At 38.9% G+C, this 57,671-nt stretch carries 57 protein-coding genes, 1 tRNA gene, 1 pseudogene and 1 riboswitch (1 of these 60 only partly in view); of the genes and pseudogenes, 41 read left to right on the top strand and 18 right to left on the bottom strand.

Annotation, left to right across the window (positions count from 1 at the left end; translation table 11 throughout):
* Positions 1–113 precede the first annotated feature (113 nt).
* The 5 genes from EDC24_RS12805 to EDC24_RS12785 all read left to right on the top strand — a co-directional run bounded on the left by EDC24_RS12805 (position 114) and on the right by EDC24_RS12785 (position 4,426).
* The gene (locus EDC24_RS12805) at positions 114–308 is read left to right on the top strand and encodes a helix-turn-helix transcriptional regulator (RefSeq protein ID WP_124223252.1); all 195 of its coding nucleotides are present in this window, start codon (positions 114–116) and stop codon (positions 306–308) included.
* Positions 305–802 carry a DUF3278 domain-containing protein gene (locus tag EDC24_RS12800; protein WP_124223250.1) on the top strand — a complete coding sequence of 166 codons (498 nt, stop codon included), beginning with the start codon at positions 305–307 and terminating at the stop codon, positions 800–802. The genes EDC24_RS12805 and EDC24_RS12800 overlap by 4 nt, the downstream gene beginning before the upstream one ends.
* A gap of 241 nt (positions 803–1,043) precedes the next feature.
* Positions 1,044–2,576, top strand: a complete 1,533-nt coding sequence (gene putP, locus EDC24_RS12795; RefSeq protein WP_124223248.1) for a sodium/proline symporter PutP — start codon at positions 1,044–1,046, stop codon at positions 2,574–2,576.
* Positions 2,577–2,772: 196 nt separating this feature from the next.
* Positions 2,773–3,135, top strand: coding sequence for a hypothetical protein (locus EDC24_RS12790; protein WP_124223246.1), 363 nt, complete (start codon positions 2,773–2,775; stop codon positions 3,133–3,135).
* Positions 3,136–3,415: 280 nt separating this feature from the next.
* Positions 3,416–4,426 carry a Gfo/Idh/MocA family protein gene (locus tag EDC24_RS12785; protein WP_124223244.1) on the top strand — a complete coding sequence of 337 codons (1,011 nt, stop codon included), beginning with the start codon at positions 3,416–3,418 and terminating at the stop codon, positions 4,424–4,426.
* Here EDC24_RS12785 and EDC24_RS12780 read toward each other — a convergent pair.
* Together EDC24_RS12780 and EDC24_RS12775 are read right to left on the bottom strand one after the other, a co-directional pair.
* On the bottom strand, positions 4,423–4,983 hold the full coding sequence (locus EDC24_RS12780) for an HAD hydrolase-like protein (RefSeq protein WP_124223242.1): 561 nt from the start codon (positions 4,981–4,983) through the stop codon (positions 4,423–4,425). The genes EDC24_RS12785 and EDC24_RS12780 overlap by 4 nt on opposite strands.
* A gap of 353 nt (positions 4,984–5,336) precedes the next feature.
* The gene (locus EDC24_RS12775) at positions 5,337–6,491 is read right to left on the bottom strand and encodes an MFS transporter (RefSeq protein ID WP_124223240.1); all 1,155 of its coding nucleotides are present in this window, start codon (positions 6,489–6,491) and stop codon (positions 5,337–5,339) included.
* A 148-nt stretch (positions 6,492–6,639) separates the two neighbouring features.
* On the opposite strand from EDC24_RS12775, the gene EDC24_RS12770 reads away from it, so the two are divergent.
* Both EDC24_RS12770 and EDC24_RS12765 read left to right on the top strand, forming a co-directional pair.
* Positions 6,640–7,632, top strand: coding sequence for an LLM class flavin-dependent oxidoreductase (locus EDC24_RS12770; RefSeq protein WP_124223238.1), 993 nt, complete (start codon positions 6,640–6,642; stop codon positions 7,630–7,632).
* Between the two features lie 194 nt (positions 7,633–7,826).
* Positions 7,827–9,623, top strand: coding sequence for a methyl-accepting chemotaxis protein (locus EDC24_RS12765; protein ID WP_124223236.1), 1,797 nt, complete (start codon positions 7,827–7,829; stop codon positions 9,621–9,623).
* Positions 9,624–9,744: 121 nt separating this feature from the next.
* Here the strand turns inward: EDC24_RS12765 and EDC24_RS12760 are convergent, their stop codons facing one another.
* Entirely contained in the window at positions 9,745–12,945 is a 3,201-nt protein-coding gene (locus tag EDC24_RS12760; RefSeq protein ID WP_124223234.1) for a DEAD/DEAH box helicase, read from the bottom strand.
* A gap of 119 nt (positions 12,946–13,064) precedes the next feature.
* On the opposite strand from EDC24_RS12760, the gene EDC24_RS12755 reads away from it, so the two are divergent.
* Positions 13,065–13,838: a Cof-type HAD-IIB family hydrolase gene (locus tag EDC24_RS12755; protein WP_124223232.1), complete on the top strand. Its 774-nt coding sequence runs from the start codon at positions 13,065–13,067 to the stop codon at positions 13,836–13,838.
* Positions 13,839–13,950: 112 nt separating this feature from the next.
* The gene (locus tag EDC24_RS12750; RefSeq protein ID WP_124223230.1) at positions 13,951–15,474 is read left to right on the top strand and encodes a BCCT family transporter; all 1,524 of its coding nucleotides are present in this window, start codon (positions 13,951–13,953) and stop codon (positions 15,472–15,474) included.
* A 20-nt stretch (positions 15,475–15,494) separates the two neighbouring features.
* Here the strand turns inward: EDC24_RS12750 and guaC are convergent, their stop codons facing one another.
* Positions 15,495–16,478: a GMP reductase gene (guaC, locus tag EDC24_RS12745; RefSeq protein WP_124223228.1), complete on the bottom strand. Its 984-nt coding sequence runs from the start codon at positions 16,476–16,478 to the stop codon at positions 15,495–15,497.
* Positions 16,479–16,781: 303 nt separating this feature from the next.
* Here guaC and EDC24_RS12740 point away from each other — a divergent pair, with 303 nt between their 5' ends.
* The 5 genes from EDC24_RS12740 to EDC24_RS12720 all read left to right on the top strand — a co-directional run bounded on the left by EDC24_RS12740 (position 16,782) and on the right by EDC24_RS12720 (position 20,792).
* Complete coding sequence (locus EDC24_RS12740; RefSeq protein ID WP_124223226.1) at positions 16,782–17,615, top strand: hypothetical protein; 834 nt, start codon at positions 16,782–16,784, stop codon at positions 17,613–17,615.
* Between the two features lie 12 nt (positions 17,616–17,627).
* Positions 17,628–18,197 (top strand): TetR/AcrR family transcriptional regulator, encoded by a 570-nt coding sequence (locus EDC24_RS12735; RefSeq protein WP_124223224.1) that lies wholly within the window; start codon positions 17,628–17,630, stop codon positions 18,195–18,197.
* Positions 18,198–18,257: 60 nt separating this feature from the next.
* Positions 18,258–20,345 carry an MMPL family transporter gene (locus EDC24_RS12730; RefSeq protein ID WP_124223222.1) on the top strand — a complete coding sequence of 696 codons (2,088 nt, stop codon included), beginning with the start codon at positions 18,258–18,260 and terminating at the stop codon, positions 20,343–20,345.
* Positions 20,346–20,481: 136 nt separating this feature from the next.
* A complete protein-coding gene (locus tag EDC24_RS12725; protein ID WP_124223220.1) occupies positions 20,482–20,691 on the top strand; it encodes a hypothetical protein in 210 nt (69 codons plus the stop codon).
* 29 nt (positions 20,692–20,720) lie between these two features.
* Positions 20,721–20,792 (top strand) — tRNA-Ala (locus tag EDC24_RS12720).
* 1 nt (position 20,793) lies between these two features.
* Here the strand turns inward: EDC24_RS12720 and EDC24_RS12715 are convergent.
* Together EDC24_RS12715 and EDC24_RS12710 are read right to left on the bottom strand one after the other, a co-directional pair.
* A complete protein-coding gene (locus EDC24_RS12715; protein ID WP_124223218.1) occupies positions 20,794–21,273 on the bottom strand; it encodes a DinB family protein in 480 nt (159 codons plus the stop codon).
* Positions 21,274–21,278: 5 nt separating this feature from the next.
* On the bottom strand, positions 21,279–21,809 hold the full coding sequence (locus EDC24_RS12710) for a GNAT family N-acetyltransferase (RefSeq protein WP_124223216.1): 531 nt from the start codon (positions 21,807–21,809) through the stop codon (positions 21,279–21,281).
* A 182-nt stretch (positions 21,810–21,991) separates the two neighbouring features.
* Between EDC24_RS12710 and EDC24_RS12705 the strand changes: the two genes are divergently transcribed.
* Entirely contained in the window at positions 21,992–23,185 is a 1,194-nt protein-coding gene (locus tag EDC24_RS12705; protein ID WP_211342377.1) for a M14 family zinc carboxypeptidase, read from the top strand.
* 186 nt (positions 23,186–23,371) lie between these two features.
* Here the strand turns inward: EDC24_RS12705 and EDC24_RS12700 are convergent, their stop codons facing one another.
* On the bottom strand, positions 23,372–24,307 hold the full coding sequence (locus EDC24_RS12700) for an acetamidase/formamidase family protein (RefSeq protein ID WP_124223214.1): 936 nt from the start codon (positions 24,305–24,307) through the stop codon (positions 23,372–23,374).
* Positions 24,308–24,397: 90 nt separating this feature from the next.
* On the opposite strand from EDC24_RS12700, the gene EDC24_RS12695 reads away from it, so the two are divergent.
* The 4 genes from EDC24_RS12695 to EDC24_RS12675 all read left to right on the top strand — a co-directional run bounded on the left by EDC24_RS12695 (position 24,398) and on the right by EDC24_RS12675 (position 29,310).
* On the top strand, positions 24,398–25,834 hold the full coding sequence (locus EDC24_RS12695) for an amidase family protein (protein ID WP_124223212.1): 1,437 nt from the start codon (positions 24,398–24,400) through the stop codon (positions 25,832–25,834).
* A gap of 623 nt (positions 25,835–26,457) precedes the next feature.
* Positions 26,458–27,498, top strand: a complete 1,041-nt coding sequence (gene desA / locus EDC24_RS12685; RefSeq protein WP_124223208.1) for a Delta(5) desaturase DesA — start codon at positions 26,458–26,460, stop codon at positions 27,496–27,498.
* An 82-nt stretch (positions 27,499–27,580) separates the two neighbouring features.
* Positions 27,581–28,714 carry a sensor histidine kinase gene (locus tag EDC24_RS12680; protein ID WP_124223207.1) on the top strand — a complete coding sequence of 378 codons (1,134 nt, stop codon included), beginning with the start codon at positions 27,581–27,583 and terminating at the stop codon, positions 28,712–28,714.
* Entirely contained in the window at positions 28,711–29,310 is a 600-nt protein-coding gene (locus EDC24_RS12675) for a response regulator transcription factor (RefSeq protein WP_124223204.1), read from the top strand. Before EDC24_RS12680 ends, EDC24_RS12675 begins: the two co-directional genes overlap by 4 nt.
* Positions 29,311–29,312: 2 nt before the next feature.
* On the opposite strand, the gene EDC24_RS12670 is transcribed toward EDC24_RS12675, so the two are convergent.
* Positions 29,313–29,672 carry an SLAP domain-containing protein gene (locus EDC24_RS12670; RefSeq protein WP_124223202.1) on the bottom strand — a complete coding sequence of 120 codons (360 nt, stop codon included), beginning with the start codon at positions 29,670–29,672 and terminating at the stop codon, positions 29,313–29,315.
* A 105-nt stretch (positions 29,673–29,777) separates the two neighbouring features.
* On the opposite strand from EDC24_RS12670, the gene EDC24_RS12665 reads away from it, so the two are divergent.
* The 7 genes from EDC24_RS12665 (at position 29,778) to EDC24_RS12635 (ending at position 36,793) form a co-directional block, all read left to right on the top strand.
* A complete protein-coding gene (locus EDC24_RS12665) occupies positions 29,778–30,890 on the top strand; it encodes an NAD(P)/FAD-dependent oxidoreductase (RefSeq protein ID WP_124223200.1) in 1,113 nt (370 codons plus the stop codon).
* A 70-nt stretch (positions 30,891–30,960) separates the two neighbouring features.
* Positions 30,961–31,070, top strand: a riboswitch (TPP riboswitch).
* 96 nt (positions 31,071–31,166) lie between these two features.
* On the top strand, positions 31,167–32,144 hold the full coding sequence (locus EDC24_RS12660) for an ABC transporter substrate-binding protein (protein ID WP_124223198.1): 978 nt from the start codon (positions 31,167–31,169) through the stop codon (positions 32,142–32,144).
* A gap of 2 nt (positions 32,145–32,146) precedes the next feature.
* Positions 32,147–32,440, top strand: coding sequence for a thiamine-binding protein (locus EDC24_RS12655; protein ID WP_124223196.1), 294 nt, complete (start codon positions 32,147–32,149; stop codon positions 32,438–32,440).
* Positions 32,437–33,216, top strand: a complete 780-nt coding sequence (locus EDC24_RS12650; protein ID WP_124223194.1) for an ABC transporter permease — start codon at positions 32,437–32,439, stop codon at positions 33,214–33,216. The genes EDC24_RS12655 and EDC24_RS12650 overlap by 4 nt, the downstream gene beginning before the upstream one ends.
* Positions 33,203–33,943, top strand: a complete 741-nt coding sequence (locus EDC24_RS12645) for an ABC transporter ATP-binding protein (RefSeq protein WP_124223192.1) — start codon at positions 33,203–33,205, stop codon at positions 33,941–33,943. The genes EDC24_RS12650 and EDC24_RS12645 overlap by 14 nt, the downstream gene beginning before the upstream one ends.
* A gap of 79 nt (positions 33,944–34,022) precedes the next feature.
* Positions 34,023–35,393 carry a hypothetical protein gene (locus EDC24_RS12640; RefSeq protein WP_124223190.1) on the top strand — a complete coding sequence of 457 codons (1,371 nt, stop codon included), beginning with the start codon at positions 34,023–34,025 and terminating at the stop codon, positions 35,391–35,393.
* Between the two features lie 98 nt (positions 35,394–35,491).
* Complete coding sequence (locus EDC24_RS12635) at positions 35,492–36,793, top strand: MFS transporter (RefSeq protein WP_124223188.1); 1,302 nt, start codon at positions 35,492–35,494, stop codon at positions 36,791–36,793.
* A 70-nt stretch (positions 36,794–36,863) separates the two neighbouring features.
* Here EDC24_RS12635 and EDC24_RS12630 read toward each other — a convergent pair whose 3' ends face one another.
* Positions 36,864–37,778: a zinc dependent phospholipase C family protein gene (locus EDC24_RS12630; RefSeq protein WP_124223186.1), complete on the bottom strand. Its 915-nt coding sequence runs from the start codon at positions 37,776–37,778 to the stop codon at positions 36,864–36,866.
* 203 nt (positions 37,779–37,981) lie between these two features.
* On the opposite strand from EDC24_RS12630, the gene EDC24_RS12625 reads away from it, so the two are divergent.
* From EDC24_RS12625 to EDC24_RS12605, 5 genes are all read left to right on the top strand, one after another.
* Entirely contained in the window at positions 37,982–38,680 is a 699-nt protein-coding gene (locus EDC24_RS12625) for a CAP domain-containing protein (RefSeq protein ID WP_124223184.1), read from the top strand.
* A gap of 45 nt (positions 38,681–38,725) precedes the next feature.
* On the top strand, positions 38,726–39,076 hold the full coding sequence (locus tag EDC24_RS12620; protein WP_124223182.1) for a hypothetical protein: 351 nt from the start codon (positions 38,726–38,728) through the stop codon (positions 39,074–39,076).
* A 28-nt stretch (positions 39,077–39,104) separates the two neighbouring features.
* Positions 39,105–39,818 carry a YwaF family protein gene (locus EDC24_RS12615; RefSeq protein WP_124223180.1) on the top strand — a complete coding sequence of 238 codons (714 nt, stop codon included), beginning with the start codon at positions 39,105–39,107 and terminating at the stop codon, positions 39,816–39,818.
* Positions 39,819–39,861: 43 nt separating this feature from the next.
* The gene (gene mscL / locus EDC24_RS12610) at positions 39,862–40,281 is read left to right on the top strand and encodes a large conductance mechanosensitive channel protein MscL (RefSeq protein ID WP_124223178.1); all 420 of its coding nucleotides are present in this window, start codon (positions 39,862–39,864) and stop codon (positions 40,279–40,281) included.
* Between the two features lie 136 nt (positions 40,282–40,417).
* Positions 40,418–41,284: a CAP domain-containing protein gene (locus EDC24_RS12605; RefSeq protein ID WP_425455191.1), complete on the top strand. Its 867-nt coding sequence runs from the start codon at positions 40,418–40,420 to the stop codon at positions 41,282–41,284.
* Positions 41,285–41,331: 47 nt separating this feature from the next.
* Here the strand turns inward: EDC24_RS12605 and EDC24_RS12600 are convergent, their stop codons facing one another.
* Positions 41,332–41,850 (bottom strand): hypothetical protein, encoded by a 519-nt coding sequence (locus tag EDC24_RS12600; RefSeq protein ID WP_170158581.1) that lies wholly within the window; start codon positions 41,848–41,850, stop codon positions 41,332–41,334.
* A 221-nt stretch (positions 41,851–42,071) separates the two neighbouring features.
* Here EDC24_RS12600 and EDC24_RS12595 point away from each other — a divergent pair, with 221 nt between their 5' ends.
* Positions 42,072–42,596 carry a GNAT family N-acetyltransferase gene (locus EDC24_RS12595; protein WP_124223174.1) on the top strand — a complete coding sequence of 175 codons (525 nt, stop codon included), beginning with the start codon at positions 42,072–42,074 and terminating at the stop codon, positions 42,594–42,596.
* A 137-nt stretch (positions 42,597–42,733) separates the two neighbouring features.
* Here the strand turns inward: EDC24_RS12595 and EDC24_RS12590 are convergent, their stop codons facing one another.
* Positions 42,734–43,261 carry a D-glycero-alpha-D-manno-heptose-1,7-bisphosphate 7-phosphatase gene (locus EDC24_RS12590; protein ID WP_124223172.1) on the bottom strand — a complete coding sequence of 176 codons (528 nt, stop codon included), beginning with the start codon at positions 43,259–43,261 and terminating at the stop codon, positions 42,734–42,736.
* Between the two features lie 8 nt (positions 43,262–43,269).
* A complete protein-coding gene (locus EDC24_RS12585) occupies positions 43,270–43,836 on the bottom strand; it encodes a hypothetical protein (protein ID WP_124223170.1) in 567 nt (188 codons plus the stop codon).
* Between the two features lie 208 nt (positions 43,837–44,044).
* On the opposite strand from EDC24_RS12585, the gene EDC24_RS12580 reads away from it, so the two are divergent.
* Entirely contained in the window at positions 44,045–44,584 is a 540-nt protein-coding gene (locus EDC24_RS12580; protein ID WP_124223168.1) for a transporter, read from the top strand.
* A 162-nt stretch (positions 44,585–44,746) separates the two neighbouring features.
* On the opposite strand, the gene EDC24_RS12575 is transcribed toward EDC24_RS12580, so the two are convergent.
* Both EDC24_RS12575 and EDC24_RS12570 read right to left on the bottom strand, forming a co-directional pair.
* The gene (locus tag EDC24_RS12575; protein ID WP_124223166.1) at positions 44,747–45,070 is read right to left on the bottom strand and encodes a YflT domain-containing protein; all 324 of its coding nucleotides are present in this window, start codon (positions 45,068–45,070) and stop codon (positions 44,747–44,749) included.
* A 12-nt stretch (positions 45,071–45,082) separates the two neighbouring features.
* Complete coding sequence (locus tag EDC24_RS12570) at positions 45,083–46,663, bottom strand: FAD-dependent oxidoreductase (RefSeq protein WP_124223163.1); 1,581 nt, start codon at positions 46,661–46,663, stop codon at positions 45,083–45,085.
* 108 nt (positions 46,664–46,771) lie between these two features.
* Here EDC24_RS12570 and EDC24_RS12565 point away from each other — a divergent pair, with 108 nt between their 5' ends.
* The gene (locus EDC24_RS12565; RefSeq protein ID WP_124223161.1) at positions 46,772–47,017 is read left to right on the top strand and encodes a hypothetical protein; all 246 of its coding nucleotides are present in this window, start codon (positions 46,772–46,774) and stop codon (positions 47,015–47,017) included.
* A 205-nt stretch (positions 47,018–47,222) separates the two neighbouring features.
* A complete protein-coding gene (locus tag EDC24_RS12560) occupies positions 47,223–47,765 on the top strand; it encodes a GNAT family N-acetyltransferase (RefSeq protein WP_124223159.1) in 543 nt (180 codons plus the stop codon).
* Between the two features lie 37 nt (positions 47,766–47,802).
* Here EDC24_RS12560 and EDC24_RS12555 read toward each other — a convergent pair whose 3' ends face one another.
* The gene (locus tag EDC24_RS12555; RefSeq protein ID WP_124223157.1) at positions 47,803–49,284 is read right to left on the bottom strand and encodes a potassium/proton antiporter; all 1,482 of its coding nucleotides are present in this window, start codon (positions 49,282–49,284) and stop codon (positions 47,803–47,805) included.
* Between the two features lie 149 nt (positions 49,285–49,433).
* Here EDC24_RS12555 and EDC24_RS12550 point away from each other — a divergent pair, with 149 nt between their 5' ends.
* Both EDC24_RS12550 and EDC24_RS12545 read left to right on the top strand, forming a co-directional pair.
* Positions 49,434–52,664 (top strand): AfsR/SARP family transcriptional regulator, encoded by a 3,231-nt coding sequence (locus tag EDC24_RS12550; RefSeq protein WP_124223155.1) that lies wholly within the window; start codon positions 49,434–49,436, stop codon positions 52,662–52,664.
* A gap of 12 nt (positions 52,665–52,676) precedes the next feature.
* Complete coding sequence (locus EDC24_RS12545; RefSeq protein ID WP_124223153.1) at positions 52,677–52,943, top strand: hypothetical protein; 267 nt, start codon at positions 52,677–52,679, stop codon at positions 52,941–52,943.
* Between the two features lie 166 nt (positions 52,944–53,109).
* Here the strand turns inward: EDC24_RS12545 and EDC24_RS12540 are convergent, their stop codons facing one another.
* The 3 genes and pseudogenes from EDC24_RS12540 to EDC24_RS12530 all read right to left on the bottom strand — a co-directional run.
* A complete protein-coding gene (locus EDC24_RS12540; RefSeq protein WP_124223150.1) occupies positions 53,110–53,457 on the bottom strand; it encodes a hypothetical protein in 348 nt (115 codons plus the stop codon).
* Between the two features lie 4 nt (positions 53,458–53,461).
* A complete protein-coding gene (locus tag EDC24_RS12535; RefSeq protein ID WP_124223148.1) occupies positions 53,462–53,755 on the bottom strand; it encodes a hypothetical protein in 294 nt (97 codons plus the stop codon).
* A gap of 55 nt (positions 53,756–53,810) precedes the next feature.
* Positions 53,811–54,239, bottom strand: a pseudogene (locus EDC24_RS12530) (transposase); the annotation flags it as partial.
* Between the two features lie 151 nt (positions 54,240–54,390).
* Between EDC24_RS12530 and EDC24_RS12525 the strand changes: the two are divergent.
* From EDC24_RS12525 to EDC24_RS12510, 4 genes are all read left to right on the top strand, one after another.
* Positions 54,391–54,987 carry a TetR/AcrR family transcriptional regulator gene (locus EDC24_RS12525; protein WP_245998167.1) on the top strand — a complete coding sequence of 199 codons (597 nt, stop codon included), beginning with the start codon at positions 54,391–54,393 and terminating at the stop codon, positions 54,985–54,987.
* Between the two features lie 14 nt (positions 54,988–55,001).
* Positions 55,002–56,516, top strand: coding sequence for an o-succinylbenzoate--CoA ligase (gene menE / locus EDC24_RS12520; protein ID WP_124223144.1), 1,515 nt, complete (start codon positions 55,002–55,004; stop codon positions 56,514–56,516).
* A gap of 24 nt (positions 56,517–56,540) precedes the next feature.
* On the top strand, positions 56,541–57,527 hold the full coding sequence (locus tag EDC24_RS12515) for a 3-oxoacyl-ACP synthase (protein ID WP_124223142.1): 987 nt from the start codon (positions 56,541–56,543) through the stop codon (positions 57,525–57,527).
* A gap of 89 nt (positions 57,528–57,616) precedes the next feature.
* Positions 57,617–57,671, top strand: partial view of a substrate-binding domain-containing protein gene (locus EDC24_RS12510; protein ID WP_124223140.1) — the start only. The gene runs 1,211 nt beyond the window's last position; the window shows 55 of its 1,266 coding nt (coding positions 1–55); the start codon lies at positions 57,617–57,619; its stop codon lies off the right edge, out of view.

Genomic DNA, 57,671 nt, shown 5'->3' with positions numbered 1-57,671 from the left:
ACATGAGAGCGTGCTGTTGCACGTTTTTCTTTAAACTTGTGTGTCATATATAATTGACACTAATCGTTATGTCATATATATTAGACACATACCTTTTTGAAAGGGGATCTTCTTTGAATAGAGTAAAAGAGTACCGAACGAAGCGTGGTATGACGCAAATGGAGCTCGCCAGGCGGGTTGGCGTTGCACGGCAGACGGTTAATTTGATCGAAAATGGGAAATACAACCCATCGTTGTCGTTGTGTATTTCACTGGCCGTGGAGCTTGAGACGGATTTAAATTCATTGTTTTGGGGTGGGGTATTATGAAACAAAAATTGCTTAAACAGTTTATTGGCGTTTTGGATGATCGTGATGAGTATCAAAAGCATGAAATTTATAAGGAATTAGCTTTTTCAGGAATCGTACTCTGGTACTTATCAATGACTTTGATGTTCGTTAGTTTAGTCATGGATACAATGTCTAATCAAATTTCATTAGTGACGGTACTATTGTTTTTAGTTAATATGGTTTATGCGTTCATGATTACGATTCGGATTAGGAAAAAGGGATTGGACGAAACAGATTGTGAGTCTGAAGAGGAATATATTAATAAGATAAAGCAACTTAAGAAATCTTCGACGCTTGCAGGCGTTTTCTGGGGATTAACGATGCTGGTGCTAATGGACTATATTTTTCCATACATATCAACTGGTAACATAACCTTTAATGCTGTCAATTTAGTGACATGGGCTCTTGGCGGAAGTGTATTTGGTGCTGTGTTTTATTTTGTATCAAAATCCAGATTAAAGAAACAGTATTAGTTTTCATATTTATTTTTGAAAAACAAGCATAGACAACCATCTAGTGAATATTATCTATTAAGATTTTCATTTTTCTGAAAGTTAATATACAATTAAACTGGAAAGAAGAAAAAACTTGAGGAGGCGTCTAAATGGAGAATTACAGTATTTCACTGGTGACATGGTTTTGGTTAGTTGTACCAATGTCCTTAACCGTTATTCTGTCGTTTATTTCGATGTTGAGAGCGAGGGGGAATAAATAATGGATACAGCTACTTTAGTCACGTTTTTAATTTACATAGTCGGTATGCTTGTCTTAGGTGTTATTGGATATCGACTAACTAGCAATCTATCAGACTACTTTCTTGGTGGGCGTAAGTTAGGCCCGGGTGTTACCGCATTAAGTGCTGGTGCGTCGGATATGAGTAGTTGGTTGATTTTGGGGTTACCAGGTGCGATTTATGTTAGTGGACTAGGATCTGCGTGGATCGCGGTTGGTTTAACAGTAGGTGCGTACTTGAACTGGCAATTTGTTGCTAAACGTTTAAGAATTTACACAGAAGTTTCGAATAATGCGATTACGATTCCAGACTTTTTTGAAAATCGTTTCCGTGATCGGACAAAAGCGCTTCGTATTGCATCTGCTGCAGTTATTTTATTATTCTTTACGTTCTATACTGCATCAGGGCTTGTGGGTGGCGCGACATTATTTAGTAGTAGTTTTGGTTTATCGGAAAATGCTGCATTAATTATTGGTAGTATTGTTATTATTGGTTATACATTCCTTGGTGGTTTTATTGCGGTAAGTTGGACTGATTTTATTCAAGGGATCTTAATGTTCTTAGCGTTGATCATTCTTCCGATTATTGCGATTCAAAGTGCTGGCGGCTTTCAAGAGACGATCAATGTCGTTGGCAGTATGTCAGATGGTAGTAACCTTGAAATGATTCAAGGTGTTGGATCGATTGGTATTATTTCATCATTAGCATGGGGATTAGGTTATTTTGGTCAACCTCATATTCTAGTACGTTTCATGGCGATTAGGTCACATAAAGATGTACCAACTGCAAGATTCGTCGGTATGGGCTGGATGGTCCTATCCTTATTCGGCGCGATTGCTGTAGGTATTTCAGGTTATGCTTATATCGCAACGGCCGATGTTTCAGCGGCGCTTGCTGAAAGAGGAATTGCTGTTGAAGGTGGCGTTTTAGGTAATGAAGAGACCGTCTTTATTGCGCTAACTCAATTGTTAACGCATCCTGTTGTAGCGGGTGTTTTATTAGCGGCTATCTTAGCGGCAATTATGAGTACGATTGACTCTCAATTACTTGTATCGTCCTCAGCTTTCGCAGAAGACTTTTACAAAGGACTGTTACGTAAAAATGCATCTAATAACGAATTAGTTTGGGTTGCAAGAATATCTGTTGTTATTATTGCAATCTTAGCTATCATCATTGCGAAGTCTAGTGATGGGCTTGTACTTGAATTAGTAGAATTTGCTTGGGGCGGCTTTGGTTCAGCCTTTGGACCGGTAATACTTCTCGCCCTGTTCTGGAAGAGGTTAACGGCACTAGGAGCATTTCTCGGTATCATCACTGGTGCAGTAACTGCTGTTGTCTGGAGATATGTTGTTATAGAAAATGATTATTTTGGAGATATTGGCCAAGTTTACGAATTGGTTCCTGGCTTCATCTTAGCTGGTTTAGTCGCGATTATCTTCAGTTTAATCTCTAGAAAACCAACTGATGAAGTTGAAGAAGAATTTGATCAAGTTCGAGATATAGCAAATTCATAACGAGGAGCCGTCTTTATAAGTAGTTCAATTTTGGAGTACAAAAACACAATTTGTACCCTTAATTGAACTGCTTTTTTTATATGAAATTGATTGAGGAAAATTTTAGGATTATAAGAATGGTAAAATAAGTTAAAAAGTCGTTATTCAATAAAAGGGCAGAATTATACAACAATTTTTAATTTACGGGGGAGATATTTTGGTATTTTTAAGGAAATTTCTAGGATTTGTTTTAACGACTTTATTAATTGCAGTATTTCTTACTTTTCTATTTGCTATAGCAGAAGGCTCAAGTTTCTTTGATATCGGACTTTTCCTTATAGGAGCACTTCCATTTGTACTTCTTATTGGGGTGCCCGTCTCTTTTTTATCTGATTATCTAACAAAAAATTTAAACGGCAAACAAAGAAGGACAAGGGCACTACTTATTCATAGTATATTTGGTTTAATAGCTGGATTAGTGATTTCTTTATTATTTGAGAGTTTAATTATTGTTGGAGTAACAATAGTTGCCGCACTTATTTTCTGGTCAGTTGACGAGATTTTAAGGAGGAGATTTTAGTGACACCTGAGTTTGCATAAAAATGAGCATCGATTCCAATTCGGTGCTCATTTTTATGCTACGCATTATTATTTGACTGAACTACTTAATCTCAGTTGAAGGTTTCTTTTTTTATACCTAATTTCAGACCTTATTTTAGCTCGTTCAGATCCCTATCTGGAGCGTTTAAACCCTTTTTGAAAATTTACAGCATCGAAACTTGTCGAAAATTAGCTTTTCTAAGCCTTTTCAGACCTTTTTTCTGATATAGTATTAAATAAAAGTATTGGGAGGGAACGAAATGACACTTAAAGTTGGAATTATTGGTGGAGGATTCGGTTTAAAGGTGCAAGAGCCTATTATTCAATCCCATCCAAATATGGAAGTGACGGCGGTTAGTACGGTTAAACGACATGTGCTTCCAGATGAATTAAAAGGTAATCCTGCGCATTATCAGGATTGGAAAAAGATGATTGATCAGGAACAATTGGATTTGGTTTTTGTAAGTTCCATGCCGCTTAATCATTTTGAAATGGCGAAGTATGCGTTGGAAAACGGGGTTGATGTCGTTTGTGAAAAGCCATTTACCAAAAATAGTGAGGAATCACAAGCTTTACTGGAATTAGCAGAAAAAACAGGGCAGAAGTTATTGCTAGATTTTGAGTGGCGTTACTTGCCTGGTCGACAAAAGGTTAAGCGAATGTTGGAAGAGCGTAAAGTCGGAGGACTTCTGCATTTTGATTACCAAATGTCGATGGGCATTTATAAGCGTCTAGGGTCGATGAAGCGTGGATGGCTAGGTAAGAAAGACCAAGCAGGCGGTATGCTAGGTGCGTTGGGCTCTCATTTGGTTGATAATATGAGGTGGCTGACAGAAAGCGAAGTTGATAGGATCAATGGTCTGCTTATGACGCATGTGCCTGAAGCTGATGGGGAAAGTCGAGATGCAGATGATGGCTTTGTGCTCCAAGGTGTTTTAGAAAATGGAACAACTTTTTCTATTCAATTTTTGTCAGGTGTAAATCATAGTTTTGGATCGTCACTGAAGTTATTCGGTACTGAAGGAACTATAAAGTTAGATAACGACGAATCGTTGAAATATGGAGCACCCGATGAAGACTTCGTTCAAGTCGATTTTGAAACAATTGACGTGCCAGAAGGCGTCCCGGAGCGATATTATCCTGCATTTTATCCTTATCTAGAGAAAGTGTACGATTATATAGCGCATGACCAGCTGGACGGCGATTTACCGACCGTTCATGACGGGCATGAAAATCAAAAAGTGCTTGATGAGGTTTATCGTCAGAACTAAATTTTAACCAAATCAAATTGTTGGTAATCAGGTAAGCAAAAATCTGCAACCTGACTTTCGCCTTGAAACATACATGTTTTGATTCCTAATTTTTGTGCGGGGATGAGGTCGATGTCACGGTCCCCAATAGCCAAGTCGATATGGTGCTTATTGTGCAGATATTCATAAGCAGCCGTGTCTGGCTTGCGTGGAAACCCGTCATCGATGGTGACGATGTCTGAGAAATAGTGGCCATAGCCATGCGCATCTAAAATGGCTTTAGTACCAGCAAAATCTTTGTGGGTCATGATCACGTTTTTGTTAGCTTGTTGAAGGATAGACTTAACGCCGTTGAACGGTTTTGTATCAGAAGGTTGGACGAGTTTTTCTAGTCTATTAATCTCGCTGACTTGTGATTTGCTCAATTGATAGAAGTCGATCGTATGTGAGAAAGATTTTTTCAAGTTTCGGTATATCTCAGTTTTACCAACATTTTGATACATAACTTGATAAACAATATCGGTATAAACCGGATATGTATCAAAAATGGTACCGTCAAAGTCCCATAAAATATTCATAACATCGCTCCTAGTTTAATCAGGGTTAAAGCCGTTTCCGTCATACGGCATGTTCATATATTAATAGTATAAAATTCTATTTAAGAAAGGGACATGTCATATGTATGACTCAGATTATAACCCTTTTGTCGATCAATTAAAAGGTCATCATTGTGGTTGTTGTGGGACTTGCGCATGTCATAAAAAATGTAAAAAGTGTTGTGAATTCAAACATGATTGTAGGTGCCATGATCACGGGCATCACGACCATCATCACTGCCATAAGAAAAAAATAGTTAAGGTATGTTATTACTACTATGATTAATAAGAAAACAGCTGATTCCGGAATTTTTCCGGAATCAGCTGTTTTTTAATTATGCTTTCTTCCCGTAAGGTAAAATATGATATAACGTCATAAAGATGGTCCCGGCAAAGGCGATGAGTCCCATGACGAAATATAGAGTTCCGCCACCGTGGGCATCGATTAGCGCGCCGCCGATTAAGGAGCCGACAATACCGGAGATCCCGAAGAACACGGCATAGAAAACTAAATGGCCCGTTGATTGTGTCAGTCGAGGAATGAGTCGAGTGACATAATCTAATGACGCTAGGTAAAGAATACCGAATGTCAAACCGTGCGTGAACTGTAAGCCGACAACGCCCCAATAACTATCGACAAATGCGTATGCAAACCAACGTAGACTGTAAATAACGCCGGCTAATATCACGAAAATAAGTGTGTGGTATTTTCGGAACCAACGGCCAGCTGTTGCGAAAATAATTGCCTCACTAATGACTCCGATAAACCAAGCAGTTCCCACAATAAAGTTACTTCCGCCAAGCTGATTAATATAAAGTCCGATGAAACTGTCATTCGCTCGGTGCGAAATCGTAATAAACATCATAAAGAATAAAAAGATGATGAACGGCTTATTCTGAATGAGTTTTTTCACGTCTTTCAAACTAATCGGATCTTTGGCGACTTCAACGTCTTTGACGCGGAATGTCACGACTAGAGCGATGAGCGCAAATGCCAGATAAGGCCAGATCATGTATTGGACGTCGGTTAATGTTAAGACCAGCCCAATCGCAAGCGAGGATGTCGCAAAGCCGATCGAACCCCACGTGCGGATCGTGCCAAACGAGACGCCTAAATCATCAGCGCGTCTCTGGGCTAGACTGTCGCCCAGTGCGCCAATTGGTGTTGTAAAGAAATAAAACCAGAACCCAATTATCATGAGTAAGATGAAACTTGTCATACTAAAAAAGATCGAGCTAAATATAATTAAGCCAAAAATGCATATGAGGATAATCTTTTTAACCGTTTTAAACTTATCGCTCATATAGCCCCAGAATGGCTGCGAGATAATCGCGGCAAACGGTCCGACGGCTAATACCCAGCCAATTTCGGAACCTGTAAGCCCTTTTGCCTCTAAATATAAAGGAAGATAACTAATAATAATTGTGTTTGTTGCGTGAAAAGCAAATAATAACGTTTTGAGTGGTGTTAATGATTGTAGTTCTGTCATAGTCTAATCTCCATTTTGTGAAAGTTATACCGTCTACAAATATAACTTATTTTGGAAAAAAATAAAATGAATAAACATAATATTAGACGGTTTCAATTGGATTGTTTACGATGAGTAAGTAAGTGATAAAAAGAAAGGATGCATATAGATGAGACTGAGTGTTCTAGATCAAGCACCGGTTACGAAAGGAAATAAAGCCCCTGACGCACTCAAAAAAGCAGAGGAGTTAGCCGTTTTAGCGGATGAATTAGGCTATTATCGAATGTGGATGGCCGAGCACCATGGCACTCAGGCCTTTGCAAGTTCGGCGCCAGAAGTCACAGCTGCGCACTTGGCGGCTAAAACCAATCAGATTCGCATTGGTACGGGTGGCATCATGATGATGCATTACTCACCACTGAAAATGGCTGAGGTGTTTAAGACTTTGAGTTCACTAGCGCCAGGTCGAATAGATTATGGCGTTGGACGAGCACCAGGTGGCGACCATAATAGTATTTATGCCTTATCTGAAGGGCGTCAGCCGATGCTAAACAATATGTACGAAAAATTTGATACGACGTTACAGTATTTAAATGATGAAGTTCCAGAAGATAAATTGTACAGTAAAACAATTGCAACACCTTATCAAGTACAATTACCAGAAGCTTGGCTACTCGGATCCAGTGGTAATAGTGCGCTCAAAGCTGGTGAAATGGGCGTCGGTTACTCATTTGCACAATTTTTTAACGGTGAGTTATCCAAAGAAATTTTAGATACGTATCGGGTGAATTTTGAACCGTCTGCTTTTATGGAAAAACCAGAGATCAACGTATCGTACATGGTGACCGTTGCGGAAACAGAAGAGGAAGCCGAGTTTGAAGCGCTGCCGCAAGACATATCGCGTTTAATGTTAATGAAAGGCCGAATCTCGCAAGCTCTAACCCCTGAAGAAGCAAAAGATTACCCGTTAACTGAAATGGATAAAATGCAAATTGAACAAAATCGTAAACTGCACTTAGTTGGAACTGCCAAAGAGGTGGCGGAAACATTGCAAGAAGAACAAGAGATGTACGGCTTTGACGAAGCAATGATCGTCAGCATACCACATTCTCAGGAAAAACGACTGAATGTTTATCGCTTATTAGCGAAAGAATTATTTTAAAAGCTATGCCAAAGAGCATAGCTTTTTTTATGGACCATCACAGAATAGTTTCAGACCGTTTTTAAATATTAATGAGCAAGAATATTGTCAAAAAAGTTAAAAAATAAGTTTTTCAGACCTTTTTTTATTCAATAAATCCTCAAATGGTCCGATATTACTATAAATAACTTTTTAGATGTGGGAGAGGTGTTTGTTTGAAAACGATACGGTCAAAATTAATCTTTATGATGTTGCTGTTGTTAATCATCCCATTAGTAATTGTTGGATGGATTAGCTATAATCAAACAGCTGTTTTAGAAAAGTCCATTATACCTAAGGAAGTTTTAGAAGAAACAGATTCTGACTTTGAACAAACGTTTAATGATTATGAAGGTGTTCTTCAGAACATTGCTGGTTCTGAGGCGTTATACAATACTTCTGAAGGGGAAGCATCAGGTGAGGGCTATGACCACTTACCAAGTGCCAATGATCCGGCGTTAGTTGAATATTATGAAGAGTACTTATCAGGAGAGGTTTCAGATCATGAATACATATTGAATTCATATTTAGCTACACCAGATCAAGAGACTTATTTTTCAACGTTACCTTCAAGTGATGCAGATTTAAGTGATTTTGATCCGACAGGTCGTGAGTGGTATGTAAAAGCGATGGACAGTCCTGGTGAAGTCATTTGGACCGAGCCATATTTAGATGCTGTCACAGGTGGGTCAGTTATTACGCTTGCGACAACAGTTACCGATGATACAGGCGAAGTCATCGGTGTGTATGGAATAGATTTTGAAATGGGAGCTTTAGTATCTGATGTTCGACAACAGACTTTAATGACGATTATTATAGTGTCTGCTATAGCGATTATTGTTGGTACAGTAGCGGTTGTCTTTTTCGTCCGTAGGTTAACCAATAAACTACATGCTGTTCGTGACGGTTTATCTAGTGTAGCAGAAGGGGATTTAACCGAACCTGTTGATGTGGATAGTAATGATGAATTAGGCGAACTTGCGGATAGTTACAATCAAATGATTGAAAATATGAGGGGGCTTATTTCAAATGTGATCGAAACGTCAGAGCAAGTAGCAGCGTCCTCTGAAGAACTTAGCGCCAACGCTGATGAAACCACTCGAGCTTCGGAGCAAATCTCAAGCTCTATTCAAGAAGTTTCGCAAGGGAATGAAAGCCAAGTAGCTAATGTCAGTCAGTCGACGAACTTTGTTGATGATATTTCGCAAAACATAAAAGAAATCTCTAAGCGGACTGAGCGCGTGACAGAGTCATCAGTGAATACGTCCGAAAAAGCAACTGACGGTAAAAAAGTCGTGAACCAAGCGGTTGATCAAATGGAAAATATCAGTTCCAATGTTTCAAATATCGGTGGTGTCATCAAACAACTAGATGAACGCTCGAACGAAATCGAAAACATTTTACAGATGATTAACGATATTTCCGAACAAACGAATTTGCTCGCCTTAAATGCGGCAATTGAAGCGGCACGAGCTGGTGAGCATGGAAAAGGATTTGCCGTTGTTGCAGATGAGGTTCGAAAGCTGGCTGAACAGTCAACTGAATCGACGGATCAAATTTCTAAAATTATTTATGAAATCCGTAATCAGACAAAAGTGGCAGTGGAGTCAGTCGACCAAGGTGTGGTTTCGGTAGAGGAAGGCCGAGAGCTTGTGAACCGAGCCGGTCAGTCCTTTAATGAAATTTCAGATGCTGTCACTCAAGTGTCGTCTAGAATGAAAGAAGTTAATGAGTCAATTGCTGAAATTGAAGAGCGAAACGGGTCACTCGTGAAGTCCATGGAAGAGCTAAACAACCATACAGAAAACACTTCTGGATTAGCACAAGAAGTGGCAAGCGCCGCTGAAGAACAGACGGCTTCGATCGAAGAAGTTACATCAGCCAGCACAGCATTAGCAGAAATGGCTGTTGAGCTTCAAGAGACAGCATCGAAATTTAAAATAGCGCATAAACACCCTGAAAAGGGCGCATAAATACTGGAAAAGGTTACGTTAGACAAAATTCGAGGCGCATAAACTTAGAAATGTAGCGCATAAATCATAAATACCAGCGCATAAATACAAAAAGTCGGCTGCTTATTCACAGCCGACTTTTTTATACATTTAATAACTCACGAATATCATCTTCACTTAAACTGTTAAACATCGTTTCGCCAGGTTGGATGACGTTTTCGATGAGTTCTCGTTTGCGTTGCTGTAAGGCGTAAATTTTTTCTTCGATTGTGCCTTTCGTTACGAGTCGATGCACTTGGACGACTTGTTTTTGTCCGATTCGATGTGCACGCCCAGCGGCTTGTTCTTCAACGGCAGGGTTCCACCATAAATCATATAAAATGACGGTGTCAGCCCCAGTTAAATTCAACCCTGTTCCGCCGGCTCTTAGTGAGATTAAGAAAATGTCTTTCTCGCCCTCGTTAAATCGGTCAACCATTTGCACGCGGTCTTTTGATGGCGTCTGCCCATCTAAATAAAAGACTTGATACCCTTCTTTTTCTAATGCTCCATGTAAAATTTTCAGCATGCTTGCAAATTGCGAGAAAATCAAAATACGATGGTTATTCTCACGTGCTGAATTCACCATATCCATCAGTTGATTCATCTTACCAGATTCGCCTTCGTATCCTTCGATAAATAACGACGGGTGGCAGCACAACTGACGAAGTCTCGTTAAGCCAGCTAAAATTTTCATGCGATTTTGTTGGAAACCTTCGTTAGAGATTGCATTAGCTGTTTCGTTTTTAATTTTGTCTAAATATCCAAGGTACAATTCTTTTTGATCTTTCGTTAAATCAGAGTATTGAACGGATTCAATTTTATCCGGTAGTTCAGTTAGAACGTCTTGTTTAATCCGACGTAAAATAAACGGTCTGCTCATCCTGGAAACTTGCTCTTGAGGCAGATTTTTAAATTCTTTTTTGTTCGGGAAAAACTTCGGTAAAATTACGTCAAAAATGGACCAAAGTTCGTCTAAAGAATTTTCGATTGGTGTGCCGCTTAACGCGAATTTCTGACTGGCTTGAATCGCACGAACGGCTTTAGCTTGCTTCGTTAAATGGTTCTTAATCGCTTGTGCTTCATCTAAAATTAAGGTTGAAAACTTCAGGTTTTCGTAATGGTCCACATCTTGTCTGACTAACGGATATGACGTCACAATGACATCGTAAGACTCAATGTCTTCAAGCAACTCTTTTCGTTCTGCGACAGTTCCGCTAATCACGTGCGTCTTTAATGTTGGTGCAAATTTTTCAAATTCGGCTTGCCAGTTATACACGAGTGAAGCCGGAGATATGACGATCGCAGGTTTGGCATCAGGGTTTTCAACGCGCTCGGATAATAAAAATGCAATGCTTTGAAGCGTTTTACCTAATCCCATATCATCGGCTAAAATGCCGCCAAAACGATAGCGACTTAATGATTTCAACCATTGAAAGCCAGTTTTTTGATAATCGCGCAATTCTGCGTGAAGAGCGCTAGGCAGCGGTGCCTCAGACTGATTAGGTGACTTTATGTCTTGAATTAGTTGCTCAAACGCCTGATTATATTGTTTTTTCAACCCATACGAAACAGCATCTTCTAACTGCAGTCCGCGGTAGGTCGGAAGTTGAACCGAACCGTTTTCTAAGTCATTGGGCTTCAAATTCAACTCGTCTAATAAATGCGTCATCTGTGTCAACGATTCGTCCTCTAAAGGAACGAATGTACCATCTGACAGACGGTAAAAACGCTTTTTCTCTACAACAGATTGAATTAAATGACTAATTTCCTCTTCATTAATATCTCCAATGTCAAAGTTCACTTCTAAATAATTATCTCCAGATTCATAGTCGACGGAAATCGTAGGATATTCCACGTCATCATGAATTAATTTACTTACGGCATCCGTTAAATAAATTTCAGCTTCTGCTCTAAGTTCTGGAACTTGTTCGAATAAAAAGTTAAAGATCTCAAGTTCATGGTCTAAATAAAGTTCATGACCATTAAATTTAAACGAACAATATTCAATGGTTTTCATGATTCGTTGTTCCTTCTCAGGGTCCTGGACTAAAATTTGACTTCCTAACTTATTCGTCTCCTCAGGACGCATGGGATCGATGGACACATCGCCATAATGGTAACGAATGTCGGCCGTCAGCCTGCCTTCTACATAATCAAGATGAATCGTGGTGACTAACTCAGGGTCGACAATGTTTTCCGATACGGTATCAGACATTTGTACACGACCTAATTGGTCTAAGTTTGGCACGACTTGAGAGACAAATGAATCGATTTGTTCTTTTGAAATACGTACTTGGTCTAATTGATTAATAATCGGTAAAATTCGCTCTAATGTTTCTCGCTGCGTATCATCTAGTGAAATAATTTGATGATCTTTTTGGATCAGGCCGTAATTTTTAAGAACTTGGCTTTGGGGTAATAACCCAAAGTCCATTTTATAACTATTTTGGTCATCATCTTGGAATAATAAAAAATCAAACGGCACATCATCATCAATCCAGTCAAATGACGGATATTCCCTCAGATCGTCTTCAAACGAGACTCCCTTTTCTGCTAGAAGTGGTAACAACTTAGGTGCAAAAGCAGGAGGGATGACGATTGATTTTTGTGTGGACGGTCGTTGTAAGTGACTGTCGTAAAATTGATCATTCTCATATATATCAAGCAAAATGTCTATGATCGGTTTGTCTTCTTCTGAAAAATAGTGCTGCGAAGGATTGTAAGAAAATTTTTGTGTGAAAACGTGTTCTTCTTGTCTATACATACTGGCTAAAAAACGGCTCAAGCTTTTAACGACGTATGTCCGTTCGACGCCGACTTTCATTTCTAACTCAAGTAAATGTCCGTACCAAAGTCGGTTATGGGATTTTAGGGTAAACTCTGTTTGTAAACGTTCTTTTCCCCATTTCGAATTCGACATGCTCTGATCGGCAAACACATCGATGAGCCGGCTTGAGAAATCGAACTGTGTCTGCTGCTTATTGATCAGATTGTTATAAAAATCTTGCTCAGCATGTTCGATCGTTGGCTGACTCATGTCACTAATTTTAAAAAGGGCGGCAACGACGTGCTTGCACTCACCAAAAGTATCGTGAGCAGGACATGAGCACATGTGGCCGATGTAACCATTTTTCTCTGTTACCGAAATGTGGTAGATGTCACTTCCTAACACAGCTGCGTGCCACTCACCATCTTGTTGGTCATAACGGCAATTGTGGACGAGCCCTTGGTTATAATACCGTTTACCTCTTTGATACATTCTATTTGAAAACATCACTCGAATTTCCGATTCTTTAATCATAACGACACCTTCTAACGATTCTTGACTATTACCATCTTAACATGATGGATTACTTTTATACGATTTAATGGTAAGATTTTTTATGGCATCTTTTTAAACAAAAGGCAGGTAGATGAAGAATGGAACAACATATTGTATTTTTCGACATCGATGGGACGCTTTTAGATCATGATAAAAAGCTTCCGAAAAGTACAAAAGAAGCGATAAAGAAACTGCAAGAGAATGGCCATGTAGCGGCGATTGCAACAGGACGAGCGCCATTTATGTTTAAACAACTTCGTGAGGAACTGGGTATTGATACATATGTGAGCTATAACGGACAATATGTCGTACTTGAAGGCGAAGTCATTTATAAAAATCCGTTAAATAAATCAGCGCTTGAGGATTTAACAGATCGAGCGTTAGAACAAAATCATCCGGTCGTTTTTATGGATCACGAAGATATGAAAGCGAACGTCCCGCAACACGATTATATTGATGAAAGTATTGCAACATTAAAAATTGATCACTTTCCGACGCACGATCCGACTTATAAGGACCGAGAGCTTTATCAGTCTTTACTGTTTTGTGAAGAGGGTGAAGAGAAGATTTATGAAGCGGAGTTTAAGGAATTTGATTTTATCCGTTGGCACCGTGTGTCGGTTGATATTTTACCGGCGGGTGGATCAAAGGCTGAAGGGATTGCGCGAATGATTGACCGGCTTGGAATTTCAGAGGACAAGCAGGTTGCGTTTGGTGATGCCCGGAATGATATCGAAATGCTAAAGCGGATCGAGCATGGATTTGCGATGGGAAATGGCCACGAAGCCGCTAAAGAAGCTGCTAGTTATGTTACTGAGGCAGTTGATGAAGACGGAATTTGGCATGGGCTAAAGAGATTAAATTTAATATAAGTTCCTAAGGCGTCTGCTCATTCAGGCGTCTTTTTTTAAATGAATAAAAGAGAGTTTCCTATGGATAATAAAAAGCATAGAGCAAATCAGCCATCATGAAAGGGGCTCTCTTATGCTTAGTAAATTGACACCCGTTTTTAAAATATCAGCAGCGGTTATGCTGATTTTAGTCATAGTCGGAATGGTTTGGCCGAACTGGTTGGAGCAAAATACAACACGAGTTCAGTCGTTTATTGCGGATGCCTTCGGTTGGTATTACTTAATTGTTGTGACGTTTTTTGTATTAGTATGTTTAGTCTTTTTATTTACGCCTCTTGGGAAAATTCGACTCGGAAAACCGGGTGAGAAGCCTGAATTTTCAAGACCGACTTGGATAGCGATGCTATTTAGTGCTGGAATGGGGATTGGTCTTGTTTTCTGGGGAGCTGCCGAACCAATTAGTCACTACGCAGTCAGCTCACCAACGCTTGAGACTGGAACTGAACAAGCCATTAAAGATGCCATGCGGTTTACGTTTTTCCATTGGGGAGTGCACGCATGGGCGATATATGGGATTGTTGCATTAGTGTTAGCTTATTTTAATTTTAGACATGACAAAATGGGGCTGATTAGCGCAACTTTATATCCGCTTTTTGGAAAAAGTATGGACGGCAATTTAGGACGATTAATCGATGTTTTAGCTGTTATTGCGACTGTGATTGGGGTTGCAACCACGCTTGGATTTGGGGCTGTACAGATTAATGGTGGCCTATCGTTTTTATTTGATTTACCACGAGGATTTTGGATGCAATTAATCATTATTAGTGTTGTAACTGTATTATTTATGATCTCAGCATGGACAGGTTTAGGAACAGGGATCAAAATACTAAGTAACGTTAATATGGTGCTTGCAGTGTTATTATTTTTATTAATGTTTTCCGTTGGTCCGACGTTGTTCATACTGGATATTTTTACTAATTCAATCGGGACTTATTTGCAAAAATTACCGGCCATGAGCTTTAGAATCGCGCCGTTAGATGAGGAATTACGAGAATGGATCAATGGTTGGACGGTCTTTTATTGGGCATGGTGGATTGCTTGGTCTCCGTTCGTTGGGATTTTTATTGCTCGGGTTTCAAAAGGCCGGAGTATTCGGGAATTTGTGTTAACGGTTTTGATGGTCCCGTCTATCATAGGATTTTTATGGTTCTCAACGTTCGGCGGGACAGCTATTTCGTTAGAGCATAATGGTGCGGATGTGATTTCTGAATTAGCGACAGAAGAAGCTTTGTTTGGGGTCTTCTCGAATTTCCCATTAGGTTTGATTGCATCAATCGTAGCCATGACACTAATTGGGACGTTTTTTATCACTTCAGCTGACTCAGGAACATTTGTGCTTGGAATGATGACAACAGGTGGATCCCACGAGCCAGGTCAACGTGTAAAAATTGTCTGGGGTGCCCTACTTTCAGCAACAGCGCTAGCGTTACTTTACACAGGTGGACTTCAAGCATTAGAAAATACGATGATCGTCGCGGCTTTGCCATTTTCGATTATTATGCTGTTAATGACGTTCAGTTTTATTAAAGCTATTTTTAAAGAAGGTAAGGAGTTAGGGTTAGGTGAAATCGAAAAGAGCCGTGATAAAAAGTCCTGAGGAGAGCCTCAGGACTTTTTTTAATAAACTTTATCTCCATTAAAAATAGAATTTTTAACAATAACATAATCGACGTGGCGAATGGCTTGAAGGGTGCGGCCGCCAGCGTATGAAATAGCCGATTGTAAGTCTTGCTCCATTTCAGTTAAAGTATCTTGCAAATGACCTTTATGCTTAACCCATTCTTTTTTACCCTCGACGTTTTTCTTCTCGCCTTTTTGAAATTCAGAAGCGGAGCCGAAATATTCTTTATACAATTGCCCATCGATTTCGACCGTTTCACCTGGCGATTCTTCGTGACCTGCGAAAAGAGATCCTACCATCACCATCGAAGCACCGAAACGTATAGACTTCGCGATGTCACCATGCGTACGAATACCACCATCGGCAATAATCGGTTTTGAAGCAGCTTTTGCACAATGGCGAATCGCAGCAAGCTGCCAGCCGCCAGTTCCGAATCCAGTTTTAATTTTTGTAATACAAACCTTCCCTGGACCAATTCCTACTTTGGTTGCGTCAGCGCCAGCGTTTTCAAGCTCTCTAACAGCTTCAGGCGTTCCTACATTTCCTGCAATGACAAAACTACCTGGTAAGTATGTTTTAATATGTTGAATCATTTGGACGACAGAGTCCGAATGACCGTGTGCGATGTCAATTGTAATATAGTCTGGCGTTAAGCCTTCATCGGCTAAATGCTTAATAAAATCATATTCTTCAGATTTAACCCCAACGCTAATCGAGGCAATTAACATTCGGTTTTGCATATCTTTAATAAATTGGCTACGAGTTTCCGGCTCAAAGCGGTGCATGATATAAAAATAACCATTTTCCGCTAAATACGTCGCGATTTTTTCATCAATAATTGTCTGCATGTTTGCCGGGACAACAGGCAACTTGAACGTATGACCACCAAACTCAACTGATGAATCACATTCCGAGCGACTCTTGACCATACATTTTGCGGGAATTAGCTGCACGTCCTCGTAATCAAATACATTTTCCACGGATATCTCTCCTAAAGACGAATAATTTTTGTTTAAATAAATTAAATGTTCGTACATTGATAAATTTACATGAAAGGATTAGGATTGTCAAAATGAATTTTACTCTCAAATCGAAGGTGATTTCTCTCGAAAGTATGAAGATTACTCTTGAATAGACAGGGAATACTCTCGAAAATAGGATGGTTACTCTCAAACAGGCTTGATTTATTCTCGAACAGAGGCGGTTTACTCTCGAACTCATGGCTCCAATTCCCGAACAGGATGATTAATTTGGTACAATGAATGTAAGGGAGCGATGTTTTTATGAAAGTTATTGATACGGTTCAATTTTTTAAAGAACACTATAAACCAGAGTTAAGTTTTTTAGAAACATATCATAATCAGTACCCAGAAATTTTTAAGGAGTACTTCACATACCATTGTCCAAAAACAGATGAGAGACTGAGTAAAGCATTAGATCAATACTCGTTATCACATATAGAAAAAGTCCGTGAAAATATTCATCCGATTATTGATGAAGTCAACCGACGATATGCGGAACTTTATGGCGTAACGTTTCCAATAGGTGTGAATTTGATTGTAGGTTGTTTTGGTTCGAATGCTTATACTCATCGGGCTTATGTTCCTGATGTCACGTTTGCGTTGGAACGCTTGTCTTCAAACCCGGCTCACTTAAGAGTGATTGTGGCACATGAATTTGGTCATGCTGCGCACCATATCATCACAGATGAGGTGGGAATTGATTGGGAGCAAATGAATTGGAGTAGTCCTCTTATTTGGTTAACTCAAGAAGGTGTGGCTACACATATGTCTAAACAAATCGTCCAAGACTTGCATCCATCTGTGTATTTTTCATATAACGAAGAGGGCCATGAGTGGTTGGCGTTTGCTGAAGAGAATCAGAACCACATTAAACAAGCGTTTCGAGAAGATTATGAACGTTTGGAGACCAAAGATTTATTTAAAGAATGGTTCTCGATTCGCGGTGGTGAACATTTTGGTTATAATAGACTTGCTTATTACTTAGCTGATTTGTTTTTTCAGGAACAAGTGCAGACGCAAGGAGAAATGGATGCGGTGCTAGCTTGGCGTGAACCTGATTATTTTAAGCGTGTTGAACAATGGTTATACTCATAAGGAGGTGGCTTCTTGGCGCGTCAGAAAAAATTTACGACTGAAGAGTTGTATGTTCAAACCAAACATCTATTATTAGAACATGGCTATGATGGGTTTTCGTTTAGTCAGTTGGCTGAAAAATTGAATGTTGCACGAAGTACCATTTATAAATACTTTGAAAATAAAGAAGAGCTTGCAACTGCATATATGCTGTATGAGATGAATAAGTTTTTAAAGGACTTAGAGACTATTCATGATTACTCAACGTTTAACGATCAGCTAGATTACTTATTAGATTTAATGTTCGACCAACCTGAGATCCAGCAACTCATTTTGATTGGTCAAAGCATACCGATAGAAGAAAGTAGCCGAGCTAGAAAAAATCATGAGCAATTAGAAAAGCTGCACCTTGACATGTATGAACAATTAGATGGTTTCGTGAAGTTAGGAAAAGAGAACGGCCATATTAGACCACAGATTCCTAATTCACTCGTATTAGGTTATATTTTTCAATCCATTGCCATCCCAAATCACGAAGACATTCCTTATCGAGAATGGGCGGAATCAATTAAAGATGTCATTCGACATGGATTATTTAAGTGATGTAACTTTATTATGGTATATTTAAAGTGACACATATGTCACAAAGAAGGGAGAATGAACATGAAGGGTTTTTTAAGATACATAACTGACCGAGTTTCAACTAAAAAAGGGATGTGGATCACATTAGGTGCATGGTTGCTTATAACGTTGATGCTCGCTGTTTTTGCGCCGAGTCCAAAAGATTATGAGGTTCCTAATATAGCATCCTTGCCTGAAGACAAACAGTCGGTCATTGCGGAAAATAAAGTAGATGAGTATTTCGCAGAGGATGACGGACTTCTTGCTTTATTAGTGTTGAAATCGGAAGAAAATTTAAATCAAGACCAATTATCTGAGGTCGTTCAATCGATTCAAGATGAGAACATCGAAGGATTTAAAAGTATTCTTCCAGTTGGAAATCTTCCGCCGCAAGCTTTAGAAAATTTCTGGTCGGAAGACGAACAAAACGTGTTCATCCCGATGACATACGAATCATCATTAGAAACGGATGATATTAAAGAAGCTAACCAGCAGGTCTATGATGTGATTGAAAACAACGAATATGAAGCTTATATTACAGGTCCTGCAGGGATTGCTGTTGACTCACTCGACCTATTTTCTCGAGCTGATTTAGTTTTAATTATTTCAACGGTAGGGATTATTTTAGTGTTGCTAGTGGTCATATATCGTTCGCCGTTATTAGCGTTAATCCCATTAATTGCAGCAGCGTTTGTATATGAAGTTGTTATGCAATCACTTGGTATTTTAGGAAGTTCGGGGTTAGACTTGAGCTCCCAAACGACTTCGATTATGTCTGTTTTATTATTTGCCGCAGTCATCGATTATTCCCTCTTTGTCTTTTCGCGTTTCCGTGAGGAGCTAAAAGAATACGATGATAAGTACGAGGCAATGAGAGTCGCCATGAGGCAAGTGGGCATGCCTGTCTTCTTTTCAGGTGCCACCGTTCTGGCCGCCATGCTCGTGTTATTTTTTGCACAATCAGGCGACTACCGAAACTTCGCGCCAACGTTTGCAACAGCATTAGTTGTCATTATTTTAGCTTCAACAACATTAGTTCCAGCTTTATTTACGATGTTTGGCCGGAAATCATTTTGGCCAAAAATCCCTAAGGTTGGGGATGAGAAATTAAAAGCCAATTCATTCTGGAGCAAAGTAGGCCGAGGCGTTGTTAAGAAGCCAATTGCATCAGTCGTTGTTGTAGGTATTTTTCTACTGATTTCTGCATTAAATATGTTCAATTTAGAATATGAGTTCAACACGTTAAATTCATTCCCAGAAGATATGCCTTCACGCGAAGGTTATGAGGTTTTAGAAGAAAGCTTCGATTCTGGTGAGCTGGCACCGACGACAGTATTGTATGAAGGTGATGAAGCTTTATCTGAAGAGGAACAACAAGCGCTAAGAGATGAACTGATTGATGAGCCTTTAGTTAATGAGGTTCGAGTTGATGGGGTTGCTTCAGATGGAGAAGTCATCAGCTATAGCCTTAGCTATTCAGAAAACCCTTATGACACAAAGACCATGGATGCCCTAGAGGGAACGATTGATCAAAGAGATGACCTGATATCGAACTTAGGATTTGAAGGTGAGCTGTATTTTGCTGGGGAAACGGCTCATGCTGTAGATGACCGTCAAGTCAATAATCGGGATGTCATCGTGATTGTCATTTTAGAGACGATTCTAATCTTTGCGATGCTGATTGTGTTAACCCGTTCGTTTAAAATGCCACTTTATATGATGGGGACCATTCTAGTCTCGTTCTTAGCCGCACTAGGTTTAGGTATGTTCTTAACCGAATTGTTCTTTGACATTGGTACGATTAGTAACCGGGTACCTCTATATGCCTTCGTGTTCTTAGTCGCACTTGGAATCGATTATAATATTATGCTCGTCTCGCGTTTTCAAGAAGAACGCGAAAAGCATTCGGTTAAAAAAGCCGTGGAGCTTGCCGTTGCCAATACTGGCGGTGTCATATCATCCGCCGGTCTAATCTTAGCAGCTACGTTTGCTGTATTAATGACTCAACCGATTCAATTGCTGTTCGTCTTTGGGTTTATCGTGGCAGTTGGTATTTTAATAGATACCTTTATTATAAGAGGAATCTTGCTGCCGGGACTTCTTACCTTATTTGAAAAAGATCGTTCTTAACTTATCTCAGGCACGTAATATTTCCTTTTACGTGCCTGAATTTTTGCCTTAATTTTTGTGCCAAGGGAGGAATTTAGAACTATTTTTCGAATAAGTAAAAAGTATGAAAAATGAGTTGGGTTAAAGGAGGTTAATAATGTCAGTAACGGACTTAAGCGCACGGAAAAAATGGCGAAAGCTGCCAAAAGGTATACGACAACGTTTTTTAAATAATGTGTTTTGTGTGAACTGCACTGTCACTACTGTTGTGGACTATAGTATTGAAGATCACCAGGAAGGAATCGTATTAGTAGGGACTTGCAAACAATGTGGCGATCACGTTGCACGCCTAATTGAAAATGAATAATATTTTCTGATATAATACTTTTTGGATTTGGGGCATTAGTTCAGTGGGAGAACGCTTCACTGGCAGTGAAGAGGTCGTCGGTTCGAGTCCGACATGCTCCATTTACTTTAATAGTTCCAATCCTATCAAATTAGCCGAAACAGGCTCCTTACCTAATTCTCTAGCCCATACAGATAATTGGCCCATGTGATGTGTTTCATGAGCAATGACATGCAGAAGCACTTCATCATAACGATACGCGAAATCTTCCCCTTTACTATTTTTTCCGCGAAGTACTTTTTGGTTAAGATCAATGTCAGCCTGAACGAAGCCAAGTGTATGTTGCTTTGTTTGATTAGAAAATGTTTGGATAGAGTCTAGTGTTTTGTAGTCAGAATAGGAATAATTAATAGGCGTGTCTTCAGCTAGTCCTCTTAACCAACGTTGTTCCACATCAATAACATGAAACATCGTCTGTAAAAATCCTTTATGTCCTCCAACTCTTTCTTTGATTAGCTCATCTCGACTGATATCACGACACCAATCGATCCAACGATCACGTATTGTCCAATTATAGAGAAATAATGTTTCAATATAAGTCATTAAAATCACTCCGATTTTGACATGCCAAACATGTCCACATTTAAAAACTTTCCGTCTTTGTAAAAATGCTCTCTTAGTGTACCTTCTTTTGTCATCCCAACTTTAGTTAAGACTTTTCCAGAAGCGGGATTAAAAGTTAATGACATCCCCCAGATTTTATGTAATTCTAGCGTTTCAAAACCGAATTGAACCACTCTTTCAGCTGCCTCAGTCATATAGCCTTTGTTCCAAAATTTTTGACCTATCCAATAAGCGATTTCTCCTCGCTTATGGCGGTATTCTGGCCTAATTGAGATTGCTCCAACAAATTCATTAGTATCGCGTATTACAATGGCGAAGGGATAAATCTCACCATTTTCAATAAAAGTTGAATGCCGATCAATCCAGCTTTTAGCATCATCTAGTGAATACGGATAGGGGATATTTAATGTTGTTTCAGCTATTCTAGGGTCATTTGCTAGGATTTGAACTCGAGGTGCATCAGATGGGTTGAAAGGTCTGAGGTGTAGTCTTTCGGTTGATAGATTTAAGTTCAATAGTTAACCCTCCTATTATTTTTATTTAATATAACATAAGTCGAACAGATTAGTCGGAATTTTAACAAAATAATACAAATTTCTTATTTATATCGGTCTAATGTTTCAATATTCGAAATTTTGAAGGAATTGAACGATTAATATCAGAAATCAGTTAGCACAAAATTTTTAGGAGGGATTTTATGGTGAAAAAACGAAAATCATTTGTATTATTTTGTAGTTCTGTGTTGGTAGGAGCTAGTTTATTGTTACCTTCCGCTGTTTCTGCAAATATGTCACCAGGAACACCTGAAGAACAGAACTATTCTGTATCTGGTTTCGTTGATCACGATGAATTAACACAAAAACTTCAGCAGATTGAGAAAAATAGTCAAGGGAATTTAGAACTTGATGTTGCTGGTTATTCGAACCAAGGTTTGGAGATTTATAAAGCAAAAGTAGGTCATGGAGACAAAGTGGTGATGATTCAGAGCGAAATTCACGGTAATGAAAAAACAGGGACTGTTGCGTTAGTGAATATGCTTCAGCAGCTCGCGAAGAATAATTCGCCTAAATATAAAGAGCTTCGTGAGGAACTTACGATCATTGCTATGCCAATGATGAATCCTGATGCTTCAGAAGCTAATCGAAGAGGAAATGAAATGACATGGAGTGAAGTGGTTGAAGACTTTCCGCAATTAGAAGAGGCTTCACCTTCTTGGAATTACTATACTTATGTAAATGATTACTGGGATTACAAGTCAAATCCAGGTTTTGATGTAAATCGTGACTTTAATCCAGATTTAGATTATGAACCTCAACCAGAGGATTTTCCAGGGAATTCAGCTAGCCCAGGTTGGTTTATCACTCCAGAAGCACAAACAGTAAGAGACGTATATAAAGAAACACAAGATGAATACGGAAATGTTGATGTGTTTGTTGACCTTCACCATCAAGGGCAATATGTGGTAGAAGGGACTGATGATGAAGTCACGCTATCTTTATCTGGCGAATTTGTCCCAGATCCGAATACTGAAGAGGGAGCAAAGTATAGCGAATATGCAGATGTTTATAATGGAGATTTTGCTAAACAGTTAAACGTGGCAGCCTATGATGCGTTACAGGATGTCGGGAACTCTACATTTAATCATATTTCCCTATACCCACAAGGTCTAGATTTACCAGGGACAGCATTAGGTGCATTCGCATTGAATGGTAGTGGCTCGGTTCTGTTTGAGGTAACTGGACAAACACAAAGTTTCGGACAAAAGAAGAAAGGGCAGTTAGTTAAAGCAGTAGAAACTGGTTTATTTGGTATTGTTGAAAGTGTAGCAGATGAATCAGTTTACGACATTGATCCTAGTGTATACGACGAAATCCCAGCAACTGAACGGTAATATATAAAATCCATCCTGAAAGGAAACTTTCGGGATGGATTTTATTATCTAAATGAATATGTTTATTATCTAATCTTTAAATTTATTCTCTATTTTTCGCATTTTATTCTCTATTTTGATAGTTTATTATCTAAATTCGGTAATTTATTCTCTAATATTACAAATTTATTCTCTATTTTTAATTTCTCATCTAATAGCCCCATGTGGCAAAACGGCATGTGCTCCTTTGACACCATTTACAACTTGCGTAACCCTCAAGTCTACAACGGTGCTTGCTAGAGCTGTAGCTTCTGTTTTCTTAACATCATAGAGCCATTGAATAAACTGTACCATTTCATCTAAGGCAGTGGATGTTGCTTCATTTAAATCTTCATCAAATCCGAATGTCACCCATCCTGCTGGCGTCCAAGCACGTGGCATGTTTAAGGTTAGGTCTTCATGTAATGTGAGTGTGATATCAACTAAGTCCATTGGTGCTTCGATGGCCGTTCCCGATACTTCGCCATCACCTTGTGCGGCATGTCCATCTCCTATTGAAAATAAACCACCGTCGACTTCAATCGGCAAAAAGAGGCTACTACCTCGACTGAGCTCTTTACAGTCAATATTTCCTCCCACGCGCCTAGGTGGAGGTGTCGTATGTAATCCAGGCTCTGCAGGAGCAACGCCCATTAATCCCATAAATGGGTTGAGTCCGACATGTAATTCGCGGTTACCAACTTTTGTAGTCCCTGTCATGGTTTTGGCGTCTAATTCCCAGTCCAACTGAATTTTCTCTTCATTTGTTAGGTTCAGTTTCTCATTTTGCCAAGCGCTCGTGCCGCCTGCCCAATTTGTTCCATACCAACCTGGCATAAGGTTATTGGTTCGAACCTCAAGTACCATACCAGGTTTTGCCCCTTTGATTTCAATCGGACCAATGATCGGGTGCCCTTTGACGTCTTCTTGTTCTCTTGAGTCTAATTGAATTTTTGGTTCATCTTTAGACTTTGAGTAACCCCACTGAATATCCGGTGTTGTTAATTGAACTGTATCACCTGAGTTAACAGTTAGTATGGGAGTATAAGAATGGTCGAATGAACGGTGTAAGTTCTCTGTTTTTAATTCAAGTTGATGGATCATGTTAACCGTCTCCTTTAATGTATTATCATTGTACAGCACAGTTCATTATGGCAAAATAAATTAAAATAATCAAAAAATTGGGGGAGACAAATGGATTTTTTAAATGAACCAATAGATGTGATTCAAAAGAGAATGCAAGATGGGGAGTTAACGTCTCGTGAGTTAGTGCTCACTTATTTAGATAGGATTGCCAATTATGATCAGGATGGCCCAAAAATTAACTCGGTTGCGGAGGTTAATCCGGATGCTATATTTATTGCGGAAACATTAGACCAGGAGCGCATGGAAAAAGGGGCACGTGGGCCACTTCATGGAATCCCGATTGTTTTAAAGGATAATATCGATACAGGTGATAAAACGCACACAACAGCGGGGTCACTCGCGCTGAAGGACCATGTTGCTAAGCATGACGCGTTTTTAGTGAAACAATTACGTGAAGCGGGTGCTGTGATTTTAGGCAAAGCGAATTTGACCGAATGGGCGAACTTCATGACGGAAGGGATGCCGAATGGTTATAGTTCAAGAGGTGGACAAGTCCTGAATCCTTATGGTCCAGGTGAAATTGATACAGGTGGCTCAAGCTCTGGTCCAGGAGCAGCTGTGGCAGCCAATTTTGCGACGGTATCTGTTGGATCTGAGACGTCTGGTTCGATTTTAAGTCCAGCTAGCCAGCATGCATTAGTTGGGATCAAACCGACTGTTGGCGCCATTAGTCGAAGTGGTGTGATTCCTATTTCACACACACAAGATACGGCAGGACCACTGGCGAAAACAGTTGCGGATGCTGTTTATGTTTTTCAAGCAATGGTTGGTGAAGACGCGGCTGATGCAGCGACGAGTAAAGGGCGTCAATTTTTTAGACAAAACTTCAGTCAGTATTTAAATAAAAAAGGTTTGAAAGGTAAGCGAATTGGTATTGCTCGGGAAGATTATTTTGATGCTATCGATGAAGAGAAGCGACAGCTTATGGATGAGGCAATTCAAGTTTTAGAAGAGCAGGGGGCAGAAGTGCTTGATGTGACGATTCCTTCTAACAAACGTAATTGGGGCTTAGGCGTGATGGTTTATGAATTTAAAAATAGCTTGAATGCGTATTTAAGGTCAGTGTCGGATGATGTGCCGGTCCGCTCGATGGCTGATGTTATTGAATTTAATAATAAATACGATGAAGACATGCTTCCTTATGGCCAAAAATGGTTTTTAGAAGCGGAGAAAACGTCAGGATTATTAACTGATCCTGATTATTTGAAGGAATTATTGGATGATCAATATTATTCAAAAGAGCAGGGAATTGATTATACACTTGAAGAACATCAATTAGATGCAATTGTGTTCCCGAATAATATTGGTGCGGCGATTCCTGCCAAGGCAGGTTATCCATCAATTACGGTTACGGCAGGACTTACAGAAAAAGGTGAGCCTGTAGGAATAACTTTTACAGGGACGGCTTTTTCAGAACCTACGTTAATTGAAGTAGCGTTTGGCTATGAACAAGCCTCATTTAAACGAGTATCGCCTATGTTTTAGGTGAGATGAGGGCAAAAATACCCGCTGGAGAGGTGAACTCACCCGCTGGAGCGAGAAACAGACCCGGTGGAGAAGCAAACGTACTCGCTGGAGCGAGAAACAGACCCGGTGGAGAAGCAAACGTACTCGCTGGAGCGAGAAACAGACCCGGTGGAGAAGCGAACGTACCCGCTGGGCGAGAAACAGGCCAGGTGGAGGAGCAAACGTACCCGCTGGAGCGCGAAACAGGCCCGGTGGAGGAGCAAACGTACCCGCTGGAGCGCGAAACAGGCCCGGTGGAGAAGCAAACGTACCCGCTGGAGCGCGAAACAGGCCCGGTGGAGAAGCAAACATACCCGCTAAAAAAGTAAACAGCCCCGCTGAAAAAACCAACAATCACCCCTCAGGATCACCTGAGGGATGATTTTATGACAAATGTCATATTCGGTAATTGATTTTTGCCACCAGTTATTAAAAACTCTCATAATTCGTCGTCTCTCTTGAAACAATATGACTATTATTCACCCGCGGGTGTCAATATGACAAATGTTAATTAAAATTACTGACGTTCATGACTACTGTTATAGCGTGAATCTCATTAAAATTAGGACTAGATACTAAAGTTAGGTTTCAAGGAGGCGACTATGGGTCATACAAAGTTAGCGCAGTTAAAACAACACATAAAAAGATTTGAGCAATCAGACACGAAGGCAAGTGTTTGGCAGATGGTAAATACGATTCCACCGCTATTTCTATTTTGGTATTTAGCATATGCTTCGCTTTCCGTATCCGTTTGGCTATCGTTAGCCTGTTCAATTATTGCGGCAGGTTTTGTCGTAAGAACGTTTATTATTTTCCATGATTGTTGTCATGGTTCATTCTTGAAAAACCGAAAAATCAATCATATTGTTGGAACCATAACAGGGATTATAACCATGTTTCCTTATGAAAAATGGAAGCGCGAGCACTCGATTCACCATGCGACGAGTAGTAATCTCGACAAACGAGGAACGGGTGATGTTTGGATTATGACGGTTAACGAGTATGTGAAAGCTTCTAAAATGGAGCGTTTGCAGTATCGTTTGTACCGTAATCCATTTGTGATGTTTGTATTAGGTCCAATTCATATGTTACTAATCAGTAACCGTAAGAACCGTAAAGACGCTAAATCGAAAGAAATTAAAAACACGTACTTTACCAATGTAGCTATTGTCGTACTATGGGGAGCTCTAATCGCCCTAGTAGGTTGGCAAAGTTTCTTAATGATTCAACTTCCGGTCATGTTTGTATCAGGTATGCTTGGCATCTGGCTTTTCTATGTTCAACACCAGTTTGAAGACTCCTACTTTGAAGACGAAGAACAGTGGGATTATGTAAAAGCCGCGATTGATGGAAGTTCTTATTACAAATTACCAAGAGTGCTTCAGTGGATTACGGGTAATATCGGTTATCACCATGTGCACCATTTAAGTCCAAAAGTACCAAACTATTACCTAGAAAATGTCCATGAATCGACACCGGAACTACAAGATGCGACGACGATTACAGTTAAAACGAGTCTGAAGTCGATACGGTTCCGTTTATTCGATGAAGATCATAAGAAATTTGTGAGCTTCAGAGAGGTAAAACCGTTACTTCAAGAGTCTAAACAAAAAGTCAACTTTAAGGAAAAAGAATCAATTTAATAAACTAAGAGCCTTCAATCATTATATTGAAGGCTCTTTCTTTGCTATAATGTATATCATCAAGTAAGAAAGGACATCAATCATGCAAAATTGGTTTAATCTTTTTCCGAAAAACTTAAGCTTAAGTATATATGTCTGGATCATTTTTAGTTTACTCCCATTTTACTTCATCTTCCGGTCCACTTCCTGGTTTGAAGTTATTTTAGGATTCGTTTTGATTGTCATATTTTTTGTCGCATATCGTTTGTCCTTTTTAAATAATGGCTGGTTTCTGTATGTTTGTGTGTCGATCATGATGCTGATTAGTATTGGAATGTCCTTATTTTACGGCTTTGTTTATTTTTCACTGTTTTTGGCATTTTTTATTGGGAATATTAAGCATAAAGCTGGTTTTATCACATTATATGTCGTGCATTTAATCACAACCGTTGTAGCAGCGAGTTTCAGTGTGATGATACAAGAGGAATTGCTTGAGTATCAAATGCCGTTTATCATCATTACGATATTAGGTGTTATCTTGCTTCCGATCAATACATACAACCGTTTGAAACGCCAAGCTTTGGAAGCGCAATTAGTCGATGCAAATGAAAAAATCTCACAACTCCTAGTGTATGAAGAACGTCAACGTATTGCACGAGACCTTCATGATACACTAGGACAAAAGCTATCTTTAATAGGTTTAAAGAGTGATTTAGCCAAACGGTTATTGGAAAAAGATCCTCAAAAAGCAATCGGCGAGATTACGGATATTAACCAAACCGCTCGCACGGCGCTTAAAGAAGTCCGCGACATGTTATCGGATATGCGTGGCGCTAAACTGTCAGAGGAAATTGAACACGTCAGTCAGCTATTAAAAGCCGCTGATATACGCGCAGAATTCACTGGCATTCAAGAGCTTGACCACTCTCCGGCATTAATCGAGGACGTATTAAGTATGTGTCTTCGAGAAGCTGTGACGAATGTCGTAAAACATAGTCAGGCAGACCAATGTACGGTTGATATTCAAGAGTCAAAAGACGAGATTCAATTGGTAGTCAAGGATGACGGCATTGGCCTTAGCCAACCACGGGATTCGAAAGGTCATGGTTTAAGAGGTATTTCCGAACGACTGGAGTTTGTTAACGGAGATTTAGAAATCCATAACGATTCTGGAACAAAAATGGTTATTCATATTCCAAACGTCACAAGGCAAGGAAAGTGGGAGGAAGCACAATGATTAAAATTGTCATAGCAGAAGATCAACGCATGTTATTAGGTGCTTTAGGTTCGTTACTTGACTTAGAGGATGATATGGAGGTTGTCGGTAAAGCTTCGAACGGGGAAGAAGCGGTTAATCTTGTTAAGGAACTCAACCCAGATATATGTATTATGGACATTGAAATGCCAGTTAAAAACGGCCTTGAAGCCGCACAGGACATGAAAGACTTAGATTGCAAAGTGATTATTTTAACCACTTTTGCTCGAGCTGGCTATTTTGAACGTGCACGTGAAGCGCAGGTTTATGGTTATTTGTTAAAAGAGAGTCCGAGTGAAGAGCTGGCCAGTTCGATTCGTTCGATTATGAAAGGGCGAAAAGTTTACGCCCCAGAGTTAATTGACCTTGCTTTTGAAGAGCCTAATCCATTAACGGAGCGTGAAACTGAAGTAATTAAACTGATTGCAGAAGGACTGAGTACTAAGGAAATTGCAAGTCAGTTATTTTTAACGTACGGAACAGTCCGTAATTATATTTCGGTTATATTTGATAAATTAGAAGTATCCAACCGGATTGAAGCCGTTTCAAAGATTGAAGAAAAAGGCTGGCTGAAATAAAACTACCAAACTAATGTTCCAAAGCTTGGTTCATTAACTTCGCTTTTTGAAAATATAAATGTCCATGGCATACTGGTGTTAGGTTGCACAACTAACCTCGGAATCGTAAATGTATCTTCTGCGATTGTCTCATCAAGTGTTCTATAAGTTATATGAGTGTGGTCAAAAATAATATCATTTTCACTTCGGTTATGAATGAGGGCTGTGACGAGTAGTTCGTTTTTATGGTTAAAAGCGTGCCAAAGCGTTACAGCCTCAATTGCTTGATCAGATTCTTTTGTTTCATCAAAGACTTCCTCAATTTTTCTGCGGTCCTCTCTAGACAGGTTTTGGTCCCATTTTTCTTCATAGACTAATTTCATGATTAAGCCTCCTAACGATCTTAGTTTTATTATAAGGCAAAGCCGTTTGAGACAGAAATTATATGTACTATAATGACGATGAATATCAATTTTGGAGTGAAGACAATGTCTTTTGTAATTATAGGTGGTGGCATCTTAGGGGCTTCAACTGCTTATCATTTAGCTTTAGCTGGTGAGGATGTCACTATAATTGACCGAAAAGATTTAGGCCAGGCAACAGATGCAGCTGCGGGCATTGTGTGTCCATGGCTTTCGCAACGACGAAATAAAAAATGGTATCGAATGGTTAAAGGCGGTGCGAGGTATTACCCTGAGCTTGTAGAGAAACTAAAAGTAGACGGCGAGACAGATGTTGGTTACAAACGCGTTGGTACGATCAGTTTACATACAGATCCAACAAAATTAGATCAAATGGTTGAAAGAGCTAAGAAAAGGCGAGAGGATGCGCCTGAGATTGGTGAAATTAAGCGTCTTTCCTCTGAGGAATCTCAAGCATATTTTCCGTTATTATCGGATGAGTATGAAGCGGTCTATGTTAGTGGTGGCGCACGCGTTGATGGTCGGGCAATGCGAGATGCATTATTGAGAGCTGCCCAAAAGCGCGGTGCAAACGTGATTCAAGGTTCGGCTGAAATTTTAACAGAATCTAATCGAGTAGTTGGTGTAAACGTCAATGACCAAACCATCTTTGCAGATAAGGTATTGGATACGAGTGGTGCTTGGGCTAAACAGCTTATGGAACCACTGGGCATTAACTTCCATGTCACGCATCAACGAGCGCAAATTATTCATTTAGATTTACAGAATATGAATACGAGTGAATGGCCGGTCGTGATGCCACCAAATAATTCGTATTTATTATCATTCGATGAAGGTCGTATGGTTGTTGGGGCGACGCGTACAGATGAAGTCGAGTTCGATTATCGCACGACTACAGGTGCCATTCATGAGATCTTGGGAAAAGCTTTAGAAGTTGCACCCGGATTAGATAATAGTACGTTTGTAGAAACTCGAGTTGGCTTCAGGCCTTATACACCAGGTTATCTTCCAATTATCGGAGCAGTGCCGCACATTGATCAATTATTAGTCGCTAATGGACTTGGAGCATCTGGTTTAACTAGTGGGCCATATCTTGGCGCCGAGTTGGCTAGATTAGCCAGGAAAGAGGAAACGGAGCTCGATATCCAAGACTATGATGTCAGTCAGGCGCTAGAATAAGTAACTTTTTAAAGTAGTTGCATTCCATATGCTAATTTGTCATACTATTAATGAAAATATCATAACTAAACATAAGTTGTAGGGGAACCAGTGTTGCTGGTTGAGATTGTATCCGTAAGATACTGACTCTTTGAACCTGACCTGGCTAAGACCAGCGTAGGGAACACCGTGAACGTATAATCAAGTCATTCGTGTGCCCTAGGTGTAGCCTAGGGCATATTTAATAATCCCCAACTTATGTCATTAGTTATTCTAAAATCAGTAAGGGGGATGGAGATGAAAAAGAGTTTAGGTTTTATTTTTTTAGCTGTTTTACTAGCAGCTTGTAATGGGAATGAGAGTAATGGTGACCTTGAGGAAGTGAGCGTTGTACTTGATTGGACGCCGAATACGAACCACACAGGGCTATACGTAGCTCAAGATCAAGGATATTTTGAAGAAGAAGGCTTAGATGTGTCGATTGAGCTTCCAGGTGAATCTGGAGCAGATCAAATTGTGGCATCTGGCCAAGCGGAGTTTGGAATCAGTTTTCAGGAAAACATTACAGAAGCTAGAGTACAAGATGTTCCGATTGTCTCAATTGGAGCAATCATTCAACACAATACGTCTGGCTTCGCTTCGCCAGTCGATAAGGAGATCACGTCACCTTCAGATTTTGAAGGTAAACAATATGGTGGATGGGGCTCCACAGTAGAAGAAGCTGTCTTATCGTCAGTGATGAATGAAGATGGTGCGGATGTAGATGAAGTAGATATTGTCAATATTGGTAATACGGATTTCTTCACCGCTGTTGAGCGAGATGTGGATTTTGCTTGGATCTATTACGGCTGGACAGGAATTGAAGCTGAGATTCGAGATGAGCCTATTAATATGATTTATTTAACGGACTATAGTGAGAGCTTAGATTACTACACACCTGTGTTAGCCACAAGTGAAGATATGGTGGAAGATAACCCTGAAACGGTTCAAAAATTCATGAATGCAGCTGCTAAAGGATATGAATTTGCGATTGAAAATCGAGATGATGCGGCTGACATTCTAATTGAAGCTGAGCCGGATTTGGATCCTGAATTAGTTAAAGAAAGTCAAAAGTGGTTAAGCCCACGTTATCAGGACGATGCTGATCAATGGGGTTATCAGAAACAAGAAGTGTGGGAAAACTATGCAGACTGGATGTATGAGCGTGATTTATTAGAAGAGCCATTAGATGTTGAAGCGTCTTATACGAACGAATTCTTACCCGAGGAGGATTAACGATGACAAACGCACTGGTTAGTGTTCAAATTGTACCGAAAACAAAAGATCACGAAGATGTCATTCCTTATGTGGATGAGGCGATTAAAGTCATCGATGAAGCGGGAGTCAAATACGAAGTAAGCCCACTTGAGACAACGATGGAAGGAAATTTATCTGATTTATTTCGAGTCATAGAAAAGATGAATGAACGGATGGTTGACTTAGGTTGTTCGAGTATTATTTCTCAGGTTAAAGTTTATTATAATCCAAGTGGTGCTTCGATGGATGAATTAACGGAGAAGTATCGCACATGAAACAATTATTTCAAAGAGGGTGGCGCCCAGGACTGGTGCTCATCCTCCTTTTTACCGTTTGGGAATTAAGTGTTCAGTTATTCGAAGTGCAAACTTGGTTGTTACCGGCGCCAAGTCAAATTTTTAGTGTCATGGTGAGTGACTGGTCTGATTATTCAACCGATTTATTTTCAACTTTACAATTAATTTTAATCGGTTTTGGAATTGGTAGTAGTGTTGGTGTATTAGTAGGCGTTGCCTTACATTTAGTAGGTTTCTTAAGGTTGTCGATGCATCCATTGCTCATTTTAACGCAAAACATACCAATTATTGTCCTTGCACCGCTTTTAGTCGTCTGGTTTGGCTTTGGTATGTTACCCAAATTAATCGTCATTACACTCGTTTGTTTTTTCCCAATAACGATTTCATTGTTAGACGGCCTAAGGCAAGCCGACCGAGAACTTATGCATTATATGAAAATGGCTGGTGCTAACAAGAAACAAATTTTTACGAAACTGGAGTGGCCGAATGCCTTACCGTATTTGTTCTCAGGATTAAAAATTTCTGGGACCTACAGTGTAATGGGTGCCGTGATCTCTGAATGGTTAGGCGGTAGTAAAGGCATTGGGGTCTATATGACGTTAGCTCAAAGCTCATTCAGGACGGATCGCGTCTTTGTGGCAATTTTAATTACGGTATTTTTGAGTCTATTATTTTTCTTAATCATTTCTTGGGTTGAAAGAATCGTCGTCCATTGGAGTTCGGACCTGGAGGGTGAATCACGTGGAACATCTTAACGTTAGTCAAATAAGTCATTCGTTTGGCGATCAACCAGTTTTGAAAGACATTAGTTTTTCCTTAGACCACGGTGAGTTTGTTTCGGTATTAGGACCATCTGGTAGTGGGAAAAGTACATTGTTTAGTTTAGTAGGCGGGTTATTACAACCGCACTCTGGCGATATTTTACTAGAGGGGGAAAGTATTGTCGGTAAAAGCGGGTCGATTAGTTATACCCCGCAGACGCCGTCTTTATTTCCGTGGCGAACTATTTTAGGTAATGTGCTATTGGGGCAAGAAATTTCCGGTGAAAAAAATTCGGAGAAAGCTCTTGAAATGTTAGAGCGCGCAGGACTGAGTTCGTATGAACATGCTTACCCTCACGAGCTATCTGGTGGTATGAAGCAGCGCGTGTCCTTTATTCGAAGTGTCTTGAGCCCCCAGTCGTTAATTTTACTAGATGAACCTTTCTCTGCATTAGATGAATTCACCCGTACGGATATGCAAAAATGGCTACTCTCAATGTGGGAAGAGCATCAACGGTCAATCCTGTTTGTTACGCATAATATTGAGGAAGCTTTATTTCTATCAGACCGAATTATTATCTTATCACCACGACCAGCAACGGTTCAAAAAGAGATTCGTGTTCCGTTTTCACGACCTAGAGATGAGGAACTGTTATTAACAGAAGATTTTTTGGAGCTAAAAAAAGACATTTACCACGAAATGCGACTGTCCCATGTATAAATTTTTGGACAAATACTAATCCTTCTAGCGAAATTAGCATATAATTATGTTAAGGTAGTATTAAATAGGAGGGTTGGTTATGATCCAAAATCAATTTGTGATTCATGATTCAAAACATAAGCCGATTAAGCTTCGGGCCGAAAGAATGTCCAACTATATAAGAGGGCAGATTGTTGAGGCGACGAATAGTTCGGGCGATTTGTTGTACCTGTTCTTTTACCAGGGCAAGTTTTTAACAGCAAAAAAAGCCACGAAACTACGTCGTCATTCTTTTATCGAATATGCCTTCACAAAAGGAATGACTTATCAAGCTCCGCATCCGTATATTGATTCCTTAATTGCCTCTAATCAAACACCTACAGTGCTTACAAATAAACAATTACTTCGTAAATTAAATCAACACTACTCCAAGCAAGAAAAAGCTTATATTTTAACTTTCTTTGAATCGTTTATTTCCAAGAAACAAATTTTTGAAGAAATAAAAACCATGTTTTATGAGTTTAGACGTAATGGTAAATTACTGACAGCCTATCAACTCATAAGGGTTATGAAAGATTTTGCTCCTAAGCATAGTCTCGTTAAGTCTTTATCAAGTGATCTCATCTATAAAGATTTTAATAAAATGTATTATGACCAAACCGATGAAATGTTTGATCAAGACAGACTTGAAGCGGAAAAAGTAATGTTCCATAAGCCAGACCAGTATGCTGAGAAGTATGCTAATCGACTTGAGGAGGAAGGTCGTCTGTTAGAGTTGGTCATGTGGCAATTTTCTAATCCTCAATCTTTCTCTTTTACCTCGATTGAAAAACATCTTCTAAATGGATTCTCTAATCATGAAGCTATCCAAATACTTGAGCATTTATCAGAAAGTATGTCTGATGCCTCACTTAACGAACGTTTACTCTCATTGTATTTAGAAACAAAACAATTAGATCACATCTCTCAGTTGTCTCGCCAAATTGATATTGATGAAAAGACGCTTAATGAAATAGCCGATATTTTAACAGACAACAGTCCGAGCGAACTCAATGTAGATTCTTTTAGAATTCAGCCATTACTACTAAAAGTGACTCAGTTAAATCCGACCATGGCAAATGACTTGTTGCATAAGTACATTGGCAATATGCTGCATCGTCATAGTTTGAAGGATATTAACGACTGGCTGGAGCCTTTTAGAGAAAAGCACGAGTCGATTGATACGATTCAGAAATTCGACCGTTTGTATGAAATGAATGACGATTTAGATCATATGCAATCACTCGGTGAACTGTATTATGAATTTAAGCAATGGAAGCAGGCGCTTGAGTGTTTTAGTATGGAATCTGAATTGAAGCCTGAAGAAGCACAACCGTTAAAGTGGTTGTCTAAAACGTATCTTGAGATGGGGATGAAAGAGGAATCAGACGTGTATCAAAAAATGTATGTGAGTGTCCAAAAGCAAGCTTAATAATTGTAAAATATTTATAAATTTTCAGAAATATTATAGAATCGATTCATTCTGTTTGATATGCTAAAGAAAAAAGAATAGCAGAAAAGAGTGATGGTATGAATCGTAAACTGGAACGTAGCTGGATGATGTATGATTGGGCAAATTCAGCTTTTGCGACGACGATTATGGCCGCTGTTTTTCCAATTTTTTATGAGAGCGTAGCAGCGGTCAACTTGTCAGAGGGGGCAGCCACAAGCTATTACTCCTTCACTCAGTCGATTGCAGTAATGATTGTCGCCTTGATGGCACCAGTGCTTGGAGCCATTGCGGATTACTCGGCAGCGAAGATGAAGTTTTTGCGATTCTTCGCATATATGGGGATGGTGGCAAGCGTACTCTTATTCCTAGTTAATGAAGGTGACTACATATTTGCCAGTATTTTATTCATCATCGCATCGGTCGGTTTCTCTGGCGGTAATGTGTTTTATGACGCCTTTTTACCGCATGTATCGAAAAAAGAAGACTTGGACCGAGTGTCGACTTGGGCGTATGCTTTCGGCTACATCGGAGGCGGTCTATTACTAGCGGTTAATCTACTCATGATTATGAAGTATAGCTGGTTTGGTTTCACGAGTGAAAAGGTGGCTACACAAGTCGCATTTGTCACAGTTGGAATTTGGTGGTTTATTTTCTCCTTACCACTATTTAAAAATTTGAAAGAGGAGAAAAAGGAACCTCAAGGAAAGCGGACGCAATCGTTTTTATCAATTGGTTTCAGCCGAATTGGGGATACGTTTAAGACGCTTAAGCATTACAAGCAACTATTAATTTTTATATTAGCGTTTTGGATGTTCTCAGATGGAATTTCAACGATTATTCGAATGGCGACTTTTTACGGAGCAACGATTGGAATCGGTACAAACGATTTAATTGCTGCTTTACTCATCACGCAGTTTGTCGGTATTCCTTGTACATTATTTTTCTCAAAACTAGCACAGTGGACTTCACCTAAACGCGCATTGACGCTCGCATTGATGGTGTATGTGGTCATCGTCATCTTAGGGTATTTCATGACAACGGCTATGCACTTTTATCTACTAGCGATTTGCGTTGGTATGGTTCAGGGTGGTTCTCAAGCTTTAAGCCGATCCATTTATGCGAGAATGATTCCGCAACATAAACACGCTGAATTCTTTGGTTTTTACGGCATTACATCGAAATTCGCCGCCATTATTGGACCATTCGTGTTCGGTATTACAGCAGGACTTACGGATAGTAGCCGATTAGGAATTTTGTCTCTAATAGTATTTTTCATTGTCGGAATAGTACTGCTTCAGTTCGTGAATATTGAAAAAGGTGAACGAGAAGCCAAAGCATTAGAGGATCCATCAGATGTTGTGAAGGTAGAAGTGAAATAGGAAAAACTCGCGCCAACTGAAGGCGCGAGTTTTGTTTTATCGGCAGGTTTTAAAAGTTTACCTGCAGGTTTTATACAATCGGTTCAGCGTATTTGTTTTCGTGACCTTCGGATAATGGTCTTCCGGTGTCATATGAAACATTCCCTAATAAATCGAATGCAACGGAGCGGGCTTCGTCTACTGGTTTTTCCCAGTAACGCAAAATGGCATTAACAAGTGTGACTGCATCATCGCGTGCCTGTTTATATAAATCAATGAAACTTTCAGTACTAGGTTCCTGAGTCGCAGAGTGATGCCAAACTTCGTGACGTTCATTTAGATAGTCTGTCACTTCGCGAATAGGTCTATGAGAAATGGGTGGAATGACTTTAGAGAACAGCTTCGTCTTCCAACCATATGGATCATAGACAATTCTAAGGATGAGTTTCATATCTTGATAGGATTTTTGAAAAAATCCTTCATACAACGGAACATCATCACCGAAGTGGTCATCTAAAATTTTTTCCATCATGACGGCAAGGTAAGGATTTAACTCAAGCCCAATATCAATTTCACGATTGACGGGGTTTTCCCATGTTTTGATACTTTTAAAGTTCCACATCATGAGTGTGTCAATAATCGTCTCTAGTTTTTGGTGGTTATAACCGTCGTAGCCAGCTTTATAATGAATATATGGATGGGTTACCCGGTCTAGGACGTGATGTGTTATAAACCCTAATACATAGGCTTTCGTTTCGTTGGTTCCTGTTTTGGCGCCTTCAATCATATCCCGTAACACAGGGCCGCAACGGATTTTGTGCATCATTAAGCCTAAATCATTGATCTGAGAGTGTTTTGTCCACGGCCAAGGGTCATGATAGAAAAAGGGATCAGGCCCTTGTGCACCTAGATTAAAATAATCCCCATGCTCGCGCACTTCTCCTTGGAGTGGAACATATTCCATCACATCTTCACAAAATAATATATGTGTCCAGACGTTTGGCATCTTAACACCTACTTTTACTTCGGATTACATTATGATTTCTCCACGTAAGCCAAAATCCCTTCTTTTCTCCAAACTTTGTCAGATTAACGGGAAGTTTGTAAGGGAATAGGTTTATTAAGATAGATTTTTGTTTAAAATGTTGTTAGTCGGCTCTATAATAGAATTAAGCATCATGAAGGCGACAATGAGGAGGAAGAACGTCGATGTTTAAATTAATCAAATATGCCATCATTATTTTGGTATTTGGTTTTATCATAAATTCACTTCCAGAATCGATGTTTTCGGACGCAACGGATGAAACGGCTGTTGAAGATACATCTGAAGTACAAAAAGTGACCGACAGAGTGGAACATATCGTAACGAATGTTGACTGGGTGGATGTCACTGAGCAAGCAGTTGACGGTTTAAACCGAGCGGCAATGATGATCTCAACTTATTTAGGTGATGATAAAAACCAAGAAGTTGTTCCTGTTTTTCAAGATTCAGATGTGGATGGTACCGAACGAGATGACGACCAAGTGCATGAATTTGAACGACAGGTTCATGAATTAGTCAATGAAGAACGTGAAAAGCATGGTCTTGAGCCAGTTGAATTTTCAGTTGATGTCAGTCATGTTGCTCGCGCAAAATCACAGGATATGGCGGATGAAGACTATTTTAGTCACGAGTCACCGACATATGGCTCGCCATTTGAAATGATGGATGAGTTCGGTCTTAGATATGTAGCTGCAGGCGAGAATATCGCAATGGGTCAACGCTCACCAGAGCAAGTCATGGAAGGCTGGATGAATAGTGAAGGCCATCGGAAGAATATTTTGCAGGAAAAATTCACGCACATCGGCGTAGGGTTTATTAAAGATAACGGAACGTATTATTGGACGCAGATGTTTATTGGAAAATAACGACCGAATCACTTTGGTGTGGTTCGGTTTTTTAGGAGGATTATGATGTCACTTGAGAGAACTGATTATATATTGTTAGGAATTGTAGCGGCATTATTAGCGGTTGACCATTTTATTAGTGGATTACCGTTCCTATCATGGGTGTTTGTTGGGGTTGTCATTTATAGTTTGAATTATAAAAAGTATAAGGACACCACCTTAGTAGAAGTAAGAAGCTGGCAAGCCATTAGTACGGGTTTGTTCATCGTGATGATCTTAATTTTCTCAGCACTTGGAACGGTTGATGATCCATCGATTTCATTAGTCAATGGACTCGTTTGGTTTGCGATTTTGCTTTCAATTTTTGAGGTCATCTATCAAACCATTCAAATTAAAAAAGGGACGGATGACAGGTAAGGTTGTGTAAAAGGGGAGGAGAACTGAATTGGGGACGATATACGGGTTTGAGCAAGGCTCTTATTCATTTGGTTTGTTTTCGTTAAGTCACATAGTCATGATTTTGATTTCCATAATTTTAATCTGGTTAATATATCGATTTCAAGAAACGATTAGAGATAAATACAAATCGGTAACCAGATATGGTCTCATTTTCGTATTAGTATTAAGTGAGTTTTCATTTCACCTCTGGTTTATCATAAATGACCGCTGGGATCTTACAATCAACTTGCCTCTCCAGTTATGTTCGATCTCGTTGTATTCATGTACGTTTATGCTTATCACAAAAAATTATCGTTTATTTGAAGTAGCATTTTTCATTAGTATGACCGGAGCTTTAGTTGCTATAATTACTCCTGAGCTATTTTTCGGATACCCACACATTCGATTCTTTCAATTTTTTATCGCTCATATTGCCATTGTGTTAGCTTGCTTTTATATGCTATGGGTTGAAAATTATCGGTCGACGTTTGTGTCTGTCATCCGTTCATGGGTGACACTAAATGTGATTGCGATTTTCGTTTACGGAATTAATCGTCTAATTGGTTCTAATTATATGTTTTTAATGAGAAAGCCTAGTAATGCGAGTTTGATTGATTATTTAGGTCCTTATCCATGGTATATTCTTTCATTAGAGTTCGTGGCTATTTTATTATTTGTGATGATTTATCTCGTTTCACATAGAATGATATCTCGTTCTTAAATTGCATAGGATGAATTAAACAATTTTTTAGGGATGAGCGCTTATGTGGAAAGAGTTTAAACAATTCGCATTAAGAGGGAATGTGATCGAACTAGCGGTTGCTGTAATCATTGGAACGGCTTTTAGTAAAATCGTTGATTCACTGGTTAACGACCTCTTAGTACCTGTTTTGGGAATTTTAGCAGGTGGGACAAGCCTGAAGTTTTTAGTGTTGAATATTGATGGCGTTGTTATTCGATATGGAGCTTTCATTCAGACGACGATTGATTTTATGGTCATTGCCTTTTCCATTTTTATATTTATAAAACTATTTAACTACTTACGAGGAAAAGAAAGTGTCTCATTAAAGGAGGCGCCACATCCAAATCAGGAAGTGTTAACTGAGATTCGAGATTTGTTAAAAGACCAACAAAAACCAAAAAAGAAGAGTCCTTCTAAAAAGATGAAAATCAACATAAAGTAAATCCCAGAGCCGATAGGTATTTCGGCTCTTTTTATTTGCGTCAAACTTGGTATATATTAACTCTTTAAGTCTACGAATCTATTGTTATAATGAGAATTGTGGGGGTCAAGACATCTAAGGAGGTAATACCTTGAAAATGTTAAGACCAATTACGGCTATTGTTATTGCAGTAGTCATGTCAATTATTCTTGCTACAGGACAAGTAGCAGCATCAAGCCAACAAGATAGTTCGAATGCTCATGCATATACGTTCACAATGCCATTCAGTTTCTGGTTCCAGCAGGACAGTCAATTTGATTGGAATGACTTATTTAATCAATTTGGCCAAAATGGTGAAGAACAAGATCAACAAGAACAACCAGCTGAGCCTGAAGAATCTGAAGAACCATCAGGCGAACCAGTAGACAAGCCTGATCAGTATGAAGATGATAAAAATGAAGGTTCACAAAATGAACCAGCTGAGGAGCAACAACAAGAAGAAACAAATGAACAACCTCAGCAAGAAGAAACAAACAATGAAGCTCAACAAGAGGAGCCTCAGCAAGAAGAACCTGCTAATAATCAAACAGAAGAGCAATCGGCTCAAGAACAACAGCAGGATCAAAATCAGTCATCTGACTTACAATCATTTGAACAACAAGTGGTAGACCTAGTAAACCAAGAGAGACAACAAAGAGGTTTACAACCATTACAAGCTTCAAGTGAATTAAGTGATGTTGCACGTGATAAATCACGAGATATGGCAGAAAACAACTACTTCAGCCACACATCACCAACGTATGGGTCACCATTTGATATGATGCAGCAGTATGGTATCGACTATCGTACAGCCGGCGAAAACATTGCGATGGGACAACGCTCACCAGAGCAAGTCATGGACGGCTGGATGAACAGTGAAGGTCACCGTGAAAACATTCTAAGCAGTGACTTCACGCATATCGGCGTTGGCTATGTTGAAGCAAACGGAAAAACGTATTGGACACAAATGTTCATTGGAAAATAAATAGATATTTAAAAAGACTTAGAGCTTGAGGGCTCTAAGTCTTTTTACTATTTCTCGTGAATCGATAGGTTGTAAAACGTTTCAAACATCATAAAGTTACCAGAAAAACCTACATAAAGATTACCCATTAGAATACGAAGGTCTTTTCTAGAATGTGTCTTATCATTTTGTAAATCAATAATTCTTTCTTCTAAAAACAGCATACTTTCTAAACTGATACTTAAGTATTGTTTTTGGTCCTCTGTGTAATCCTCTCTGACTAACAATTCAATGATGTAGTCTCTCGTATTTTGGACTAAGAATAATTGTTCACTCAAGAAGTTCCGATCTACTTTTACAGAATCGCTATTAGTTAACCAGTCCTGGTCAAACATTTGAAGTATGTAATTGGTGCGGTCGATAGTTAAACTATTATCTATATCTAAGCTAAGTGAATCATAATCATTCTCGAATGAACTTTTGAATTTCTCCAGGTCATTTACATATTGATCAACAACGACTTTATCCGGATTAAACGTGTAACTTTTATATAAACTAAAAGTTGAAAATGGATAAAACCAAGTCATCAAAAGTATAAATGCAACCAGGATGCCAATTATGCTTAGGCTTATCTTTTTAGTTTTTGAACTCATAATAATCTCCTTAAGATTCAAAATAATTAATATATAAAGATTAACACACAGACGAAAATGTTCAATAGAGCATGATTAATTGGGTTACAATAATAGAAGTATGGGATATGGTTATGTTAGACTCGTATACATGTAAGTCATAAGGGGGTATCCAGATGGTTTTTGAAACGGACCGCATCTATTTTCGTAAGCTAGGAAAAGATGACGTAAAAACACTTTATAAATGGCACAATGACGTCGAAGTATTTACAAACATGAGGTCATCACTGGATTTATATAATCATGAGGATATTGAAGAATTTTACGATAAAGTCAAAGAGGGTAAAAACTTTGTTATCGTAGAAAAAGAGAGTAACACAGATATCGGAAGCATTTCTTTAGTTGGTTTAAGTTTCAGACAGCGCAACGCTGAAATTTTATTGCTGATTGGCGAGAAAGATTACTGGGGCCAAGGTTATGGGAAAGAAGCTTTTCGATTACTCTTGAATTACGCTTTTAACGAATTGAACTTACATAGACTCAGCCTAAAAGTTTTCTCCTATAATCAGAAGGCTAAGAAAATGTATGAAAACTTAGGCTTTCAGGTCGAAGGAAAGTTAAGGGAATCCTTCTTCAGAGATGGCGAATGGCATGATATTTATATTATGAGTATGTTGCAGAAAGACTATTTTGAGCAGTAAACCTGCGGGTAAATCTGAAAAACTTGCTTGTAAATTTGAAAAAGCTGCGGATAAATTCTCAAAACCTGCAGGTAAATTAAGAAAACCTGCTTATAAACCACCAAAACTTGCGTGTAAAAAAGCTTGAGGCAACCGCCTCAAGCTTTTTCATCTTCTAAAATCCATTCAACTGCTTCGCTTAAATCATTAAAGCTTTTGTAAGCCTCTGGATGTGTGCTAACAACCATTAAACTCTTAATTCCAACCGCGTTACCTGCTTCGATATCCGGTTCGCGATCTCCTACTAAGTAACTTTTCATAATATCGACGTCATAATCGTCAATGAGATCAAGAAGCATTTGTGAACCAGGTTTGCGGCAATAACAATTTTCGTGCGGTGCATGTGTGCAGGCCATAATCTCATGAATGTGCGCACCTTGCTTAGCCAGCTCACGCGCCATATGATCATGAATGGTATTCAGTTCATCCTCTGTCATATATCCAAGGCCTACGCCACCTTGATTTGTAACAACAAAAACTTTAAACCCAGCATCGTTTAGCTGTTTAATGGCTTCTGGAACACCATCTAAAATATATAAATCTTCAGGACGGTTAACGAATTTAACTCGATCCGTTTTGACTTCGTTAATAACTCCATCTCGATCTAGAAAAACTGCTTTATTCACTTGATGTTTCATCCTTCCGTGTTAATATGTGTCTCCTCGTAGTCTGTATGCTCATCTAAATTTCTAAATTTAAAAATCAGGACTATAAATACTATCTGTGCTATAAAACCTGCTATAGCAAGTCCGATAATAAGCCCCAAAGATGAACTGAAGTTTATCGCAAAGGTACTTACGAATGTGACTAGGATCATGGTGATTAAGTAACCTTTCATCGTATTTTTACTACGACTTTCAAGCTCTGTTTGATTATAAGCCTGTGCTAGTTCAATTAATAATAGAAAGATAAAATAAGCTAACACAATATTTAATATACTAACAGCTGAAGAATAAAAATTCCAGTACTCACTTATGACTGTTGCATCGTCAATTATAATTTGAGGTATGGATACCACAACTAATATGTACGTAAAGGCTTTAGCTGTTTTAGCTGGTTGATAGTTTTGCGAAAAGTCATTAAGTCCACTGGCTACTAAAATATAACCTAGTGGGTTCATTAACAAATCAAATGAATTGATTCTAAAATCAAAAAAGACGATGATTAATCCCCAAAAAATTAATAATATACTTTTTCTCATTATTGTTTTTCCCCTTTTTATTCAATTAATTCTTTAATTTGAGATTGAGTTCAGGGTTGGCTTTATTCGTGATGTCCCCTTATAGTTATAGCTCCATAATACCAGTTATTTCATTAGAAAAAAATGGTTGATTGGGTGGACAGACACCCAACCTCTTCACGCTTACATAATATGATTATGTGACGTCGTTTTAGAAAGGAGAACTATAATGAACGGATTTCATCAAGATCCTTATCGTCAAACTGGTGGAGGTCTTTTTGGACAATTTCCAGGTGGACAGCAAGGTGGAGGCTTTCCAGGGTTTCCGCCAGGGCAAGGGCTGGGTCCAGGTTCTGGATTCCCTCCGGGGCAAGGGCCTGGATTTCCTGGGCAGGGTGGACCTGGTCAAGGACCGGGCTTTCCAGGTGGACCAGGTTTCCCAGGACAGGGTGGACCTGGCCAAGGACCGGGATTCCCAGGCGGACCAGGCCAAGGACCAACAGGAGGACCACCACAATCTCCACCGCCATCGTTCACGCCTCAACAAGGAGGGCAGGGCGGTCAGCCGAGTGTTCAAGCGGTTGATCCCGGATCGATTCGTGGGTGTTTGTATCGCTACACCTACATCTGGTTAGATAATCGTCAGCGTTTTTGGTTCTACCCAACATATGTAGGCAGACGCTCGGTCTCTGGCTATCGTTGGACCGGTTTCTTCTGGGTGTATTACGGTGTTGATTTAAGAAGAATCGACTCTTTCCAGTGCTACTAAAAGGTCTGAAAAAAGAAAAATTAATACCGTTTCGACAACATTCGCGCTTAATAATTTCAAAAAAGGGTCTAAACCTCTTATAACAGGATCTGAATTAAACAAAAAACGGGCTAAAAAACGTCTCAACCAGATTTTCAATCACCTGGTTGAGACGTTTTTAAATTACTGTTGAAGAATCGACTCGATGTCGTGCTGACCTTTAACGATTAGAAGGATTTTTCCTTCGTCAAGCATGGCTTCATATTGTTCGGCGCTTGATTCTGATACGCCTACATCTTCTAATTTGGCGCGGAGCTCGTCGCCTTTTTGTTTAAAATTACTTTGTGATAAGTTAATCGAATTAGCTTGTGTGTCTTCGACTAAATCCTGCGTATGTTCATCATCGTGCGCCAAAACGTAGATATCTTGTTCGTTAATACCTGCCTTCATTAATTTTTGAACGTCTTGTTCTAAATTTTGATCGGTTTTATAATCTTTTACAAACATTTAAATTCCTCCTTAATATCCTGAACTGTCATCATCAAATTTAAAGTCATCTAACATATGGTGGTCATGTTTTTGCAGTGGTGCTTCTGCGGGGCCTTCAATAACTTCGCCTGTATATGAAAAACGAGAGCCATGACAAGGGCAATCCCACGAGCGTTCAGATTCATTCCAATTCACTTCACAGCCAGCATGCGTACACGTCGTATCAACAATATGGACCTCACCATCTTTGTCTTTATAAGCCCCTTTACGCTCGCCGTCGACTCGAATAGTGGTGCCTTCGTCAAAATCTAAATCTTCAACCTTAGCTCTTGGCATTTCCATTTTGCCTTTAACCAAATGCTTGGCCATATCCAAGTTTTCCATAAAGAACTTCTTCAAACTCGGATCTGGTGAAAAACGCGAAGGGGAGAACAATTCTTGATATGGGTTTAAATTGCCTAATACGATGTCACTCATTAATTTGGCAGCGTTCGTTCCATTCGTCATTCCCCACTTACGATAACCGGTTGCGATTAAAACGTTTTGGCGCTTTTTCGTAATCGCCCCGACGTAAGGGATTTTGTCTAGAGTGATTAAATCCTGAGCTGACCAGCGTTGCAAGATCTCATACTCACCCTCTGTAAATATGTCATCACAAAACCGTTTTAAGTTTTTGAAGTGTTCCATCATGCCTTGCCCTTGTCCGGTTTTGTGATCTTCACCATTAATTAAATAAATTTCTTCGCCATTATAATGAGCTTTTCGAATGGAGTGTTCCGGTTTATCCACGCTTAAATACATGCCACCAGGATAAGGTTTATTAGCTTTTACCGCTAAAACATACGAGCGACTCGCGTACATCCGGGTTGAATACAAGCCTGTTCCTTCATAAAACGGAAAGTGAGAACATGCTAACACATAATTAGCCTTTACTCTAAATCCATCTTTCGTAACAACCACAGCTGCACCGTTTGAGTCTTCAACGTCAACAGCTGTCGTTTGTTCGTAGATTTGCCCGTTTTTCTCAGTAATCAGTTGAATGAGGTGTGTCAGATACTTCAGCGGGTGAAACTGAGCTTGGTTTTTCATTGAAAGAGCATTCTCAATCGTAATATTAAATGGGATTTCAGTTTCTAACTTCCCTTTAATATTTAAGTTCTCATAAGCCTGATACTCTTTTTCAAGTTTGTTTTTGTATTCACCTGATGTTGAAAATAGGTAAGCATCTTGTTTTTCAAACTCACAGTCGATTTGATAATTCGTAACTAGCTCTTCGATGAGGTGTAACGCATCCGTGTTGGCCTCGTAATACATCCTTGCTGTGTTGTAACCCATCTTACTCAGTAAATCATTATAAATGATTTCATGCTGAGCGGTTACTTTGGCCGTAGTGTGTCCAGTCGTTCCGTTTAATAACGTATTGGCATCTAGTAGCACAACATTAACATTTTGTTGCGTTAATAAGTATGCTGCTGTGATGCCCGTGATTCCGCCTCCCACGATAACAACATCAGCTGTTACGTCTTGCGTTAATGGCTCAAATGTTGGGATAGACACCTCATCATGCCATATCGAATGAGACTCATCTGGTATATTAGGTTTAACCACCATATTTCCCTCCGTAACTTTAAATACACAATTTGACTTTATTGTTTGTGAAAAGGTCTAAGGATATTCAATCAAAGTTTTTTATTGTAAAATGAACTTGGAGGGATTCAAATGGGAACAGGCGTATTTGTTATTATTGGATTTCTATTTGTTTTAACATTGGTCGGAACATTTTTAATTGGTAAAACGGAAAACGACAAAATAAAAAAACGTGAAGGGGAAACGGCTAAAGACGAGTTACAGCGATCTTGGAATTACGAATCATCTTCATTAAAAACGAATATCCCATCACTACTAATCATTTATGTCATTTTTATTGTCGGCGGAATAGTCGCTCTTGCAATCTATATTTTCTAATATTACCAGTCTGTAACAATTTTTTAATCATTGTGTAATATAAAAATGACACGAAGAATGATACTCTAATAGTAGAAAGCAAGTAAAAATGGCTAGTTTCCCCCTAGTTATATAAAAGGTTGTAAGCGTTTTTAGCTACAGGCGGACTGTAGCTAAATTTTTTTGTTATAATATTAAAAATTAGCACTAATTAGGTGGGGATTAAATGAAGCATATATTTGGTAAAATGCCGACTTTAGAAACAGACAGAACGCTTTTAAGACCAATCGACCATCATGATGCAGAAGACATGTTTGAGTATGCATCTAAGCATGAAGTGGCAGATCAGGTCACTTGGCCTGTCCATCAAACGATTGAAGACACGCATCAATTTATCGATATCGTACTGGACCGCTACCAATACGGAAAAGTCGCTCCTTGGGGCATTTATCATAAACAAGATAAAAAAATAATCGGAACCGCTGATTTCGTTTGGTGGAACTCCGATCATAGCGTTGCTGAAATTGGTTACGTACTATCTCCAGAATATTGGGGTCAGGGCATTGTTCCTGAAGTGGTTAAAACGATTGTTGATTTTGGATTTAATGAAATGAACTTAGTCCGTATTCAAGCGAAATGTTTTGACCATAACCCAAATTCCGAACGCGTGATGCAAAAAGTCGGGATGGAATACGAAGGTTTGATGAAGAAACGTTATTATGTAAAAGGTGAGTATAAAACCATAAAAATCTATGCAATCGTAAAATAAAAGGGACTGCCTCGCAACTTATGAGGACAGTCCCGTCTTATTTTTGATCTTTCTTTTTATTTAACATTTTCTTAAGTTCATCTTTGTATTTCCGTGAAACTAAGATGTATAAGAAGTCGCCAGGCTTAATCTCCGTATCGCCATAAGGTGTGATCAACCTGTCACCTCTTACGATGGCACTAATTGTAGCGCGTTTAGGAAAGTCGATGTCTTTTAACTTATGACCGACTACGTCATTGTCTTGATTGGCTTGGAATTGAACCATCTCAGCGTTCGCTTTGGCAATTGAAATCAATTCAATCGAATGGTGTGGTGTATCTTTAACTGGTCCCATTAAGCCTAGTTTTGACGCTAAAACATTAATGGTTGATCCCTGTACTAGAGCTGATGTTAAAACAACGAAAAAGATAATGTTAAAAAATAACGCTGCGTTATCTAATCCAGCGACAATTGGAAATGTCGCAAGTACGATTGGAACAGCACCACGTAAGCCAGCCCATGACAAAAACAGTTTTTCACGATTCGAGTATTTCATCTTAATTAATGAAGCATAGACAGCTAACGGACGAGCAATGAATATTAATACAAATGATATGATTAACCCTTGGGTAATAACATCGATTTGGAAAACATGCTCTGGGAAGGCCAATAGTCCGAGAATAACGAACATTAAAATCTGAGCCATCCAAGCGAATCCTTCATTAAATTGAGAGATTGAATATCTATACGTTAATTCTAAGTTTCCAATGACAAGTGCAGCTACATACACCGCTAAAAATCCACTTGCTTCTAAAAGTGAAGCAACACTATACGTAATAAGTCCAAACGATAGAGTGAAAATAGGATATAGACCAGATGATTCTAAGCTTATTCGATTAATTGAGAAAGAAGCTAGTCTTCCAATACCTATCCCTAATAGTAAGCCAACTCCCATTTGCCATAAGAATGAGGGAAACATATTCCAGAAACTTGTATCTGGCTGGTTAATGATTTCAATAAACATAATAGTTAAAAAGACAGCCATTGGATCGTTTGTCCCTGATTCTGCTTCTAATGTAGCTCCCAACTTTGCTTTAATATTACGTTCTTTTATAGCAGCAAATACTGCTGCGGCATCTGTGGAACCAACAATTGCACCAAAAAGAAATGCCTCTGGCCAACTGACATCTAAAACTAAGTGGACGGCAAAACCAGTAATGAGAGAAGTTAGTAAAACACCTAATGTTGCAAGGGAAATAGAGGGTACAGCGACTGGTCGCACGGTCTTCCATTTCGTCTGAAGACCACCTTCAAAAAGAATAATAATTAATGCTAAAATACCGATCATTTGAGCTATTTCAGCATTATCAAAATATATGAACCCTAAGCCATCGCTCCCAATTAGCATTCCAACTAAAATGAATAATACTAGAGAGGGCAGGCCAATACGGTTCGAGAATTTTGCGGCAAACACACCGCTAATTAATAAAAAGGCTATAAGAAAAATAATTCCATCGTTCTCAAATGAACCAAATTGCATGGCAGTTCCCCTTTATTCAAACATTCCTAATTTTATTTTATCACAAACCATTTTTAATTGCTTTTGTTGAACTTGCACTTACAAAAGTTGTATAACCATTTTTATGTTAAAATAATCGTAACAATATTTTGACAAAAAGGAGGCTTTGGATGAGTAATCAAGTGCCCATATTAGAATCTCAGTTCTCTCCACCGGTTGTAAAAGACCGATATATTCAACGGGTTAATTTACATAAAAAAATGCAGCTCATTCCAAGCTATCCTGTCACGTTAATCTATTCTAGTGCTGGATATGGTAAAACCATGGGTCTCAGTTCTTATGTTCAATACGCTAAGCAACCAGTATGTTGGCTGACGATTACTGAATATGATCAGGATTTCTTATCCTTTATGACTAAATTCATTCATTCTATTCAAAAGACTGAACCAGATTTCGGTGTTAAACTTTTGAAAAGTCTCAAAGATTATCACTACCATGTTCGTGAACATGAAGTTTGGTCGATGATGACGGATGTCGTAAATGAATTGGAGTTACTGGGCCAAGACTTGATTTTAATATTAGATGATGCGCATCATTTAATGCATGCGCATTCAATCAATAAATTTTTACAGCTACTAACTCAACATTTACCTGAAAATATTCACTATGTATTAACGGCTAGGTCTAAACCTAATTGGAGTAGTTTATCTAGGTTAAAGGTCAAAAATGAACTGCTTGAAATTGAACAAAAAGATTTGGCCTTGAGTCTAGATGAGGTCACGCATTTTATTCAAGATATCCATGAGATTGACTTAAATGATGATGACCTAAAGCAGATCTATGACTTAACAGAGGGTTGGCCGATTGCATGTAGTATGATGGTACAGCAATTAAACATGGGACAATCGATTTCATCGCTAATTCAAATGAAACAAGATGGGTTAACCGATTTAATAAAATATATGCAGGAAGAAGTATTCTTAAAACAGCCATCTATTGTCCAGAAATTTTTAGAACAGACGAGTGTTTTAGAGTCAATCACTGTTGAAGCTAGCGATCGCCTACTTCGGATTAATAGTTCTCAACAAATGCTAGAAGATCTAGAAGAACAGAATTTGTTTATCCATCAGATAGATCATGGCACATTTCGTTTTCATCCTATATTTAAACTATACTTAGAAAATCGGCTGAGATATTCAAATTATGATGAGTATGAGTTTTTGCATCGTGAAGCGGCTTATTATTTTGAGGAAACTCAGGATTTAAGCAAGTCGATTTACCATCACTTACAAATTAAGCAATATAGAGTTGCGGCGAAAATATTGAGTGATTATGGTCAAGTCATGTTAAAAGAAGGAAAACTTGATCGAATGGCAACATTTCTTGAGCAAATTCCTGAAGCTAACCTAGTGGATTTTCCAATACTTAAATATTTTGAGGGTGAGCTTTTACGGTATCGTGCTAAATATGAAGCGGCTGAGGAATGTTATAATTCAGCAATAGAGCTTGCAGATGACGATCAAAATCTATATGTCTTAAGTATGGCGTTTGAAGGCAAAGCACGAATTTACTTAGATACGATACGGCCGGATCAAGCAGATCATATTTTAAGAAAAGCCATTGAATACCGAGAGCCATTAGATGTGAAAAATGAGGAGAAAGCTCGTCTGTATCATATGTTAGGCGAAAATTTACTCAACCTAGGTTATGCAAATAAAGCTGAATTTTGGTTAGATAAAGCAAAAGCCTTTCAACTTCGAGAGGATGAATCTAATTTAGAGGCTAGAATCTATTTAAGGACAGGGAGATTATATCAAGCCCGTCAGTTTTTAATGGATAAAAAGGAACAGTTAGCTAAACAAGAATTAGACCACCTTCCTCAATCTTATCGTGAGACCGATATTTTGTTATCCATTGTTGAATCATTTATGGGGAACGCAGAAGACGGAAAAACGTTAGCAGAACAAGGTTTACAATTAGGAATAGAAAATGAATCATTATTTATTGAGGCTTGTGGCTGGATGAGAATGGGGCATGCTGTTCAGTTAATTCCAAGATATGATCGGGAATTATCTGTCCAGTGTTACGAACATTCATTAGAACTGATGGATCAGCTCAACATTTCTCGTTTGAAAGCAGAGCCTTATATGGGATTGTGTATGTTATATGGTTTAGCAGGTGAGTATGAAAAAGCTTATCATGCCGGGCAAATGGGACTTCGAGAAACTGAACTTGTCAAAGATATGTGGCTATCAGCGGTAATCAGGTTATGTATTTCGATTGCTTCTGTTCATTGTAAACGTTATGACTATGCTTTGGAATCGTTAGAAGAGACGAGGCATCATTTCGAAGCGTGTGAAGATGATTATGGATTAATGATTGTTGCTTTCTGGAAAGCTTACTTAGCATTTGAAACTAATGATGATGAAACGTTTAACTCAGAAATTCGAGAGTTTCTAAGGCGCCTCCAGACGGGTTCTTACGACTATTTTCTAAAGAAACGTACGTATTTTGGACCAATTGATTTACAGTTGATGGCACCTCTGTTACACCAGGCACGAACTCGAGGTATTTATGAAACGTATGTCACACGCATGATTTATGAATTAGGTTTCGGCGATCTAGAGAGACATCCTGGTTATACGCTTCGAATCAAGGCTTTGGGTGAATTTAAGCTGTTTGTTGCGAATGAACAAGTAAATGATTCGGATTGGTCGAGAGCTAAGTCTAAGGAATTGCTGGAACTTTTAATTACAAATCGCCATACGACGATGACGAAAGAAGAAATTTTTGATGAACTATGGCCTGACCAAGATGAAACGGCAGCTAACAAAAGCTTTAAAGTGACGTTGAATGGTTTGCTGAAGATCCTAGAGCCACACCGGAAAGCACGTGAGGACTCGTTCTTTATCTTACGTTCAGGAAGCTCATATCGGCTGAACCCTCAGTCTGGCTATGAACTAGACATCCATTTATTTGAAGATTTTATTCAATCAGGGTTAGATGAGGGGCATCCTGAAAAATCAAAAGAGCTGTTGTTAAGAGCCTTAAAGTTATATGAAGGTGATTATTTATCTAACCATCGGCCAGTGGATTGGTTAATTCACGAACGAGAGCGCTTGCAAGTTTTATTTTTAAGAGGAGCTGAAAAACTAGCTCAAGTTTCTGTTAGATTAGAAGACTATCATACCTGTATACACTGGTGTCAGGAAATACTTTCGAGAGACCAAACATGGGAGGAAGCGTATCGGTTGCTCATGTACTGTTATTATCAGCAAAACAATCGACCACAAGCTATTAAATGGTATAGACGTTGTGAAGAGATTTTAGAAAAAGAACTCGGGATCGAGCCGATGAAAACGACCCAAGACATGTATGATATGGTAATGGAGTTTATTTAGGGGGGATTAAAAGTGTTAGGATATGTGATTTCATTAATAATTCCTATATTAATTATAATTGTTTTATTCCGCAATATAAAGAAGGACAAGAAGTCTTCAGAACACCGTGATACAAACAACTATACAACTGAAGATCATTCGTTAATTAGCTACACACCTTATGACGATATTACGATGGGTACTGTTCCCGAAGTGAAAAAAGACAGACCTAATGAAGATACTAAACATCAAGTTGGTTATGTTGAAGATTCTGAACGTCATAAAGAGAGTGATACTTAATATGTTGACACCTCGTTATTTTGAGGTGTTTTTTATTTATTTGGCTCTGTTAAAGTTTAGTGTTGATAAATACAGAAAAAAGCGGAACTTCCTTAAAACAAGAAGTTCCGTTGGTTTTACTGTCTTATTGAACTAACGCCCCCGTTAGTTCAATAACGGCGATAAATTATTGTTTAAACTCATGGATTTGATGAAATCCAGCAGATAATGCACCAAACAACCACAATGTTGCGAAAGTAACAATAAAAACTTCTTTCCATATTTCCTTCCAAATCCTTTTAACAGTAAATTCCTCTTTATCTCCAATAATACTTTCTACTTTTTGGAATGGCGTTCTTAAAAGAATGCTCATTACAAATAAAAAAATATTCTTAAACCTCTTATTTTGAGAAATCATTGATATTTTATACAGAGAATAAAATATAGCAAATATTACAACGAACAAATAAACCCCAATCACTATAACTATTCGAAACTGTACACCAGTGATATCCGTAGCTTCTGGAAAAAACATTGTCTCACTTCTTCCGTTTCAATTCCTGCTGTTTAGCTTTTGTCATAATGATGTTTAAAATTGCTAAAACCATTATTCCAAATAAAATAAATACACCAATAATTATGATACTATTCAATATATCTAAATTGAATGAAATAGCTAATACAAGCCCTAGTGTTAAACCTATTAATGCACCAACTGACAAAAATACTTTTGTTTGATTTAAGCCTTTTTTATAAACCAGATAAAACCCAAGTGTCATAAATAAAATCGGGATAATGATGGGTGTGACATTGTTTAAAAAATCGTTAATCATGGAACGCCCCTTTGTAAAAGCCATTACAAATAGCATTTCCGTGTTACTTTATCAGTATGAGTTTATGTCTCCAGTAGAATAAAGTAATGTGTGTAACACCCTTAGTCAGTGATGCTGATTTTCTCAAAGAGTAGCCTTCAATCATACATTCGATGAACTTTATCCATTTATCTAAATGGCGATTACGGTATAGAACGGTGTTAGTAAGGTCGGTGAACGTCTTTCGACAAGCTTTACAACGATAACGTTGCTTTGTCACTTCATCGCCTCCAACAAGCGTCGTATACTTACCAAAACGAACGACGTGTTCTGATTCACAATCGGGGCATTGATACCCTTCTTTGTTTTTGCGTTCTGCAAACTCCTCAAGGAAATTATCAGTCATTGAGGAAGCAGTAAGAGCATTGATTAAATATTCTTTTAACCGATGCTTTTCTGCGGAGTTAAGTTTTTGAATTTCTTTTACAATATCAACGGCTCTCACTACTACCACCTCAACTTATTTGACCTTATTATAGAACGTTTGTTCTAATAAATCAAATATCAACAACAAACTTTAACAGAGCCATTTATTTAAATATTCAATTGACATTTCTGAATATTTTTTATAATCTAAAAAGTGAGAGGTGAGTCACTTGTCACAAATTAAACAACCACAAACAAAAAAAGGACAGGAAACGCGTAAGAAGATCTTAGCGACAGCTGAAGAAATTTTCGGTGAGAAGGGGTACTTTGAGACATCCGTTGTTGATATTACGCAGCGAGCGGGAGTTGCTCAAGGAACTTTTTATAAGTATTTTCCGACTAAAAAAGATATTTATGATGAACTCGTTTACCAATTAAGTCGTGATCTAAGACTCTACATCAAAGAACATATGGACCGGAGTGAAGATTTTGAAACGACCCAAAGACAAGGATATCTAGCGTTCTTTAAATGGGTGAAAAATCATCAAAATTTATATAGTGTCATCCAACAGGCTGTTCTCGTCGATCCAGAGATTTATAGATGGTATTACGAAAAGCTAGCGGCTGGTTTCATTAAGGCGTTGGAAGATGCTATGGAGAAAGGAGAGTGCAGACGTTTAGATTCTGAGACAATTGCCTTCTGTTTAATGGGAATTGGTCAGTTTATCGGCATGAGATGGATCTTATGGGATGATAAGGAAGTTCCGGAGCAGGTGTTTGAAGATGCGATGGAATTTGCTTTTCGAGGAATCAATTTAACTCAGTGAAAAGGAGGATACCTATGGAAACGATTGATTATTGGATTGAGAAGCGGGCTGAGATCACGCCTCATCGAGAAGCGTTGGTTCACGGTGATAAACGATGGAGCTATTATGAATTAAATGAATCGATTTATAAGATGGCAGTACACCTTAAGGATCAGTTTAATATTGAAGCTCAAGATCGAATTGCGATTTTATCGAATAATAGAGCAGAGTATCTTATGGCTTATATGGCACTTGCTAAATTAGGTGCCATTGTTGTGCCACTTAACATACGCTTAACAGCCAATGAATTGGCCTTTCAAATAATTGATAGTGGCTCAAAAGCCCTTATCTATGAAGGTGAATTTTCAGATATGAAAGATGAAATAGTAACTTTATCAGAAATTGAAAGCGCTTACTCATTAGACCGGTGGGAAGAAGATGAAACCCAAACGTTACCAACCAATTTAACACCTCCTTCTGACATCACGTCACAGTCTCCTTTCGTTATTTGCTACACATCAGGTACGACCGGACGTCCTAAGGGCGCCGTTCTCACTCACGACAACATGTATTGGAATGCCATCAACAATATTACCGCTATTGATATAACATCTCACGACCGGATTATCGTGTTGTTACCACTTTTTCATATTGGTGGGATTGGACTTTTTGCGTTTCCTGGAATAGTGGCAGGTGCGACATCAGTCATTATTGGAAAATTCGACACAGAACAAGCAATTCGAACAATTGAAGAAGAAAAAATCTCGATCGTCATGGGAGTTCCAGCTATTCATGATGCCGTTCGAAAAACTTCCTCATTTAACACCGCTGATTTTTTATCAGTCCGTTGGTTTTATAACGGAGGAGCTCCGTGTCCGAGTGATGTTTACAACGCTTATTTGGATAAAGGACTTCCGTTTGGAGGTGGATTTGGTATGACAGAGGCTTCGCCAACTATTTTTATGCTATCGAAAGAAGATTACATAGAGAAGAGAGGATCAATCGGAAAACCTGTCTTATACTGTGATGCTAAATTAATCGACGATTCAGGAAAAGAAGTTGAACGGGGAGAAGTAGGGGAGCTTATCCTCAAAGGGCCAAACATCATGAAAGAATATTGGAAGCTCCCGGATGAAACTGAGAACACCTTCAAGGATGGTTGGCTTCTAACAGGGGATTTAATGAGGCAAGATGAGGACGGCTTTTTCTGGGTGGCAGGACGAAAAAAAGACATGATTATCTCGGGTGGAGAAAACATTTATCCACTTGAAGTTGAGCAAGTGATTGAATCTTTGCCTGAGGTGGATGAAGTCGCCGTCGTTGGAACAGTCGATCCTAAGTGGGGAGAGGTTCCTTCAGCTTTTATCTCATTCCATGATGGAAAGGCCTTAACTAGCGAGGAAATCACAGCATTTTGCATACAAAGGATAGGAAAGTATAAAATCCCTAAGTATTTTTATGAAGTCGACGAATTACCTCGAAATGCCACTGGAAAAATTGCCAAGACGCTGTTATCACCGGATGCATATGCAGACAAACTATTAGTCTAGTGACAACGAAGGGATGGATACAAAATGATTGGTATTAAACAAACGGCTATTTATGAGCCAGAACATATAGAGACTGCTAAGGAATTAGAGTATAAAACAGGCATTCCAGAAGACGTCATTATAGAGAAATTTGGCCTAATCGAAAAACGTGTAGCTAACGAAGATGAGCATGCTTCTGATTTAGCCATCAAAGCTGGAGAAAAAATTTTAAAGCATGTAGACCCTGATGAAGTCGACGTTTTAATTTATTTTGGAAGTCCACATAAAGATTACCAAGTATGGTCATCAGCCCCAAGAATCCAACATCACCTAAAATTACATCAAGCGTATGCTTTTGAATTGATGAACGTCAGCTCATGTTTTCCGATTGCTTTAAAGGTTGCTAGAGATATGATGCGTTCGGATGATTCAATCCGCAATATTTTACTAGTTGGGGGTTGCAAGGAGTCTCAAATTATTGATTATGATAATCCAAGGTCAAGGTTTATGTTTAACTTCGCAGATGGAGGGGCAGCTGCTTTAATCGGTCGTAATGAAGGGCATGAAATCTTGCAATCTGGCATCATAACTGACGGTTCGTTTTCAGAAGACGTCTATGTTCCAGCAGGTGGAACAGTACATCCGGCCTCTGAGTATACGTTAGAACAAAAGATGCACTACATCGATGTTCCGGACCCGCAGTCGATGAAAGAGAGATTAGATCCAGTATCAATCCCAAATTTTATAAAAGCGTCTCAAATAGCTCTAGAAAAAAGTAATTTATCTATAGATGAATTGGACTGGTTATTACCACTACACACAAAAAAATCGATGTTTGATGCATTAATAAACCAGCTCCAATTAAACGAAAATCAAACGATTTACTTAAAAAGGCATGGACATATGTCGGCTTTAGATCCATGTTATGGCCTTTACTATTTAGGACAACAAGGTGTTAAAAAAGGAGATATTGTATTGGCATTATCCGCTGGAACAGGTTACACATGGTCAGCCACAGCTATTAAATGGTAATCTGTAACTCTTTTGTAACTTCAATGAATTATCTTAAACACAAGCTTTAAGTTTGAATTAATTTTAAAAATTTTAAGGGGGATGTATCAATGTCTAAAAAGTTATTGGGTCTTTTGATCATGTTATTCATGCTAGTTGCTTTAC

This window comes from Aquisalibacillus elongatus (assembly GCF_003843875.1).
In the GTDB taxonomy this organism is placed as follows: Bacteria; Bacillota; Bacilli; order Bacillales; family Alkalibacillaceae; genus Aquisalibacillus; species Aquisalibacillus elongatus.
Note: the sequence above shows the minus strand (reverse complement) of the source record. Positions and strands in the feature narration are given on the sequence as shown.

Bases quoted from the DNA above. Each gene is read 5' to 3' on its own strand.
- EDC24_RS12800 (WP_124223250.1), top strand. From the start codon at position 305: ATGAAACAAAAATTGCTTAAACAGTTTATTGGCGTTTTGGATGATCGT.
- putP (WP_124223248.1), top strand. From the start codon at position 1,044: ATGGATACAGCTACTTTAGTCACGTTTTTAATTTACATAGTCGGTATG.
- EDC24_RS12785 (WP_124223244.1), top strand. From the start codon at position 3,416: ATGACACTTAAAGTTGGAATTATTGGTGGAGGATTCGGTTTAAAGGTG.
- EDC24_RS12780 (WP_124223242.1), bottom strand. From the start codon at position 4,983: ATGAATATTTTATGGGACTTTGACGGTACCATTTTTGATACATATCCG.
- EDC24_RS12775 (WP_124223240.1), bottom strand. From the start codon at position 6,491: ATGACAGAACTACAATCATTAACACCACTCAAAACGTTATTATTTGCT.
- EDC24_RS12770 (WP_124223238.1), top strand. From the start codon at position 6,640: ATGAGACTGAGTGTTCTAGATCAAGCACCGGTTACGAAAGGAAATAAA.
- EDC24_RS12760 (WP_124223234.1), bottom strand. From the start codon at position 12,945: ATGATTAAAGAATCGGAAATTCGAGTGATGTTTTCAAATAGAATGTAT.
- EDC24_RS12755 (WP_124223232.1), top strand. From the start codon at position 13,065: ATGGAACAACATATTGTATTTTTCGACATCGATGGGACGCTTTTAGAT.
- EDC24_RS12750 (WP_124223230.1), top strand. From the start codon at position 13,951: ATGCTTAGTAAATTGACACCCGTTTTTAAAATATCAGCAGCGGTTATG.
- EDC24_RS12740 (WP_124223226.1), top strand. From the start codon at position 16,782: ATGAAAGTTATTGATACGGTTCAATTTTTTAAAGAACACTATAAACCA.
- EDC24_RS12730 (WP_124223222.1), top strand. From the start codon at position 18,258: ATGAAGGGTTTTTTAAGATACATAACTGACCGAGTTTCAACTAAAAAA.
- EDC24_RS12725 (WP_124223220.1), top strand. From the start codon at position 20,482: ATGTCAGTAACGGACTTAAGCGCACGGAAAAAATGGCGAAAGCTGCCA.
- EDC24_RS12715 (WP_124223218.1), bottom strand. From the start codon at position 21,273: ATGACTTATATTGAAACATTATTTCTCTATAATTGGACAATACGTGAT.
- EDC24_RS12705 (WP_211342377.1), top strand. From the start codon at position 21,992: ATGGTGAAAAAACGAAAATCATTTGTATTATTTTGTAGTTCTGTGTTG.
- EDC24_RS12700 (WP_124223214.1), bottom strand. From the start codon at position 24,307: ATGATCCATCAACTTGAATTAAAAACAGAGAACTTACACCGTTCATTC.
- EDC24_RS12695 (WP_124223212.1), top strand. From the start codon at position 24,398: ATGGATTTTTTAAATGAACCAATAGATGTGATTCAAAAGAGAATGCAA.
- desA (WP_124223208.1), top strand. From the start codon at position 26,458: ATGGGTCATACAAAGTTAGCGCAGTTAAAACAACACATAAAAAGATTT.
- EDC24_RS12680 (WP_124223207.1), top strand. From the start codon at position 27,581: ATGCAAAATTGGTTTAATCTTTTTCCGAAAAACTTAAGCTTAAGTATA.
- EDC24_RS12675 (WP_124223204.1), top strand. From the start codon at position 28,711: ATGATTAAAATTGTCATAGCAGAAGATCAACGCATGTTATTAGGTGCT.
- EDC24_RS12670 (WP_124223202.1), bottom strand. From the start codon at position 29,672: ATGAAATTAGTCTATGAAGAAAAATGGGACCAAAACCTGTCTAGAGAG.
- EDC24_RS12665 (WP_124223200.1), top strand. From the start codon at position 29,778: ATGTCTTTTGTAATTATAGGTGGTGGCATCTTAGGGGCTTCAACTGCT.
- EDC24_RS12660 (WP_124223198.1), top strand. From the start codon at position 31,167: ATGAAAAAGAGTTTAGGTTTTATTTTTTTAGCTGTTTTACTAGCAGCT.
- EDC24_RS12655 (WP_124223196.1), top strand. From the start codon at position 32,147: ATGACAAACGCACTGGTTAGTGTTCAAATTGTACCGAAAACAAAAGAT.
- EDC24_RS12650 (WP_124223194.1), top strand. From the start codon at position 32,437: ATGAAACAATTATTTCAAAGAGGGTGGCGCCCAGGACTGGTGCTCATC.
- EDC24_RS12640 (WP_124223190.1), top strand. From the start codon at position 34,023: ATGATCCAAAATCAATTTGTGATTCATGATTCAAAACATAAGCCGATT.
- EDC24_RS12635 (WP_124223188.1), top strand. From the start codon at position 35,492: ATGAATCGTAAACTGGAACGTAGCTGGATGATGTATGATTGGGCAAAT.
- EDC24_RS12630 (WP_124223186.1), bottom strand. From the start codon at position 37,778: ATGCCAAACGTCTGGACACATATATTATTTTGTGAAGATGTGATGGAA.
- EDC24_RS12625 (WP_124223184.1), top strand. From the start codon at position 37,982: ATGTTTAAATTAATCAAATATGCCATCATTATTTTGGTATTTGGTTTT.
- EDC24_RS12620 (WP_124223182.1), top strand. From the start codon at position 38,726: ATGTCACTTGAGAGAACTGATTATATATTGTTAGGAATTGTAGCGGCA.
- mscL (WP_124223178.1), top strand. From the start codon at position 39,862: ATGTGGAAAGAGTTTAAACAATTCGCATTAAGAGGGAATGTGATCGAA.
- EDC24_RS12605 (WP_425455191.1), top strand. From the start codon at position 40,418: ATGTTAAGACCAATTACGGCTATTGTTATTGCAGTAGTCATGTCAATT.
- EDC24_RS12600 (WP_170158581.1), bottom strand. From the start codon at position 41,850: ATGACTTGGTTTTATCCATTTTCAACTTTTAGTTTATATAAAAGTTAC.
- EDC24_RS12595 (WP_124223174.1), top strand. From the start codon at position 42,072: ATGGTTTTTGAAACGGACCGCATCTATTTTCGTAAGCTAGGAAAAGAT.
- EDC24_RS12585 (WP_124223170.1), bottom strand. From the start codon at position 43,836: ATGAGAAAAAGTATATTATTAATTTTTTGGGGATTAATCATCGTCTTT.
- EDC24_RS12580 (WP_124223168.1), top strand. From the start codon at position 44,045: ATGAACGGATTTCATCAAGATCCTTATCGTCAAACTGGTGGAGGTCTT.
- EDC24_RS12575 (WP_124223166.1), bottom strand. From the start codon at position 45,070: ATGTTTGTAAAAGATTATAAAACCGATCAAAATTTAGAACAAGACGTT.
- EDC24_RS12570 (WP_124223163.1), bottom strand. From the start codon at position 46,663: ATGGTGGTTAAACCTAATATACCAGATGAGTCTCATTCGATATGGCAT.
- EDC24_RS12565 (WP_124223161.1), top strand. From the start codon at position 46,772: ATGGGAACAGGCGTATTTGTTATTATTGGATTTCTATTTGTTTTAACA.
- EDC24_RS12560 (WP_124223159.1), top strand. From the start codon at position 47,223: ATGAAGCATATATTTGGTAAAATGCCGACTTTAGAAACAGACAGAACG.
- EDC24_RS12555 (WP_124223157.1), bottom strand. From the start codon at position 49,284: ATGCAATTTGGTTCATTTGAGAACGATGGAATTATTTTTCTTATAGCC.
- EDC24_RS12550 (WP_124223155.1), top strand. From the start codon at position 49,434: ATGAGTAATCAAGTGCCCATATTAGAATCTCAGTTCTCTCCACCGGTT.
- EDC24_RS12540 (WP_124223150.1), bottom strand. From the start codon at position 53,457: ATGTTTTTTCCAGAAGCTACGGATATCACTGGTGTACAGTTTCGAATA.
- EDC24_RS12535 (WP_124223148.1), bottom strand. From the start codon at position 53,755: ATGATTAACGATTTTTTAAACAATGTCACACCCATCATTATCCCGATT.
- menE (WP_124223144.1), top strand. From the start codon at position 55,002: ATGGAAACGATTGATTATTGGATTGAGAAGCGGGCTGAGATCACGCCT.
- EDC24_RS12515 (WP_124223142.1), top strand. From the start codon at position 56,541: ATGATTGGTATTAAACAAACGGCTATTTATGAGCCAGAACATATAGAG.